Raw genomic sequence first — 51,546 nt, 5'->3', positions numbered from 1 at the left:
AACCCTCAAATTAACCCTTAAACCTGAGCAAGGACGCTCAGTAAAACACCGGAAGGCAACTTGAAGTGGCTTGCAGCCACTTCGACAGCAGGCGCACTTGATCGGCAGGCTGCCGCTGAACCTACTTTTTCAACAGAATCGGCCAATAGCTGCCCGTCAGTGCGGCTACATAACGCTAGAGACTGGCCATGCTCTCGTAGCTCATGGGGACAAAACAGAGCGGTTCATCGAGCTCAAAGCCTGGACGCGCTAAACCCTGAACTGTTCCATCAATTTCATCTGCTGAGTGGTCAGGCTATGTAGCTGGCTGGCAACCTGCGCCGACTCGGTGGCTTGCTCGGTCAGGGTTTCGGTCACACTGCGGATTGCCGAGATATTGCGATTGACCTCTTCGGCGACTGCACTCTGCTCTTCCGCCGCGCTGGCGATCTGCAGGTTCATGTCGCTGATGACCGTGACCGCGTCACTGATCTTGCCCAGCGCCTCAAGTGCCTGGTGGACTTGTCCTACATTACTGTGAGCCTTGGTTTGGCTCACGTGCATCGCCACCACAACACCGCGAGTACCGTTCTGGATGCGCTCGACGACCTGGCGGATTTCCTCCACGGAATCCTGGGTTCGTCTGGCCAGGTTGCGTACTTCGTCGGCGACCACCGCGAAACCACGCCCGCTTTCGCCCGCACGGGCAGCTTCTATAGCCGCGTTGAGGGCAAGCAGATTGGTCTGCTCAGCAATGCTGCGGATGACTTCCAGGACCGTGCCGATCTGTTCGCTATCGACCGCCAGCGCTTCGACTTCGGTCACCGCCTTGCTGACGTCCTCGGCTAGGATGCCAATATCACGGGTACTGCGCTCAATTATGCCGACCCCCTCCCTGGCCGACTGGTCGGCCGCGCGGGCAGCCTGAGCGGCACTTGACGCGCTGTTGGCAACATCATGGGCGGTGGCGCTCATTTCGTTTGAAGCCGTGGCCACCTGATCGATCTCACGAAACTGCACCTGCATACTTTCGCTGGTCTGCCTAGCGATTAACGAAGACTGATCGGCGGTGCCACGAGCATCAAGGGTGTTTTGCTTTATCCGGGAGATGGTCGGTTGCAGCTTGTCGAGAAAGCGGTTGAACCAGTTGACCAGTTCGCCCAACTCGTCTTTCTTGCTGTACTGCAAACGCTGGGTCAGGTCGCCGTCGCCGCTGGCAATCGCCTTGAGCATATCGGCTACGCGAGTGATCGGCCGGGTCACGCTTGAGGCGGTCATCCAGATCAGTAAGCACCCCAGCAGGCCGGCTCCAGTGGCCATCAGAAGGGCGTGGAGGGTGCCGCTGGATTCGGCTTTATCGAGCACCGTTTGTAGTTTATTCGCATCGGCCAGCAGTACTTGGTGCGGTACGTCGATGGCCACGCCCCAGGCTTTTGCATCAGCTATCGGTTTGATCGGATAGACGGCCCGGATCAGCCCCTCTTGGCGAAGGATCTTCGGCGTATCACCGTCCAGCGGCGCAAGGATTTGTTTACCCTCCTCGCCAAGCGCTTCCACCATATTCTCGCCGACTCGGGTGGCGTCGAAGCTGAAGGCGGCGAGTACGCCCGTGTCGGAGACAATCAGCATACGACCTGAGCCATTAAACAAGCTGCTCTGGGCGGCGCTGGCAGCTGCCTGCAGTGAGTCCAGCGCGATGTCCAGGCCCACGACACCTATGACCTTGTTGCCGACGATCAACGGTAGGGAGATGGTCGTCATCAATATCCGCTTACCGTCGACGGTGTCAGCGAAGGGTGCCATAAGGCAGGGCCGCTGGCTGTCCCGTGGACACGTGTACCAGCTGTTATAGGGAGCACCACTGATGCTGAGCGCCGTGCTGCCAAGGTCGCTCTCGTTGATCTGCAGGCTCATCACCTGACCGGTGCCGCGGTTCCAGGCACTGGCGAAGCGCCCCGACTCATTCGACGCACGAGCCGTATCATGGGCGAACTCGGCGTCCTTTCCATCCAAAGCATTACGTTCATAGACCAGCCATACGCCCAGCACTCCGGGATTGCGCTCGAAAGTGGTCTTGATGCTTTGATTGAGTTCTTCACGCAGTGCTGCGGCTGTCAGTCCACGATTGTTTGCCATATTGCGCAAATCGTTCGCCTGGTCGGCCAGAGCAGTGATGACGGTCAGGCCGGTACCGAAGGTCTTCTGTAAATTCGCAGCCTGCTCGGCAGCTTTCGCCAGTAGCAGGTTCTCGCCACTGCCGATCAGCATCTGGCTACTGGATTGACTGATCATCTGCTTGTTCAGATTGCTTTGATAAAGATTCATGCCGACGATCAGGCCCATCACGCCGAGCAGGCAGAGCCCGGATAAAAGCACGATCTTCAGGCGAATAGACATGGCACCGAACATGGGACTGCCTCATGAATGAACAATATGTTTTGTCAGTCAGATAAGTGCCTCCACCTACTTGACGGTGGCACTACGCGCAGCCTGCAAAAGCAAGACTGCGCGGTTGTGCGTTTCAGCATTCGCGTGGGCGCCGCAGAGACGGCGCCACAGCTCGGTCAGTGCTTGATCATCACGTGGCGAATCACGGTGTAATCCTCCAAGCCATACATCGACATGTCTTTGCCATAGCCGGACTGCTTTACACCACCGTGTGGCATCTCGCTCATCAGCATGAAATGGGTATTGACCCAAGTGCAGCCGTACTGCAGGCGTGCCGCAAGACGGTGAGCTCGGCCTACGTCAGAGGTCCACACCGATGATGCAAGGCCATAATCAGAGTCGTTTGCCCAGGACAGTGCCTGCGCCTCGTCTTCGAATTCGGTCACAGAAACTACCGGGCCGAAAATCTCACGGCGCACCACTTCGTCGCTTTGTCGAGCACCAGCAAGTACTGTTGGCTCGAAGAAAAAGCCGGGGCCGTCGACGCGCTTGCCGCCAGTCACCACCTCTATATGTGGTAGCTGCCGCGCTCGATCCACGAAGCCGACCACGCGATCCAAGTGCTGTTGAGTGATCAGTGGGCCTAGCTCAGTCTCAGGGTCATCCTGAAGGCCATACTTGATACTGGATACGGCGACTCCAAGCTTTTCAACGAACCGAGCGTAAATGCCTTTCTGTGCATAAATCCGGCAGGCTGCAGTGCAATCCTGGCCGGCGTTATAGAAACCAAAACTACGTATGCCATCTACAGCCGCATCGATGTCTGCGTCATCGAAAATGATGACTGGGGCCTTACCTCCCAACTCCATGTGCATGCGCTTAACGGTGTCGGCTGTCCCGGCGATGATATGACTACCGGTTGCCACTGACCCTGTCAGCGAGACCATCCGCACTTTCTCGTGGGTGGTTAGTGGCTCGCCGACACTTGGCCCTCGTCCGAATACAACATTGACCACGCCAGCAGGGAAAACCGTGGCCATCAACGAGGCTAGCTTAAGCGCCGTCAGCGGTGTCTGTTCGGAAGGCTTGAGGACAACGGTATTGCCGGCAGCCAAGGCTGGGGCCAGTTTCCACGCGGCCATCATCAGTGGGTAGTTCCAGGGCGCAATCGAGGCGACGACACCCACTGGATCGCGACGGATCATAGAAGTATGACCAGACAAATACTCACCCGCCGCAGAGCCTTGTAGACACCGACTGGCGCCCGCGAAGAAGCGAAACACATCGGACACTCCAGGAAGCTCATCCCCCAAAGCAGCCGCGTAAGGTTTGCCACAATTATCGGATTCAAGCCGTGCTAATTCTTCAGCGTGGATGTCAATGATGTCAGCGAGTTTGAGGAGCAACAGCGAGCGATCCTTCGGGGTGACTTGGGACCAGCTCTCGAAGGCAGCATCGGCGGCTTGTACAGCGGAATCAACCTGCGCAGGGCTTGCCTCGGCAATTTCCACTAGGGTGGTACCGAGAGCTGGATTCATTACGGCGAAAAGCTCGCCTTCGCCTGCGACCAACTGACCGTTGATAAGCAATTTAGTTTGCATAGGAATCTCCATCGAATACTGGGGTTTGACACCTGGGTCCAAAATTTAGGCTTACCTGGCGCTACGCAACATCGCAAGGAATGGACAGTTCCGATCCGTGACTGGAAGGCGGCACTGATACGCTTAACGAACAGCTACAAGGGCAGTAGTAACCCCCGGTTTCACAAAAACCCTACATACTCTCGAACAAGGCCATATCAGGAATTAAGGCGACTTTTTCCTTAGATCTAATACCCATACTTGCTGTCCCAAGCAAAAGGAAATAGAGCAATGAATCGCCCCGACTTCTCACGCACTGCCCTCAAAATTGCTCATGAGGGCAGCGCGGTAGTTCGTTAGAACGACTTACTGACGCCTAATACTAACGTCGATGAACAGGTGTCGTTGAAGCCGGTGAAATTCGAGCACTCAGTATCGGAAAGATCGGTATCTACGTAAGCCAGAGACCAGTCCGCGCTCACAAAGTTTTTGCTTAGTTTGACTTCCCATTCGTTGTAGCTGTCCCTATCTCGGCCTTGGTTGTCGACAATCAAGGGATCCTTATAGTCGATCAGCCCATACCGCATATCCAAACCAATGTCCCCTGGTAAATTTGTCGTATATCCGACGAAGCTATACAAGTAACTTTGGTTACCCGCGACCTCGTTCGAGTAGTAGCCGCCCACATAGGCACCATGTACGGTCAACTTTGCGTAGGTTTCGCTCTGGTTGATATCAGCTTGTTTAGGGTATTCGTATTCATAATAGGTCAGATCAAGGCTTACGTCGTCAGTTGCCTGCCAGAAGTACCCGACGTAATAGTCGATTTCCTGGCGTGTCCTGCTGCCATAACCAAAGTCGACATTCGAGCTCCATATACCTGCATAAAGGCCACTCGAATGCACCAGAGTTGCTGACCCCTGGATGGCAGGGTCCCCCTGAGTCTGCGAAATGCCACGCGAGCGATAGTCGCTGTAAGCGCCAACATTCAAATCCAGACTCAAATCATCAGTAAGCGTGATGGCCTGACTGACACTCCATGGTGCCAATAAAAACGCCGCTACCCACAACTTTAAAGTACGGTTCATTCTAAGCTCCTTAATTGTATTTGTCGGCTTACGCTTGCGCGAAAAATCGCACCGGTCAATTGGGTATAATTATTGTTTATTACGATCCTGCCTGAGGCGTGCTGGGCACGGGAATGCCCAAATTCAGGAAGCCTCACGACTTTCAGAAAAATAAAACAGCTGAAGATATTCAAAAAGCGGCTCATGGACTTGAGCGATTCTATGGCTCCACAGTTATTGGCAGAACAGCCCTGATATTTCGCACACCATGAAGTAAGACGCCACCCTCATACTCTCCGCATAAACAAATGGAGACTCTACGACTGGCTGCGATTTCACCACCCTCAACCTTTTTTTAAGCCACTTCTGCCTTTTCTTCTGACTCGAGTTCGAGCGCTTTCGGGACGGCAAGCCAGTAGGCGAATGCCACACCGATCAGAGCGCCGACCAGTTTACCAAGCATTAGCGGTACGATGAGGGTTGGTTGGAAATTGGCGATATAAGCCAAAGAATCGCCGAACATCCAGGCACCACAAACTGAAAAGGCAATTGTCACGACCTTGTCCTTGGCCGGCATATTGGGAATCGCTCGGAACAGCACCAAAGGATTGGCAATTGTTCCGATGAACCCTCCTGCCCCCGCATCACTGAAATTCCACTTATTAGCCAACTTGCGAATCGGCCTCTCGCACAACTTCTGGATGCAATAGACCATCGGGAAGGCCCCAGAAAGCATCAGTGCGATATAACCACTAATCTCTAAAGCCCGAAACTGGTCCTGACTGTCCGCGATGATAGGATCGAATCCCCAGGCTCCGAACACCATGCTGAATGCACCGGTAAAGTACTCGATGATCGAGGCTGCCAAAATCATCTTGATCAGTACATCCATGATCTTGCCAAATATCATGAACCCCTTGACCATCGCCCCGGTATAAAACCTCAGTCCGATCGCGAGAAGCCCAATGAAAAGAACCAGCGGTATCATGTTCGCCAAGACCATGCCCGGTTCGAAATACAGGGCGTAGCTGGCCTCGGATGTCGTCGAGATATCAGGTCTAATATCAACTCCACTGAGATTGATGATCAGCAGAATCGCGAGCAGCGAAAAGGGTATCGACACGAAACCGGCCATCATGCCCAGCGCCAGATACTTGTGATCTCTCTTTGCCAGCAGGACCAACGCTACCGGGATGGTGAACACGATATGCGGTCCCAGCAAAAAACCGTTGAGCGACGACATGATCCAGGACTCTGGACTACTCGAGATCGCTTTGGCCAGCTGATATCCGCCCATGTCGACCGAAAGTACCGACGTTGCGCCCATGCTGGGATCAGCACCGATCATGCCAAATACAGGGCCAAGGACCTCGCTGACGAAAATCGATAGATACGGGACGGATGCCATGACAGCCGCAATCGGAATAAACAAATAGCCGATCGTGTGCAAGCCCGCCATGAATTCCGCACCGACGCCCTTTTCCTGATCCCGTATAGCTCCAATCGCGCCAACGGCGACGAAGAACATCAATACGTAGATCACGTAGTTACCAAGATCGTTCATAACCTATTTATCCTCTTCACACGTTTCGCGGCCAATCGCCAGTGGCATATCCCCGCTGATGGTAAGGACGAGCATCGTTGTGTCCACGAGATCCTTATATTTGCAGTTCAGCGAGATCATCCCGCAATCATATTCTCCGGGGTGACTGCTGAAGCCAAGATTTGAAGAGCTCATAGCACTTCTCCTATGATACAAACGACAGAGTGACGACCCAGAGAACAGCGCCAAGCGCGATCCAAACAATGGCCTCGACTACCATTGGTTTTGCGGGACTCCAGCAGTCGGAGCCGGTGTGATCCTCGCTCGAGAGCGCATCCAGCTGCCGTACCAGATTTTGTTCAAGCTCAAGCTTGTACTCATCATTCCTGAGCTCTCATCAACTTTTGTCTTGTTCATTTTTTCCTCTTTGGCATTTGGGACTGAAAGAACCTATCAACTCAAGTCAACGCCCAGATGGGTCTTTGGCAATCGACAGGTCTACTTTAAGAGCCCATGTTTCGGTCGACTATCGAACCTGCGAACAGTGTTTTTCGTATGAGTGCACACGCCCTTCCGCTCCGTGAAGCTTAAAGTGTCGAAGGGGCAGCAAATCACTGCTGCCCCTGGGTCCGGCCAATGTATATGCCGGTTCGCCGTCAGCTCTCCAGCCCTAAGTACGTGGTCGTGCGCGACGCTTTTGTCTCTAAATGAGAAGTCAATTACAGTCGCTAACCACGTCCAACGGCTCAGGATGCAGGAATCGTTTGAGCACGTTGCCGGTGAGTCGGGCGATATTGTTGTTGTAATGGTTGTGGGAAAGTGAGCCTGTGTAGGCAATCGATCCCACTGAGAACACGCCGCCCCCTCCTGGCAATGGACACAGAACAATGTCCGCGCGCACACGGGACTGCTCGGTCCCGCCAATGCCAGGAATTGATTCGTAGACGTCCTCGGCGGCGAGAAGGTAGGCATCCGACAATGGCCCGGAAGTCGCTAGGACAAGCGCACCCGGCGGGGATCCCAGCGACGGGTCGTACCGGTCAATCTCCGCGCCGGCGGCACCACCGCCCATGATTCCAAAGTCGCCAATGCGCTCGTCACTGCCAATCCCTTCAAACGCAAATGCGGCGAGTGGGTCGTAGCTGTCGGTGAGGCGTTCGTAATACGTGCAGCGGTCGAAACCTTGCGCGGCGAACCCCACGCCTAGCAGTCGCTGCGGTGCCTTACCCTTGTTGCGCCATAGACCGGCCATTTCACCGGAGGTCTGGTGGCGGCGATCGCCAAACGGCGACTCGTGGGGGCGTGTACCCGCATCTGACCTGCGCAACTCCATGACATGCCGCTCTTCCGGATCAAATGAAACGGTCGCGAAAAAACCGTTTCCGCCCAGGTACATCAAGCGTCCGCCGTTGCCGGTGAAAGCCTCGATCGCGTTGAGCTCGTTGCGTGTCACATATTCTGGATGACTGCCCGTGATTAGAACCTTGTAGTCCTTGAGCAGGTCGACGCCTTCGCGATCCAGGTCTTCATCCGTCAGCGCGTCGAATTCGCAGCCGATTGTGTCAAGCCAATGAACGATGCAGAGATCAGCAGGAAGCCCCCAAACGCCCTCTGCCTGGAACCAGGCGCGGTGTTTGGGGTTGAGCGTCAGGATGGGACGTCGAGTGCTGCCGAAGACAACGCCAGAGCCATCGTTATGGATTTCATAACAGGAGCGACCGAATTCAGGATGGTCCTGAAGCGTCAGATCTTGCCGATCAATGATCGGCGTCCGACTGACAATGATTTCCGCGCCATTGGCCTCAAACGCTATTCGGTCGTTGGCGTACGCCAGATATGTCGCTGTGGAGAAAAGCACCGCCACTTCGCGCTTCTGACCTCCTGGCCTGACGAAGAACGGGATGTATTGTTCAACGCCTGCGCCGCATAGCTTCGCGGCGTATACACCACTGGCGAGATCGTCCGGGACCTGGATCTTGAACGCCGTTGGCCACTGGGCGTCGGTGATGTCATCGTCGTGGAAATGGATCGCATCGAACTCGTCCGGTGCCAACCGGAAATCATCGCTCAACCCTTTGAAGCGATGGCCCGCCACGCCCCGTGTCGGCGTGTTGAAGCAGCGTCCATGCAAACCGTTTCCGGACACGTCTACAACTTCGCAGAGCAACAGGCCATCGTCACGAAGGCTCTTGCCAAAGTGCCAGGCGGCCAGCTCGGCAACAACAGCATCGCCGAGAGAGGGACGCAGAATGCGGACTCCACCGATTTTTCCGTTGTAGGCGGCATTCGCCAGCCATCGACCGTCTTGCTGACGGGCCAGCGCCCCGATCCTGAAGGGGGCCTGGCTTTCAGTCAGTTTCGCGCCGAACGGGACGGTACGTGATTCTGGGCGCAAGGCACTGGCGCTCGCTGAGAGACGGTTCATGATGTTGTCGATTGGTGTCTGCTCCAAGCAGACCGTCCCGGCATCCGATTTGACACTGACTATGACGCGATACCACTGGTGTGCAATGAGTGGCGTTGCCAATGAAACTTTCTTTGTCTCACCATCTGCCCCCCATATAAACGTTGGCCGCCCTTCCTCCAGCACAAGGGCGTAGCCAGAACAACTGGCCACGGACCAGTTCCCCAAAATGGCCTGTAGGCCCGAATCACTCTCAAATGAGTTCTGCGTTACGTGGTAGGCACCGAAGTTGCCCGAGCGCGTACCTTGCGGCAGTGTCGGATAGACATGGGCTTCAATGACCAAACCGTTAGGAGATCGCAGAAGTCCTTGCGTGTCGGTAACTTCAACATAAGAGCCCGGCTGGCACACGTGCTGGATACCCTCGTAGCTCCCTTCGAACGACGACTCAACAGGTGTCTCAAGGAAACCGGGGCCCGCCTCCCCCGTAAACCCGTGTCGAAGCTTCACAAGCGAGGCGTCATATCGCGCGACCCCTTCGCAACTTACCTTGAAAGAAAGACTTTCACCTGGCGACACAGAGAATCCGTCGCTATAGCCGAAAATTTGCTGACTGACCTGGTTCATTCTCATTTCATCCGTTATGCGACTGAGAATCCGTTTCGCGCGCCTCGGCAGCGAAAAGGGTTCGGCATCGAAGCGAAAAAACGTGACGCAATGCGTCGTCGTAAGTCAGGAAAACGCCTGGACTTCGAACGAAGTTGCCTGGCTCTCCAATCAAAATGTTCCCGACGCCCCATGGCCCGTCGATACCCAGCGAAATGACAATCGCCTTGCCGGCAATAGACGCACCGCCCAGCCCACGCACGACCCTTCGAGTCTTGTCATCGTGTGGCCCGAGCGGAGACCGTTCGTAGGCGCTGATCACGCCAGAGTCGCAGTCGCCACGCAGGCGCTCAAAAAATCGAGCCTGGAACACAGCGGCCAATTCAGCTTCGCGATCTGAGGAGGTACGCATGGTCATTCCCTCAGTGCGGTAGTTATTGATGTGTTCATACTTTTCTCTTGCTTGTCAGTGATTGCACAGATATCCAAATATGCGCCTGGCCGCGTTGCGGAGCGCTGGTCCGGAGGAGATACGCTGACCGCCCTGTACCAGTAGCGATATCGTCCGATGGACCGCACCCGCGATCTATCGCATGAGAGAACCAAGATTTTCGTCAGCGCGCACGGTGCGCAGAGTGGGTGCCCGAGTCTGGCCTTTGCTCGCAACCGGCTCACCTACAGAGCAACAGCTCACGGCATACCTCTGCTTCCGCACCATTGGTCTGCTATAACTGGACTTAGTCATCCACCGGTTATTATAGAAAACACGGGGCTTCCGACGGCTGACTAGGCTGACCTGGAAGTCATGGCATAGGGCTTGCTTGAGCTTCTAGGGCAGTGATTTTTTTAGGAGGGCGTGTGGATTCGTTACATTTGATAACCCGGTTCTCGACGGGCGAGATCCATCCACACAGACGCCTTGCTGCCTGGCAGGATTTCATGAGCGACGTTTACTACCCCATAGACGTGGCTGCCTCCAACCCGACATCGTTCTCCGGGCTCATTGAATCCACCCAGATCGGTACGGTCGGAATTACTCGCTTTGCTGCTGATGCGCAAAGAGCTGTACGCCGCAAAGTGCATATCGGACATGACGAAGCCGATTTTTTCGCATTGGTCATGCCGACAATGCAAACCGAGCGGTTTCTGCATCTAGGTCGACTCGGAGACGTTGCACCGGGTCAAGTCTCCATATTTAATTCAGCAGAAACCTATCAGCTGGATATTCCCGATGGCACGAGAAACATAACAGTCAAAATACCCGCAGACCAATTCAGGACAATGTGTCCGAAAATTGATGCAAGTTGTGGCCGCGTCGACGCCGCCAATTCGCGTTTCGTGCCGCTGCTGACGCAATTCGCGTTGCAAGCACTGGAAAATGCCTCCAGCCTTTCCCCTCAGCATGTTAAAAGCCTAGAGAGAGGATTACTCGAACTGGCTTTTTTGATGATGGATGTACCGGAGACCGATGCAGCGGGTGACTCACGTACCGTCATCGATCACTTCTTTCACCGTGTTATGGCGTGTATCGCGACAAACTTCCAAGACGCGGATCTTACTCCTGAGCGTGCGGCTCAAGTCCATCGAGTCTCTATCCGCTATATCCACAAGATTTTCCACGCACACGATACGACTTTCGGACGCGAACTTCGTCTCGCTCGTCTTAGACACGCTCAAAAGCTGCTCCGAGAAAATGCGGCGCACAACGGCCGGCAAATCACCATTGCTGAAGTTGCTTACAACTGCGGCTTTTCAAGTCAGGCGCTTTTTTCCGTCCGGTTTAAAGAAACTTTTGGCTACTCACCTCGAGACGAAAAAAGTCAATTGGTGAATTGAAGCGGGAGCGGATCAGGCGAAAGATTTACAGCACCAGGCAGGATGGTCGCGCTGATGTGTTCGATTACATCGAGATGTTCTACAACCCAAAACGCCGGCATGGTTTCAACAAGCAGCTGTCGCCGATAGAGTTCGAAAAGCGCTATTCCCAGAGCCTGGAGAGTGTCTAGAAAACCTGGGGCGATTCAGCCTGCTTGTTCAGCGCGTTGAGATCGTAATGCATGGTCGTCCTCCAGGGGCCTCGTAGTTGCGCAACACTAGCGGGCAGCTCTGTATGCTTGACAGGGCATTAGGGGACTACCGCCATGCATTTGCGGCCAGTTCGTATCTCGTCTTTGTTCCAGAAACTTGCGCTATGGACCTATCGATGGACACAAGCTTCCAGCACCCAGTTGCCATCAGTCAGGTGATGGTGAACTTCGCGGCGCGCTACGGCGTCGCTGCGCAAACCTGTCTGCTCGGTACTGGCATCAGCGAAGCGCAGTGCGGGACGCGGATGCCCTGGTTGCACCCGAGCAGGAAATGCGGCTGATTGAAAACCTGATGCTCGCCTTGCCAGACGTACCCGCACTGGGCTTCGAGCTTGGCCTGCGCTACAACGTGGCGACCTTCGGTATCTGGGGATTTGCCCTGCGCACCAGCCGCAATCTGCGTGAAGCTCTCCAGCGTGCGCTGCGCTATCTGCCGCTAAGCACGGCGTACTGCCGGTTAGCGATATTCTGCGATCAGCACGAATACGGCATTAGCGCCGACGCCTCCGCGATCCCTCATCATCTGCGGCAGTTCCTACTGGAACGCGATACGGCGACAGCCATCAATCTGTTCGACGAACTCGCGCTTTCGGGGCTGCGCGTGCTGCGGCTCGAATTCCAGGGCAAGCCGCCGGCGCACGCGGACCGGATCGAAGCACTCAGCGGCATCGCGCCTCATTATGGATGTTCGCGCAACGCCATCGTGCTGCGTCGACAGGACGCGGAGCTGTCTCTGCCGATGTACGACGTGCATCTGGTGCGGCTACTGGAAGAGCAGTGCCGCGCGCAACTAGAGAGACGACAGGTCGCCGGCATCACCGGCCAGGTCCGACAGCTTCTCCTGGGTTCGACGGGGCTGGTGCCCCCCTCGAGGATGTTGCAAGTCAGCTGGCAATGGCGCCGCGCAGCCTGCGTCGCAGACTGGCAGAGGAAGGCACCAGCTTCCGCAATCTCGTCGATGCGGAGCGTGGGCAACTCGCGAAACAACTGCTGGAAAATACGGAGATGAAGCTGGAAGAAATGGCGCTTCAGCTTGGCTACGCTGATGCCGCCAGTTTCACCCGTGCGTTCCGGCGCTGGTTCGGACAATCACCGAGCGAGTATCGCAAAGTCTCAAAACGGTGAATGTGATAACCCGCGGAGGGCGACATCCCACAGCGCCAGCGCTAATCCAGTCGGACAACTGCATCTCATGTATAGGCCTGGACAAACAGCTCCACCGCCGCGGCAATGCGCGACTCATCCGTAAGCGTGCTGGTACCGGGGTCCAGGTTGCCGACCGCGAGTAGCAGGAATTGGCCGGCGGCGCGCACCGGGTCGCTGCAGCGGGCAGATTGGCCGAGCGCTTTTTCCAGGTAGGCCTGATACGGGCGATAGCGTTGTCGCCAGCGCTTCTGTGGCACCCAGTTGGAGCGCAGCAGAATATTCGTGAGCGCAAGGAATGCCGGATGCATGCTTTGCTGCAGCAGCGCCTGGGCGACTGCTTCCAAACAGCTGCGCAACTCGCCATTCACCTCGCATGGCAGCGACGGCTCTGGCAACTCCTCCATCCAATACTCGATAACGGCCCGAAACAGCTGGGCCTTGTCGCCGAAATGCGCATAGAAGGTCGCCTTGGTCACACCGGCGGACTCTGCAATCACCTGCATATTGGCAAGGTCGTGGCCGAACGCCGCGAATACATCACTCGCCGCCCATAACATGTCCCTCTGCCGCTTGCCGCGGCGGGAGTCCTCCCGTAGTTGCAGACTATTCATGGCTGAGGCTGCCAACGGCGAAACAGCAGGCTGGCATTGACGCCGCCGAAACCGAAGCCGTTCGACAACGCGTACTGGATCGGCATTGGCCGCGCGCGCAGGCCAACCAGATCGAGGCCGTCGGCCGCCTCGTCAGGGTTGGTAAGGTTCAGCGTGGGCGGAACGATCTGATCGCGTAACGCCAGGAGGGTGAAGATGGCTTCGATCCCACCTGCGGCCCCCAGTAGATGGCCGGTGCTGGATTTGGTCGAGGTGATCGCCACGCCCGAACCAGTCCCGAAGACGGCGCGAATGGCGGCCAGCTCGCCGCGGTCGCCCACTGGCGTGGAGGTCGCATGGGCATTGATATGCTGCACCTCGCCCGCAGTCACACCGGCCTGGCGCAACGCCAGCTCCATGGCACGGCGCGCGCCGCTGCCATCCTCCGGGCCGGCAGTGAGGTGATAGGCATCGGCACTGGTGCCGTAACCGACCAGCTCCGCCAGTGGCTGAGCGCCGCGGGCCAACGCATGCTCCAGGGACTCGATCACCAACAGGCCGGCACCCTCGGCCATGACGAAACCATCACGGGCGCGGTCGAACGGGCGCGACGCTTGCTGGGGGTGGTCGTTGAAGCCTGTGGACAGCGCGCGCGCCGCGGCAAAGCTGCCGAGGGTGACGCGATGGATCGCCGCCTCGGTCCCGCCGCACACGGCAATATCCGCCTCGCCGCAGCGGATCAGCCGGGCCGCATCACCGATGGCTTGCGCGCCGGCCGCGCAGGCGGTCACCGGTGCGCCGAGCGGCCCCTTGAAGCCGTGCCGGATCGACACATGCCCGGCCGCCATATTGGCGAGAAACGAAGGCGCGGTGAATGGCGAGAGCCGACGCGGCCCACGTTCGTCCGTGGTGCGCACGGCCTCGGCGATGGCACCGAAGCCGCCGACGCCGGAAGCGATGATGGTCGCGGTGCGCTGCCGCTGCTGCTCGTCTGTAGGCTGCCAGGCCGCCTGCGCCAGGGCTTCCTGGGCGGCAGCGAGGGCAAACTCGATAAAGCGATCCATCTTCTTGCGTTCCTTGGCGGCGACGAATCGCCCCGGGTCATAACCCGCCTGCGGATCTTCCGCCACGCTGGGTACCCGCCCGCCTACAGCGCAGCCGGTGCCCTCGGCAAGCTCGGCAGGCAGCGCACGGATGCCGGACTGCCCCGCCAACAAACGCGACCAGACCGCCTCGGTGCCGCAGCCCAATGGCCCAACAACGCCGGTACCTGTCACTACGATCCGCATGGTGTTCTCTCTATTCGTCGCCATATCTCATTCCTAGGAAAATGCTTATGGGTTGGAATCCAAAGGGGGTTCAGCCAAGCCCGAAGGTTTTGCGCAAACTCGCATCGACGGGGCCAGCCGGCATAAAGCGGCGCAACTTGCTCAGCAATGACGCCTGGCCTGCGGGGGTGCGACGCATACTCCACTTGCCCAGCGCCGCATCGACAGTGGTGGTGGCCACGCTCGCGGGCTCAGGGGCGCTTTGGACACTGTTGACTACGGCGTTTGCTGAGAGACCGCGCTCGTGGTCATAGGCGGCGATGGTTGTACCTGCCTGAGGCGCATTGATGTCCAGGTTGGTCTTGGTAAAAGACGGTGCGACCAGGGTGACGCGGATGCCGAACTGGCGTACCTCGTGATCCAGGGTTTCAGACAACCCCTCCACGGCATGCTTGGAGGCCGAATAAAGCCCCATGTACGGCGCTGGAAGAAAGCCGAGCACCGAACTGACATTGACGATCCTTCCACTACGCTGCGCTCGCATATGCGGGAGTACCGCCTGGACCGTGCGCAGAATACTGAAGACATTGGTATCGAACAGCGTTACAGCCTCGATGGCCGCGGTTTCCTCCACTGCGCAGATCAGGGTCGTGCCTGCGTTATTGACGAGCACGTCGATGCGCTTGGCCTGGTCGATGACGGACTGGATGCCAAGGCGAACGGAGGCCTCCTCGCGAACATCCATCTCGATCAACTCGACACCGGCCAATGGGCTGGCTTTGGCAATGCTGCGTACACTGCCGAATACCCGGCAACCCCGTTTGGCAAATTGCTCCGCGGCGGCACGGCCGATGCCCGATGACACGCCGGTAACCAGGACAACTTTCGAATTCGACATAGCAGTTTCTCTCGATTTAGATGAAATAAATGCGCCAGGGTCAGCCCGCCGCGGGTGCCTGTTTATGCGGGCTGCGCCTCCAGGGAGCGGCTGCTGTCGGGTTTAATCCGGAACCAGATGGAGTACATGGCCGGCAGGAACACCAGGGTCAACACGGTTCCCGCCAGGGTGCCGCCGATCAGGGTGTAGGCGAGCGTTCCCCAGAACACCGAATGAGTCAGCGGGATAAAGGCCAGGATCGCCGCCAGTGCGGTGAGGATTACCGGTCGGGCGCGCTGCACGGTCGCCTCGACCACCGCGCGAAACGGCTCCAGCCCGGCCTGCTCGTTGTGATGGATCTGCCCGATCAGAATCAGCGTGTTGCGCATCAGGATGCCGGATAGCGCAATCAAGCCGACCAGCGCATTGATGCCGAATGGCTGCTGAAAAAGAATCAGCGTGGGCACTACACCGATCAGCCCCAGCGGACTGGTGAGAAAGACCATGACCATCGCCGAGATCGAGCGCACCTGCAGAATGAGGATGATCAGGGTGATTGCCAGCATGATCGGGAACAGCGGCAACATCGCCACCATCGCCTTGCCTGACTCCTCGATGGAGCCCGCCTGCTCGATGCGATAGCCACTCGGCAGTTTGTCCATGATCGGTTGCAGCTGCTGGGTGATGGCCGTCGATACGTCCGGCGGCTGCAGGCCTTCGGCGATGTCGCCGCGCACGGTGATGGTCGGCACGCGGTCGCGCCGGCGCATGATCGGCTCCTCCATGCGCACATCGATCTCGCCGACCTGCGACAGCGGGATGCGCTGGCCGTTGGCACCCGCCAGGGTGAAGTCCATGATCCTGGCCGGATCGAAGCGCGTGTCCCCGGCCGAACGGGCCATCACCTGCACCGTGCGAATGTCCTCACGCACGGCGGTGACGGGTACGCCGCTGAGCAGGAACTGCAGTTGCTGCGCCACAGCACTGGAGCTCAGCCCCACCGCTTGCAAGCGGTCCTGCTGCAGGGTGAAGTGCAGCGTTGGCGTGCGCGTGCCCCAGTCGGTGTTGACCGTGCGCATCATCGGGCTGGCATCTAAGACCAGCTGCACCTCGGCGGCAATTTCACGCAGCTTGTCCGGGTCCGGCCCTGCGACTCGGTAGGCAACCGGGAATGGCGAATAGGGGCCGAACACCAGCTGGGTAACACGCACGCGTGCTTCGGAGGCCAGGCCTTCGGCAATCGCCTGACGCAGCCGATGTTTCAACGCCTCGCGCTCGTCCTGGTTGTCGGTACGCACCACGATCTTGGCGAATGACGGATCAGGCAGTTCCGGCCCCATGGCCATATAGAAGCGTGGCGCGCCCTGGCCGACGTAAGCGGTGACGATCCGCGCCTCTTCCTGCTCGGCCAGCCAGGCTTCCACCTTGGCCGTGGCGGCGCTGGTTTGGGCGATAGAGGTGCCGTAGGGCATCTGCACCTCAACCAGTACTTCGGGGCGGTCGGAGATCGGAAAGAACTGCTTCTTGACCAAGCCCATGCCGAGTATGGCCACCACGAACAGACCCACCACCGTGCCGGCAACCAGCCACTTGTGGCCGATGACCCGCGCCAGCAACCGACGCAAACGGTTGTAGCGCGGCGTGTCGTAGAGGGCGTCGTGACCACCTTCGACCTTCTTGAAATCAGGCAGCAGCTTGACACCCAAGTAGGGCGTGAACACGACGGCGACCAGCCAGGAGGCGATCAAGGCAACGCCGACGATCCAGAACATATTGCTGGTGTATTCCCCCGCAGTGGAGCGGGCGAAACCATTGGGCATAAAGCCCACGGCCGTGACCAGGGTGCCCGACAACATCGGCGCGGCGGTGTGGCTCCAGGCATAGGCGGAGGCTTTGATGCGGCTGTAACCCTCCTCCATCTTCACCACCATCATTTCAATGGCGATGATGGCGTCGTCCACCAGCAAACCCAGGGCCAGAATCAGCGAACCCAGGGTGATGCGGTCGAAGTTCTTGCCGGTCGCGGCCATCACCACGAACACCATCGCCAGGGTCAGCGGCACGGCCGCTGCGACCACAATGCCCACGCGCCAGCCCATGCTGATAAAGCTCACCAGCATGACCACCAGCAGCGCGACGAAGAACTTGACCATAAACTCGTCAACCGACGAGGCGATATTGACGGCCTGATCGGTGACCTTGCTCAGGCTCATGCCCAGCGGCAGCTCGGCGTTGATCGCCGCCACCTCGCTGTCCAGCGCTTGGCCCAGGTCGAGGCCGTTCCAGCCATCGCGCATGATGATGCCCAGCAGCAGAGCAGGCTCGCCGCCGTTGCGGATCAGAAACGTCGCCGGGTCTTCATAGCCGCGCTTGACGGTGGCGATGTCCGACAGCTTCAGCGTGCGGCCCTGGGCCACAACCGGGGTGTCGCGGATTTTCTGCAATTCATCGAAGGCGCCGTCCAGGCGAATAAACACCTGCGGGCCTTGGGTTTCTACCGAGCCCGCCGGAGTCAGGACATTCTGCCCATTGAGCGCGGCGAACACTTCCTGCGGGCCGATGCCCAGCGTCGCCAGGCGTTCATGGGAGAGTTCGACAAAGATCCGCTCGGGCTGCTCGCCGACGATATTGACCCTCTTCACGCCCGGCACATGCAGCAGCCGCTGCCGTAGCCTCTCCGCGTCGCGCACCAGCAAACGCTGCGGCTCGCCCTTGGCCTTGAGCGCGAACAGGGCAAAGGTGACATCCGAATATTCGTCGTTGACCATCGGCCCGATCACGCCGGCCGGCAGCTCCTTCGCCTCGTCACTGACCTTCTTGCGCGCCTGATAGAACTGCTCCGGCACCTGCGCAGGCGGGGTGGTGTCGAGCAGGCTCAAGGTCGTGAAGGCCAGGCCGGGTCTGGTATAGGTTTCGCTGCGGTCGTACCAGCGCAGCTCCTGCAGACGCTTTTCGATCTTCTCGGCGACCTGGTCCTGCATTTCCTGCGCGGTAGCACCGGGCCAGACGGTGACGATGGTCATCACCTTGACAGTGAACGCGGGGTCTTCCGCCCGCCCCAACTTGAGGAACGCGATAACCCCGGCAAGCGAGATCAGGCAGACCAGGAACAGGGTGATGGAGCGTTCGCGTACGGCGAGCGCCGACAGGTTGAAACGGCCTTCGCTCATGGCCGGGCTCCCTCGACCACCGCGACTGCGGCTTCACCGGTCAGCCGCACCTGCTGGCCTTCGCGCAGCAGGTGCACGCCGAGCGCAACGATCCGCTCGCCTTGCGTGAACTGAGCGCTGATGCGTGCGTGTTCATCATCGAGGAGCTGAACCACCACCGGCTGCCAGTGAACCTGCGCCGGCTCGCCCTGGATAACCCACACGCCGGGGCCCTTGCCCGCGTCGTACAACGCGCCAATCGGCACCTGCAAGAGGCCCTGCGCGGAGGAGTGCCCGTTTGGGACATGCCCGTCGGGGACATGCCCGTCCGGGATCTGCAGGGTGACCGTGGTGCCCAAGGGCGCATTGGCCAACTCCCCTTCCAGCACATAGCGCGCCTCAAAGGTGCGGGTCTGGCTATCCGCGACATCCGAGAGCTGCCGTAGCTTGGCCGGGACGGTATCGGCTCCATTACCAAAGAGCGTGGCCTGCGCGGCGGAACCGACCGCCGGGCGCAGGGTTTCCGGCAACTGGATAAGCGCTTCACGGGGGCCGGCATGCGCCAAGCGCACCACGACTTGGCCGGCAGTGACGACCTGGCCGGGCTCGACCAGCGTGTCCATCACAATGCCATCGGCATCCGCCAGCAACTCGGCATAACGGGTCGCATTAAGGGCCACTTCCGCCTGGGCCTGGGCCGCACGGAGCTGGGCGCTGGCAGCATTCGCCGCCGCCTTGAACTGATCATAGGCCGACGCCGATATCGAGCCGGTTCCGCGTAGATCGCGGTAGCGGGCTTCATCATCGCCCGCTTGCTGCGCCCGCGCTCGCGCAGCGGCGACCGCTTCGCGCTGCGCATGGGCGGCAAGCTTCAGGTCGACGGGGTCGATACGCATCAGTGGCTGACCGCGCTTGACGGTCTGCCCCGTATCCACAAGCCGCTCCAGCACCTTGCCGGCGACGCGAAAGCCCAGGTCACTCTGCACGCGCGCCGCTACGGTGCCGCTGAAGGAACGTGATGCAGGGAGTGCGGCTTGCACGACAGCAGCCCGCACCAGCGGCGCTTCGGTACGTGGATCGGTTTGCGCTTTCTCGCCGCACGCGACCAGCGCAAACGGCAATACGCAGATAAGGGTAGGTAAAACGAAGCGGCGCCGGTGCATGAGAGTCCCATATGCGAAATGGTCGGGACTCACACTTTGATTCTAGTGACTAAATTAGTCAATAGTCACTATTACTATGGCGACAAACTGCGCAGTATCAGACTGGACAGCAGGAGCGGTGCCTCGTCGGTGTAATCGAGGCCGTGCTGCAAGAGCAGCGGGTTGAGGTAGGGGCGCATGACCAGATGGATCGCCATCACGGCTTCATCGAGGGGCGTCTTGCGTTCAAAGTCTCCGCTTTGCCGGCCTTGCTGCACGATATCCTGAAGCAGTTCCTGGATTCGCCCGTCATAGGCGCGCGCCGCCTGCCAGTTTTCGGTCGCTGCCGAAGCGGCGATTTCGAAGAGCTTACGGTCCTGAAAGAACAGGCGCAGGCTCGACTCGACCAGCGCCTTGAACATCCGCCGCAGCTTCTCCGGTGGACGCTCGGCCTCATCGACGGCGGCCCTGACCTCGGTCTCGATCTGGCGCAGGCAATTGGCGCAGATCGCCTCGCCGATGGCCTGTTTGGACTCGAAGAACTTATAGATATAGGCCTTGGAAAAGCCGATGGCCTTGGCCAGATCGGAGACCGTGGTCTTTTCGTAGCCATAGCGGCTGAAGTGCTCGGTAGCCGCGGTCACGATCTGGTCGCGCACCTCATGATCCACCGGACCACGAGCTGTAACTTTGGGAGAGGGTGTCTTGTTCATGGGGCATAGCCTACAGAGCAGTCGGGATATGGACAACAAGTGACCGAAATGTATTATGGTCACTATCTGTTGAATTCCCACTCCGCCCAGGAAGAAAACGCCCATGCCATCCAAGCGCATCCTAGCCCTGCTTATCAGCGCCAGCCTCTCGGCAGGCTGCGCCGTCGGCCCCGACTACATTCGACCCGACACGCCCCTGCCGGAGCAATACCTGGGGCAAACGGCAGTCGAGCAACGGCATGCCGCTGCCAATGCAGACCTTATCGCCTGGTGGACAGGGTTCGACGACCCGCAATTGACTCGCTTCGTAACCCTGGCGCTGGAGCAGAACCTCGACCTGGCACAGGCGGCCGCCCGCGTCGCTCAGGCGCGTGCGGGACTGGGGGCGGCGAATGCCGCCTTGTTGCCCTCTGGCAACCTCAGCGGTCAAGCGGCCAGGGCCTACCAGTCGGTTGAAACGCCGCTGGGACAAGTGCTGAACTCGACAGCCGATTTCGACCGCTACGGCAACGCCTATGAAGCCAATCTTGGCGCGAGCTGGGAACTGGACCTGTTCGGAGGCCTGCGCCGGGGACGCGAAGCGGCGTTGGCCGAGTACCAGGCGACGGACGCAGGGGCGAGCGCAACACGATTGGCTGTGGCGGCGCAGACCGCAGACATTTACATCAGCATCCGCGGGCTGCAAGCCCGTCTCGACATTGCACACAAGCAGGTCCAGACCCAGCAAGAGCTACTGGCGAGGGTCAATCTTCTTTATAGCAAGGGGTTGGCTGCCGAACTCCAGGTTCATCAGGCTGAAGGGGCACTCGCCCAGGTTCAGGCATCCGTCCCCGTTCTCGATACGGCCCTGGCTGCGACCATGAACGCACTGGATGTGATGCTGGGCTCGCCGCCCGGCACGCATCGGACGGAACTGGCTGAGGCCACCGCCATACCGGCTGCGCCGCAGATTGCGGCCACGGGATCGCCGGGTGAGCTGCTCAGACGCCGCCCCGATTTGATTGCGGCCGAACGCCAACTGGCCGCTTCCAACGCACGCATCGGCGTCGCCATCGCCGAGTACTACCCCAAGCTCTCCCTGAGTGGACTGATTGGCAGCGCGACCTCGGTGTCCAGCGGCAACCTGTTCAGTAACGCAGCCAGCCAGGCCGCCGGCGTGCTGGGTCTGCGCTGGCGCCTGTTCGATTTCGCCCGCATCAACGCACAGATCGACCTGGCCAAGGGCCGGGAGGCCGAGATGCTAGCGAGCTATCGACTGGCCGTGCTGCGTGCCACCGAAGATGTGGAAAACGCCTTCTCGGCCCTGGTCAACCGCGAGCAGCAGGCGACGCTACTTGCCAGGGGCGTCGACTCGCTCGGCCAAGCACGTGACGCTTCGTTTATGGCCTATCAGAAAGGCGCTGTCAGCCTGATCGAAGTCTTGAATGCCGATGAAACCTTGCTGCGAGCCAGCGATACGCGCGCGCAGGCGCAGACGGAATCAGCCCGCGCAGCAGTCGCCGCCTTCAAGGCCCTCGGTGGCGGTTGGCAAGCCCCTGAGCCAGCACAGCAGGTGGTCAGAACTGCACAAATCTTCTAAACAGTGCTCGCCATAACGCACTACTCGGTTTGGGGAGTGCCCGGGTTTTGCGCTCGCCCCAGGCGCTCAAGCGCCTGAACCAGGTGCTGGCGTTCTTGCTGCTGATATCGGTTGGATGCCCGTGCTGGTCTAACGCGCTGGGAAAGCCTTTGGCACCCGCAGGCCGCGACTGGCGGACTCGGCCAGCGCGCACTGGGCCAGAGTATCGGAGCGACACACCACCACCTCACCGGTGCGGCCGCCTGCAAGAGTTGGCGCGGCAGCACCGCGCAGTCGGGAGATTTTCTGCCCATGCCATGCCCCTCGAAAGCCCCCGCACCTTAGCCAGCGTCTTCGCTTGGCACATACGAGATACGTTGTCATACAACTTTAGTCGACAGTGACAACCCTCAGGCTTACCGGGCAACCGTTCTTAGCCTAAAGAGAACGTTCCTAGCGCTTGCCAAACAGCTCTGTAGATGGCGTTATAGAGGCCTTACGCCAAAATAAAACCACACGACACTAGGGGTTTAGCGCCGGACAAATCCCGGCATCGAGCAGACGGATAGCCGGAACTGGCCCCTCTTGCGCGTTGACATCTGCCCACTGGCCTGATGATAATCGGCGCAAGTCATACGACAACAGATGACATACTCAATAACAACAAAGCAGAGCCCCGCCATGACCACAACAGCCAACGCCCCAGCTCCCTTCAATCGTCTGCTGCTCACCGGTGCCGCTGGCGGTCTGGGCAAGGTGCTGCGGGAAAGCCTGCGGCCTTACGCTACTATCCTGCGGGTCTCCGATATCGCCGAGATGGCTCCCGCCGCAGGCACCTATGAAGAAGTTCAGGTCTGCGACCTGGCCGACAAGGCCGCGGTGCACCAGCTGGTCGAGGGCGTAGACGCGATCCTGCACTTCGGCGGGGTGTCAGTCGAGCGCTCGTTCGAGGAAATTCTCGGGGCCAATATCTGCGGCGTGTTCCACATCTATGAGGCGGCGCGCCGGCATGGCGTCAAGCGGGTGATCTTCGCCAGCTCCAACCATGTCATCGGCTTCTACAAGCAGAACGAATTTATCGACGCCAACGCGCCGCGCCGGCCGGACAGCTACTACGGCCTGTCCAAGTCCTACGGCGAGGACATGGCCAGCTTCTACTTCGATCGCTACGGCATCGAGACGGTGAGCATCCGCATCGGCTCCTCCTTCCCCGAGCCGCACAACCGCCGAATGATGAGCACCTGGCTGAGCTACAGCGACCTGACTCAGCTGCTCGAACGCGCGCTGTACACCCCCAACGTCGGCCACACCGTGGTGTATGGCATGTCGGATAACCACAACGTCTGGTGGGACAACCACCTGGCCACGCACTTGGGCTACCAGCCCAAGGACAGCTCGGAGCAGTTCCGCAGCCAGATCGACGCCCAGCCCATGCCCGCCGCCGATGATCCGGCGATGGTCTACCAGGGCGGTGCCTTCGTTGCCGCCGGCCCATTCGGCGACGCCTGAAACGCCCCTGCGCTGCAGAACCACCACGGGAAACCAGCTGCCATGCAAGCCGAACTGATTGTCGACGCACGCAATGCCACCGGCGAAAGCCCGGTGTGGAGCACCGAGGAACAGGCCCTGTACTGGGTCGATATCCCGGCGGGCCAGCTGTACCGCTGGAGCCCCGCGGATAATCGCACCCAGCAATGGACGGCTTCGCAAATGCTCGCCTGTATTGCGCGCTGCCGTGACGGCGGCTGGATCGCGGGGATGCAGAGCGGCCTGTTTCACCTGCAGCCCGGCGCGGACGGCAGCCTGCACAGCCGCCCACTCAGCGCCGTGGCGCACGCCAGCCCGGCTATGCGTTTTAACGATGGCCGCTGCGACCGCCAGGGCCGCTTCTGGGTCGGCAGCATGTTGCTCGATATGAGCGCCGCCGCGCCGGTCGGTGCCATGTACCGCTACAACGGCGGGCAAAGCGAGCCGCTTGCCGCGCAAATCAGCGACCTTATTGTGCCCAACGGCCTGGCCTTCAGCCCGGACGGGCGGACGATGTACCTGTCCGACTCGCACCCGTCGGTGCAGGCCATCTGGGCCTTCGATTACGACATCGACAGCGGCACGCCGCATAACCGCCGGCTGTTCGTCGACATGCGCCAGCACCCCGGCCGCCCCGATGGCGCGGCGGTGGACAGCGAAGGCGGCTACTGGATCTGCGCCAACGATGCCGGGCTGATCCACCGTTTCAGCCCCGATGGCCGCCTGGATCGCTCCCTCGCCGTGCCAGTGAAGAAGCCAACCATGTGCGCCTTTGGCGGTCGCAACCTGGACACCCTGTTTGTCACCTCTATCCGCCCGGCCGGCGACCTCAGCGACCAGCCATTGGCCGGCGGTGTGTTCGCCCTGCAACCCGGTGCCAAGGGCCTGGAGGAAACCTGCTTCAACAACTGAGCGGTGACTCGCGATTGGTCGCGCGCTCGGTTTTCGCAACGCTGCACTCCCAACAACAACAAGACTGGAGCTTCACCATGACCTTCAAACGCAAGTTGCTTGTCGCCGCCCTGCCCTTTGCCTTCTGCCTGTCAGGCCTGGCGCAAGCCACCACCATGAAGATGGCCGAGATTCATCCGGCCGGTTACCCGACCGTTGTCGCCCAGGAAGCCATGGGCAAGAAGATCGAAGCGGCCACCAATGGTGAGCTGAGCTTCAAGATGTTCGCCGGCGGCGTGCTCGGCTCGGAAAAGGAAGTGGTCGAACAGGTGCAGATCGGTGCCGTGCAAATGACCCGCGTCAGCCTGGGTACCGTTGGCCCGGTGGTACCGGACGTCAACGTATTCAACATGCCATTTATCTTCCGCGACACGGCGCACATGCGCGCGATCATCGACGGTGAGATCGGCCAGGAAATCCTCGACAAGATCACCAACTCCGAATTCAACATGGTCGGCCTGGCGTGGATGGATGGCGGCACCCGCAACATCTACTCCAAGAAGCCGGTACGCAACCTTGAAGACCTCAAGGGCATGAAGATCCGCGTGATGGGCAACCCGCTGTTTATCGAAACCTTCAACGCCATGGGCGCTAATGGTGTGGCCATGGACACCGGCGAAATCTTCAGCGCCTTGCAGACCGGCGTTGTCGACGGTGCGGAAAACAATCCGCCGACCATGCTTGAGCACAACCACTACCGCACGGCCAAGTACTACAGCCTGACTGGCCACCTGATCCTGCCGGAGCCACTGGTGATGTCCAAGGCCAGCTGGAACAAGCTCACCCCAGAGCAGCAAGAGATCGTCAAGAAGTACGCCAAGGAAGCGCAGTTCGAAGAGCGCACGCTGTGGGATGAAAAGTCCGCCAGCAGCGAAGCCAAGCTCAAAGAAGCCGGCGTCGAATTTATCGAAGTCGACAAGAAGCCCTTCTTCGACGCCACCGCGCCGATTCGTGCGAAATACGGCGCGCCCTACGCTGACCTGATCAAGCGTATCGAAGCAGTCCAGTAACTCGCTATCTCTGAAGAACCCCGTGGTGGCGGCCTAGGCCGTCGCCACGCGCGTGGTGAAGTCTCATGAAAAACTTGCTGTTACGCATCAACGACGTGATTTACCAGGCCTGCATCTGGGTCGCAGGCACCGCCATCGTCGTGATGGCGCTGATCATTCCATGGGGCATTTTCGCCCGTTACGTCCTGGGCAGTGGTGCCGGCTGGCCGGAGCCCATTGCGATCATGCTGATGGTGCTGTTCACCTTTATCGGTGCCGCCGCCAGCTATAGGGCCGGTGCACACATGGCCGTGACCACCTTTACCGACCGCCTCTCACCCGCGTGGCAACCCAGCATCAACCTGCTGGTGCAGCTGCTGATGGCGGCCATCGCCCTGTTTATGACCATCTGGGGCATCAAGCTGTGCGCGGCCACCTGGAACCAGTTTATGAGTACGCTACCCACACTGCGCGTGGGCATCAGCTACTCCCCCATTCCGATTGGCGGTTTTATTACCCTGATCTTCGTTCTTGAACGGCTGTTCTTCGGCGACCAGAGCCACCGCCGCGTGGTCAACTTCGAGCTGCTTGAAGACAGCAAGGAGGCCTTGTAAATGGATGCGCTAATCCTGCTTGGCAGCTTTCTCGTACTGATTCTGCTGCGCGTACCCGTGGCCTACTCCCTGGGCATGTCGGCCTTACTCGGTGCCTGGTACATCGATATTCCGTTCCACGCGATCATGATTCAGATCAGCGGCGGCGTGAGCAAATTCTCCCTGTTGGCCATTCCGTTCTTCGTTCTCGCTGGCGCGATCATGGCCGAAGGCGGCATGTCGCGGCGTCTGGTGAACTTCGCCAACGTGCTGGTGGGATTCGTCCGCGGCGGTCTGTCGCTGGTCAACATTCTGGCCTCGACCTTCTTCGGCGCGATCTCCGGCTCATCCCTGGCAGACACCGCCTCGGTCGGCTCGGTGCTGATTCCGGAAATGGAAAAGAAGGGCTACCCGCGTGAATACTCCACCGCGGTCACCGTCAGCGGCTCGGTACAAGCGCTGCTAACCCCGCCCAGCCACAACTCGGTGCTGTACTCGCTGGCGGCCGGCGGCACGGTGTCGATTGCCTCGCTGTTTATCGCCGGCATCGGCCCAGGCCTGTTGCTCAGTGCGGTGATGATGGGCATGTGCTTGTACTTTGCGCGCAAACGCAATTACCCCAAGGGCGAGGTCATTCCGCTCAAGCAGGCGCTGAAAATCTGCGTGGATGCGTTGTGGGGCCTGTTCACCATGGTAATCATTCTGGGGGGCATTCTTTCCGGTATTTTTACCGCTACCGAGTCGGCTTCCATCGCCGTGGTCTGGGCATTCTTCGTGACCATGTTTATCTACCGCGACTACAAGTGGCATGAGCTGCCCAAGCTGCTGCACCGCACCGTGCGTACGCTGTCGATCGTGATGATCCTGATCGCCTTCGCCGCCAGCTTCGGCTACATCATGACCCTGATGCAGATTCCGTCGAAGATCACCGCGCTGTTTCTGACCCTGTCGGATAACCGCTACGTGATTCTGATGTGCATCAACTTTATGCTGCTGGTCCTGGGCACGCTGATGGACATGGCACCGCTGATCCTGATCCTTACGCCGATCCTGCTGCCGGTAGTGGTGGATATTGGTGTCGACCCGGTGCACTTCGGCATGATCATGCTGGTCAACCTGGGCATCGGCCTAATCACCCCGCCGGTGGGCGCAGTACTGTTTGTCGGCGCGGCCATCGGCAAGGTGACCATCGAGAACACCATCAAGGCGCTGCTGCCGTTCTATGCGGCGCTGTTTATGGTGCTGCTGGCGGTGACCTATATTCCGGCTATTTCGTTGTGGTTGCCGAGCGTAGTGCTGTAGAACCAGCTCACAATCTGCTGCGCGTCGGCCCTGCGGCGTTAAAAACAGGCTCGGAATGCTCATGTACAAAAGTACACTCCGCTTCCTCGCCTGTTTTTGCCTTGCAGGGCTCTAGCTCGCTAGATCGTGAACAGGTTCCAGGCTTATGAATGCGTCACGATCACCTGGAGCCGCCGATCTGGCGGCTCTTTGCTTTGTAAGGACATAACCTCCGCCATGCCAGCCGCCACACCCTTCCCCCGGCATATCGCCGCACTGATCCTGGCCACCCTGGCCTGCTCTTTCGCCGGCAACCATATTGCCGCGCGGATTGCCTTCGATCATGACACCGGCCTGCTGCTGGCGATGCTCTGTCGTTCTGGCGTGACCATGCTGGCGCTCGCCGCCCTAGTACTGTGGCGCGGCGAATCGCTGAAAATGCGCCGCCAGACCTGGGGCTGGCAACTGATGTTGGGCCTGTTGATCGCGGTGCAGAGTTTCTGCATCTACTCGGCGGTGGCGCGGATTCCGGTGGCATTGGCGTTGCTGGTGGTCAACCTCGCGCCCATTCTGCTGGCGCTGCTGACCTGGGCCCTGGGCGGGCCGCGGCCGACCCGCCGCGCGGCCTGGTTGATGGGGCTGATTCTGCTGGGGCTGGTGTTTGTGCTCGACCTGCCGCAGCAGCTGTCCGGCCCGGCCGAGATCGATCAACGCTGGATCGAAGGGGTGTTGTTCGGCCTGACCGGCGCGGCGGCGTTTGCCTGCGCGCTGTGGATCACCGAACACCGGCTTAGCGGCATGCCGGGCGCGGTGCGTAGCATGCTGACCATGCTGGTGGTGTTCGCCGCATCAGCCCTGGCCGGGGCCGGCGGCCTGCTGCCGGGCGGGATGGATCTGCCCAGCGCCACGGCCGGCTGGATCGCCCTAGGCTGCCTGGTGCTGCTGTATGGGGTGGCGTTTTCCGCGCTGTTTATCCTGGTCACCCGCCTGGATATCGCGCGCAATGCTCCGGTGATGAATATCGAGCCGGTGGCCGGCCTGCTGTTCGGCTGGCTGATTCTCGGGCAGTTGCTCAATGGCCTGCAGATTTTCGGCGGGGTGCTGGTGGTCAGCGGTATTGTGCTGCTGGCCTATAAGCGCCAGGCCTAGGGCCTGGCGGACTTAATCGCGATGGCCGCTAAAGCCCAGCAGGATGCCTTGAGCTATCAATCATCAACCGTGCAGGGCCTGCGCTTCCGCCGCTTCATGGGCCTGACGCAGGCGCTCGCGGCTGTTGGTCAGGTGCAGGCGCATGGCGGCGCGGGCCGCATCGGAATCCTGGCGGGCGATGGCCTCGAAGATCTGCTCGTGCTCGCGGCTCAGGCGCGCCATGTAATGCTCCTGGTCGTCCTGGGCAATGCGCGCCGAATTCAGGCGGGTGCGCGGAATGATGCTGGTGCCCAGGTGGCTCATGATGTCGGTGAAGTAGCGATTGCCGGTGGCCTCGGCGATCAGCAGGTGGAACTGGAAGTCCGACGCCACCGCATCGCCAGAGTGGGTGACGCTCTGGCTCAGGACGTCCAGGGCTTCACGCATGGCCGTCAGCTGCTCGGCGCTGCGTCGTTGCGCGGCCAGCCCCGCCGACTCGACCTCAAGGCTGATACGCAACTCGAGAATCGCCAGCACATCACGCAGGGTGACGATGGTCGCCGGGTCGATGCGAAAACCGCTGGGGCTCGGCGTGTCCAGCACGAAGGTGCCGATGCCGTGGCGGGTTTCCACCAGGCCAGCCGCCTGCAAGCGCGACAGCGCCTCACGCACCACGGTGCGACTAACGCCCTGCTCTTCCATGATCGCCGACTCGGTCGGCAACTTGTCACCGCGCTTGATCACACCGTCGCGAATCCGCTGGGACAGCTCGGTCACCAATTCCTGGGCCAGGCTGCGATGCTTTCTGCGCACGCGCGGTGGGCTGTTCTGAGTGTCCATGTCGGAGGTCTTTCTCGGCTGACGGCTAGGCTGCCATCATATCCCAGCAGTTGTACGATGACACCCCCGGTCACGCATCGGCCGTGTGCGGCAACGACAGCCCCCACTTTCAAGGCAAGAACCCGATGACAACGACACTTCTCAACCTCGATGACGGCATCACCCGCCTGAGCCTAGCCCCCGAACTGGGCGGCAGTATCGTCAACTGGTCGGTCGCAGCCACAGGCCAGGCGCTGCTGCGCCACAGCGATCAGCAGGCCCTCGACGCCGCCACGCCACGGCGGCTGGCCTGCTACCCGCTGGTGCCCTGGTCCAATCGCATCGCCGGCGGTGGCTTTGCCGGCCCCGATGGCTGGTTCGATCTGGCCGCCAACAGCCCCAGCGATCCCTTGCCGATCCATGGCAGCGCCTGGCAACAGCCCTGGCAGGTGAGCGCACAGAGCGCGACGGAAATCGTCCTGCAACTGGACAGCCAGCAGCCCTTTGCCTATCGCGCGGTACAGCGCTTTCGCCTGCACGACGGGCGGCTCGACATCGAGCTTCAGGTCACCCATCTGGACCAACGCGCCGCCTGGCATGGTCTCGGCTGGCACCCCTACTTTCCGCGCACCGCACACACCCGCCTGCGCGCACCTGCAGAACAATTCTGGCAGTGCGACCAGCGTCGTCTGTCCACAGCACTTGCGGCGCTGCCGGCCGGCTGGGGCTTCGCCGAGCCCCGGAAGCTGCCCGCCGAGCAGATCGACAACGCCTTTAGCGGCTGGAACGGTTACTGCGAAATCATCCAGGCCGATGCCGGCTACCGCCTGCAGTGCCGCAGTCAGGGAACCGATCACTTTATTCTCTACACCCCGACCGAGCAGGACTTCTTCTGCTTCGAGCCCGTCACGCACCCGGTCAATGCCCATCACCTGCCCGGCCAGCCAGGCCTGCGGCTATTGCGCCAGGGACAATCCAGCCAGCTGTCATTCAGTTTGCACTACCAGGTATTGGCAGCGCCCCGATAACAGCGCTAGTAATGTCGGGCAAAAACCTAACGAGGTTTCCAGTCTTATTACTGCAAGAAACTCTGCACGAACTTAGGGCAGCCAAGGAAACAAGCCGTGCTGATGCGCATAACGCTGTTCATAGTCGCGCGGCAATAACGCCCGCGACGTATTTACGGATGTAGTCAATCAGGTCTGTCGGGTTTTGAACTACCACTGCAGTATCGAAGTCCTACACATGGTGTAGAGCATTGCAGCTGGCGGAAGACGGCGAGGTCGACGGTATTTTCACCGCGCCCAACCGCGCCCAAAGGAACTGCGCGGTCGGCAGCTAGGCGTATACGGGCCGTCGGGCACCTCGCCCGTATTGAGCGGGGCCCCAAGTTAGGCGGGCTGGACATTTAATTCGGCTTCGCCATAATTACCCGGCTGATAAAAAGCCGCCTGTTCGAAGCGTCTGACACTTGCACCAAACAGTTGTTTTGCATGACCAACATATTTCCAACAGGCCTTGGTTTAACGCGTTGCAGCGCTAACCTATTACGCAACAGCCAACTGATTCACCGCATTGGACGATACCCCCGACGGGTTTATATCGTTACCAATAACCTTCAAACAACCATGGGTACACACGTGACGAAAGACGAACTGCGCGCCGAACTCGAGCGCCAGGCGCAGCGTTACAAGGACGTATACGGCGGGGAAGTTATTACCTACGCCGCTCAGCCGGACCCCGAGCGCAAGCCTTGGCGCAAGAAATCCAACCTGCTTGACCAGGCCTTCGAGAAAGAAATCGAGAAGATCGAGAAAGATCTGCAGGCCAAAAGCACCCAGGCCCCCGACTGAGCCCAGGCGACGCCTGCGACCCAGTCCCGGACTTAGCAGGCCGTTGAAAAATGTAGGCGAGGCCGCCGAGACAAGGCAAAAACAGGCGAAAAAGCGGAGTGTACGAGTAGTACATGAGCATTTTGAGACTGTTTTTAACGCCCCTCTTTTTTCAAGAAAAGGGGCAACGTAGGTAGCTTTTCAACGGCCTGTTAGCGCCCCTTGCCGCCAAGCAACGACCCCAGCAAGCCACGCACCAGCTGTCGACCGATCTGATTGGCGGCCTGGCGCATCGTCGATTTCAGCACCTGGCCAGCCAGGCCGCCGAGCAAGTCGCCCGCGGTGCTGCCGAGACCGGCGGTCTTGCCAGCAGCAGCCGGCTTGGTCTGCGCGGTCTTCTCCCGAGCGGCCTGTTCGGCGCGGGCGCTAAGCAGCTCGTAGGCGGATTCGCGGTCGATGGGTTTGTCGTAACGCCCGAGCAGCGGCGACTGGCGAATCAGCGCGACCCGCTCGCTCTCGCTGAGCGGGCCAATACGCGACTGCGGCGGAGCAATGGCCACCCGTTGGACCATGGCCGGTGTGCCCTTGTCTTCCAGCGTGCCAACCAGGGCCTCGCCGATACCCAGTTCAGTAAGGGTTGCCAACGTATCGATCGCGGGATTGGGGCGGAAACCCTCGGCTACCGCGCGTAGGGACTTCTGTTCCTTGGCGGTAAAGGCGCGCAGGCCGTGCTGGATGCGCAGGCCAAGCTGAGCCAGCACCTCATCGGGCAAGTCGCTAGGCGACTGAGTGACGAAATACACCCCGACACCTTTCGAACGGATCAGCCGCACCACCTGTTCCAGGCGTTCCTGCAGGGCTTTTGGGGTGTCGGCGAACAGCAGATGAGCCTCATCGAAGAACAGCGCCAGCACCGGTTTGTCGGCATCGCCGCGCTCGGGCAGCTGCTCGAACAGCTCGGCCAGCAGCCACAACAGGAAGGTTGCGTACACCTTGGGCGCTTCGTGTACCAGGCGGCTGGCATCAAGCAGATGAATCCGCCCGCGGCCGTCGCGATCCGGATGCAGGAGGTCTTCCAGCTGCAACGCAGGCTCGCCGAACAGGGCTTCGGCCCCCTGCTGCTCCAACCCGGCCAGCTTGCGCAGCAGGGCCTGGGAAGAGGTGGAGGTAAACAGCGCGCTGTCCTCGCCCAGTACCTCGGGGTGGCTTTTCAGGTGGGCCAGCAAGGCCTTGAGGTCTTTCAGGTCGAGCAGCAGCAAGCCTTCACGGTCGGCCACCTTGAACGCGGCATAGAGGGCCGCCTGCTGGCTGTCGGTCAGCTCCAGTAATGCGCCGATCAGCAGGGGGCCCATTTCGCTCAGGGTGGTGCGTAACGGATGGCCGCTCTGGCCGTGCACATCCCACAGGCTCAGCGGGTAGGCCGTCGGCTGATGCCCGAGCCAGGGCATGCTGGCTATCCGCTCGGCCACCTTGCCCTGGGGTGTACCGACGGCACCCAGGCCGCACAGATCGCCCTTCACATCCGCGGCAAATACTGCCACGCCGGCGTCGCTGAAACCCTCGATCAACCGTTGCAGGGTCACCGTCTTGCCCGTGCCGGTGGCACCGGCAATCAGGCCATGGCGATTGGCCAGGCGCAGCGACTGGCTGACCGGTTGCCCATCGACGCCCGCACCCAGCACAAACTGATTGTTCTCGGCCATATAATTGCCATCCTCTCGGTTAAAGCTTTACTGCTGTTATGCCGACACAGTTCTCAACGCCGCATCCTGGCGCAGCGACTGCCTTACATCAGCCAAAGACTGATGCCTGACCTCACCGGACGCAAGAAGCCATGACCAATAACCTGAAGTTCAGCCACAAAATTCTCCTCGCGGCCTCCCTGGTGGTGCTCTGCGCTTTTGCCCTGTTTACCCTCTACAACGACTACCTGCAACGCAATGCCATCCGCGCGAATCTGGAAAGCTACCTGAATGAAATGGGTAACGTCACCGCCGGGACCATCCAGAACTGGCTGTCGGGACGCATTCTGCTGGTTGAAAGTACCGCCCAGTCGATTTCCCGCGACGCCTCGACCGACAGCCTGGTCGGCCTGCTCGAACAGAAAGCCCTGACCTCGACTTTTGCCTTCACCTACCTGGGCAGTGCTGAGGGTGCCTTCACCATGCGCCCGGACGAGAAAATGCCGGAGGACTATGACCCCCGCGTGCGCCCCTGGTACAAGGACGCCATGGCCGCCGGCGGCACCACCCTGACCGAACCCTATGTGGATGCCGCCACCAGCGAGCTGATCATCACCATCGCCACGCCCGCCAAGGCCGCGGGCGTGGTCGGTGGCGATCTGAGCCTCAACACCCTGGTCCAGATCATCAACTCCCTGGACTTCAACGGCATCGGCTATGCCTTCCTGGTCAGCGCCGACGGCAAGGTCCTGGTGCACCCGGACAAGAGCCTGGTGATGAAGAACCTCAGCGAGATATTCCCGCAGAACACCCCGCGCATCGGCAGCGATTTCAGCGAAGCCCAGGACAACGGCGAAACCCGCATCCTCACCTTTGCCCCGGTCAAGGGTTTGCCTTCGGTCAACTGGTATGTCGGCCTGTCCATCGACAAGACCAAAGCCTATGCAATGCTCAGCGAGTTCCGCGCCTCGGCCCTGATCGCCACCCTGATTGCCGTGGTGCTGATCATCCTGCTGCTGAGCATGCTGATCCGGGTGCTGATGCAACCCTTGCTGGTCATGGGCAAGGCCATGGAAGACATCGCCCAGGGCGAGGGTGACCTGACCAAACGCCTGCATATTCAGTCCAATGACGAGTTCGGCCGCCTGGCCACTGCCTTCAACCGTTTCGTCGAACGTATCCACAGCTCGATCCGTGAAGTTTCCTCGGCCACCAGCCAGGTCAACGAAGTGGCCAAGCTTGTGGTGGGAGCCTCCAACTCCTCGATGATCAACTCCGATGAGCAGGCCAGCCGCACCAACAGCGTGGCCGCCGCCATCAATGAATTGGGTGCGGCCGCTCAGGAAATCGCTCGCAACGCTGCCGACGCTTCGACCCAGGCCTCGGATGCCCGCAACCTGGCCGAGGACGGCCGTCAGGTGGTGGAAAAAACCATCGTGGCGATGAATGAGCTGTCGGCCAAGATCAGCGCCTCCTGCAGCAATATCGAGACCCTGAACAGCAAGACGGTGAATATCGGGCAGATTCTCGAAGTGATCAAAAGCATCTCCCAACAGACCAACCTGCTCGCCCTTAACGCCGCCATCGAAGCCGCCCGCGCAGGCGAAGCCGGCCGCGGTTTTGCCGTGGTCGCCGACGAAGTGCGCAACCTGGCTCACCGCACCCAGGAATCGGCGCAGGAAATCGAGAAGATGATCGAGGAGCTGCAGGTCGGCTCCCGCGAGTCGGTCACCACCATGACCGAGAGCCAGCGTTACAGCGAGGAGAGCGTGGTGATCGCCAACCAGGCCGGCGAACGCCTGGGCAGCGTCACGGCGCGTATCGGCGAGATCGACGGCATGAACCAGTCGGTGGCCACCGCCACCGAAGAACAGACCTCTGTGATCGAATCACTCAACGTCGACATCACCGAAATCAATACCCTCAACCAGGAAGGCGTGGAAAACCTCAATGCCACCCTGCGCGCCTGCGGCGACCTCGAACAACAGGCCTCCAGACTCAAGCAGCTGGTCGACAGCTTCCGCATTTAACAGACCGCGCAATGCAAACGGGGCACTCAATGAGTGCCCCGTTTTTATTTCGGCTTATCGCTGTCGGCCTCCGCCTGTTTATCCCGTTCCAGCTGCCGCCACAACTCGGCGGCCTCGGCAAACTCGGTGCCATCCTCGGGGCTCAGGGCCTGGGGATCGTAACGCTGGGTACAGCCCTCGCCCACCACAGGCGGAGCCGTAGCGGTGGCTCGCGTCAGCGGATCATTCATCGCATCGCCCTCCGGCTCAGAGCCTGGCTGCACAGCTCAGACACCTCAGTTAACCAGCAAGCGCCCTTCATCGTGCTGGGCGAACTCCTTGACGGCGCGCAGCACATCGCTGCGGCTGACCTGGCCAACCAGACGGCCATCCTCGACCACCGGCAGACGCCGCCGGCGACCGCGCAGAAAACGCTCGGAAACTTCGATGATATCGGCCTCGGGCGAAATGATTTCCACCTCGGTGGTCATATAGGCACTGACATCGCCCCCCGCGGACTCGTAATAGGCCCCGGAAAGAATGCCGCGCAAACAGTCGCCCTCGGACAACAGGCCAACCAGATGCCCCTGCCCGTCAACCACCGGCGCGCCGGAGATGCGGTGATCCAGTAAACGGTTGATCGCCGTAAACAGGTTCATTTCAGGACGAAAGGTCACCAAATTGCGAGTCATGTAATCACGCACCTTGATTGACTTGAGCATCAGCAAACTCCTTTGTCATGCACTAAACCGATCCACGACCTACAACTCAGTCAAACACCACCGTCTTGTTATCGTGCACCAGTACTCTGTCTTCTAAGTGATAGCGTAAACCACGGGACAGCACCATCTTTTCCACATCCTTACCCAGGCGCACCATCTCTTCAATGCTGTCGCGGTGGCTGACCCGCACTACGTCCTGCTCGATGATCGGCCCGGCATCCAGCTCTTCGGTGACATAGTGCGAAGTGGCCCCGATCAGTTTGACCCCGCGCAGCGAGGCCTGGTGATAAGGCTTGGCCCCGACGAAGGACGGCAAGAAGCTGTGATGGATATTGATCACCCGCTGGGAAAACTCGGCGCACAGCTGCGCGGGCAGAATTTGCATATAACGGGCCAGGACGATCACGTCGGCCTGGTGCGCCTTGACCAGGCGCTCCACTTCATCGAAGGCCGCCTGCTTGTCCTGGGCATCGACCGGCACATGGAAGTAGGGAATGTTGTGCCACTCGACCATGCTGCGCAGATCGTCATGGTTGGAAATCACACAGGGGATTTCACAATCCAGCTCGTCGCTGTGCCAGCGGTGCAGTAAATCGGCCAGGCAATGAGACTCGCGGCTGGCCATCAGGACCACGCGCTTCTGCTGCGCCGAGTCGGTGACCCGCCACTCCATGGAAAACTCACGGCCAATAGGCGCAAAGGCTTGGCGAAAGCCGTCCAGATCAAAGGGCAGCGAGTCGGCGCGAATCTCGTGGCGCATAAAGAACCAGCCACTCTGATTATCCGAATGGTGACTGGCCTCGGTAATCCAACCGTTATAGGTGGCCAGAAAGTTACTGACCTTGGCCACGATACCGACCCGATCCGGGCAGGCGATGACCAGTCGAAAAGTGCGCATCTAACACTCCGCCGTTTGCATAAAGGCGGCCATTCTAGCCACAGCGCCAGAAAACTGCAGTACTCCTGCGCACTGCAGTACGATCGTTCCAGTCGGCCGCGACATTTATCTGCAGCGCCACTCTCGATTCACCTTGCACTATTTAAATGCGTCCCCATGGATAACCGCGAATATCCACAGGTGCGGCAGTCACGGACAACAGCAAGGGACTTATCGGCGGTCAATTAGGGTTAATTAAAAGGCCCTCCTCTAGAAAAATTCGACAAAGCGGTTTACTTGTGAAAAGTGCCTGACTATTATCAAGTCACTTAGTCACCACTTTTCGAATATTAAGGTAAGTCACATGTCGCTGATCAACGAATACCGCGCCACAGAAGAAGCCATCAAAGAACTGCAAGAACGCCTGAAAAACCTGTCGCAAGATGACAAGCTGAAAAAAGAACTCGAGTTCGAAGGCAAACTGCGCACCCTGATGGGCGAGTATCAGAAGTCCCTGCGTGACATCATTGCCATGCTCGACCCGGATGCCAAGAGCAGCAAGGCAACCCGCGCGGCCAAGCCTACAGGCACCAAGCGCGCGCGCAAGGTCAAGCAGTACAAGAACCCGAACAGCGGTGAAGTCATCGAAACCAAAGGCGGCAACCACAAGACTCTGAAAGAGTGGAAAGCCAAGTGGGGCGGCGACGTGGTAGAAGGCTGGGCAACCCTGCTGGACTAAGCAGCGGCCCAAGCAACAAATACCAATAAAAAACGCCAGCATTGCTGGCGTTTTTTATTGGTATGTAGCAATTACCTGTTGCATGGAGCGCTTAGGGAAAAGTGACACTACTTGCAGAGCCCGCAATGGGTAGGGTGCGCCCTACAAAGCTGGGCCCCTCCACACTTATGCGCCGACGCCTGAACACAACCCGATACCGAGGCCTGGCCCTTTTATTGGGTTGACCACAGCTAGTGACTATCGGCCTTTACCCGTCGCTCTGTCCGCAGCCCATTACAGGGCATAACGCTGCCGCAACTGTTCGGCATAGTTACGCCACTCGCTTAACACCGCCTGCTGTCCAGCCGGCACCCCGTCGAATATAGCGTCCAGGGCCTGGGTAAAATCCGCCAGGGTATTGGGCGCGCCATATTCCGCCTGGCTTAAACGCTGCCGACAGAATGTCTGCCACTGCTGCTGCTCGACCTCACTCAAACTCGCTGGAAAGTTGCGCGCCCGGTAGCGAAACAGCAACTCAGGCAAACGCCCATCGTCAAACGGCCAGGCCTGCTGACCGAGGCGCTGCGGGTCGGCCAGCCGCACCTGCTCACATAAACGCCGATCTCGATCGCCAATAAAGCCCTGGTACAACTGTTGCTCCGGGTCCGGGTTCGGCGCGAATTGTTCCTCGCCATACACCTGGGCTAGTTTGTCCTGCCACTGCGCCGCCTGCGTGCGCAATTGCTCGGCGCGGGCCTGATAGCCAGGCATATCCAATTGCAGGCGCTGAATATCGGCATCGCGCAATACCGATAAGGGGGCCAATACCGGACAGCGATTGATATGCAGCAACTTCAGCGGTACCGGCAGCTCGCCTTCGGCCAATTGCTCGCGGCGGGTATACAAGCGCTGCTGCAGAGTGGCCGCTGTTTCATTGAGCAGGGGCGAAATATCGGCATGCAGGTCGCACACGATCAGCGCATTGCGGTTGCGCGGGTGCCAGGCCAGGGGTAATACCAGGGCCAGATAATGCCGGGCACCGGCAAAGCGTCCGGAGACATGCACCAACGGCTGCAACAGGCGCACCTGATCGAGCACCCGCTGCTTGCTGCGCAACTGGTACAGATAGTCATACAGCCTGGGTTGCTTGCTACGCAGCAGACGGGCCAGAGCAATGGTCGCGCGCACATCGGACAGGGCGTCGTGGGCCTGGCCATGGGCAATGCCGTTGGCCGCGGTCAGACGCTCCAGCTTGAGCGTCACACGGCCATCCTCTTCGGGCCAGACAACCCCTTCGGGGCGCAGTGCATAGGCGCTGCGCACCAGGTCGATCAGATCCCAGCGGCTATTACCGCCTTGCCACTCGCGGGCATAGGGGTCGAAAAAGTTGCGATACAGGCTGTAGCGCGTCACCTCATCGTCGAAACGCAGGCTGTTGTAACCCACACCGCAGGTACTCGGCTGCGCCAGCTCGGCATGTATCCGGGTCATGAACTCGGCCTCACTCAAGCCCTGCTCGGCCAGCCGGCTCGGGGTGATGCCGGTGACCAGGCACGCCGCCGGATGGGGCAGGATGTCATCGCTGGGCTGACAATAGATATTCAGCGGCTCGCCGATTTCGTTGAGGTTTTCGTCGGTGCGAATCCCGGCCACCTGCAGCGGGCGGTCGCGACGCGGGTCGATGCCAGTGGTTTCGTAGTCGTACCAAAAAAGGCTGGAGCTCACGGTTTTGTCCTGAGTGGGAGGCACGGGCAGTCTAACAGGCCAAGCGCTTGTGGGCGGGCCAAGCCGCGGCTAGAGTAAGCCTCTGCACCCTCACTCTCGAACAAGGACGCCGCCATGAGTGATACCCCCGCCAGCAATCCCTACGCCGCCCCCATCAGTACCCTGCAAGAGCCATCGCGCGATCTGCGGGTGCCGAGCATCGAGGACGCCCTGAGCCGCGGCTACGACTTCAATATCGGCGAGCTGCTGAGCGAGGCCTGGCAGCGTACCAAGGGCAGCAAAGGCATCATCGTCGGCGGCTTTCTGGTGTTCTATGCGGTGATGATGGTCGTCTCCCTGGCCCTCGGCGGCGGCGTCGCCCTGCTCGGCCTGGCCAGCGACAACCCGGTGCTCGGTGCCGTGGTGGAAATCGTAATCGGCCTCTTCGCCTCGGCTCTGGCCTACCCCTTTATGGCCGGGATAGGCATGGTCGGCATCCGCCGTGCGGCCGATCAAAATGTCAGCTTCAACGAGATCTTCAGCCACTTCGGCCGCACCGTACCGATCCTGATTACCGCAATCGCCTGCCCTGTGCTGATCTACCTCGGCCTGATCCTGCTGATCATCCCCGGCATCTACCTGGCCATCGCCTATATGTTGGCGATTCCGCTGGTGGTCGAACGCGGGCTATCGCCCTGGCAGGCCATGGAGGCGTCGCGCAAGGCCGTCGGCCAGCGCTGGTTCAAGATCTTCGGCCTGTTTCTGCTGCTCGGCCTGATCGTTGTGATCAGCGCCATTCCCCTGGGGATCGGCATGGTCTGGAGTATGCCGCTGCTGATTATTGCCATCGGCATCCTCTACCGCACCATCTTCGGCGTGCTGCCTGCGCCACAATAAATCACTCTCGCACCGGGTCAGCTGACTGACCCGGTTGCTTCCCTGCCCGCTGCTGGCTAGCATCGGGCTTTCCTCGACGCAGTCTGCCGATGCCGCTCAGTTCAATCACCTATCCAGCGCCCGCCCAACGCCCACTGCTGGATACCCGCTATCAAGTGGAAACCCCGGAAGGCATCGACCTGATCCTGCGCCCAGCTGGCCTGGTACCGCGCGCACTGGCTTTCGCCATTGATCTGCTGATTCGCGGTGCGCTGCTGGGCGTGCTGTTTGCCGTGCTGGCCCTGCTTGGCCAGTTCGGCATGGGCCTGGGCACCATCCTGCTGTTTCTGGTGACCTGGTGGTACATGGTGCTGTTTGAAGTGCTCAACCAGGGCCGCTCACCGGGCAAACAACTGATGGGGCTGCGGGTGATCCATGATGATGGCACGCCCATCGGCTGGCCGGCATCCCTGACCCGCAACCTGCTGCGCTTCGTCGACATGCTGCCGTTTGCCTACACCCTGGGCATTCTCAGCTGCATCAATCATCCCGCCTTCAAGCGCCTGGGCGATATCGCCGCCGGCACCCTGGTGGTCTACCGCGACGCCCCTGCCGGTGCGCCCAAGCTGCCGGCGGCCGAGCCCCTGCGTGCCCCCTTCAGCATGGACCTGAGCGAACAACGCGCCCTACTCGGCTTCGCCGAACGCGCCGAAACCCTCTCCAGCGCGCGCCGCCTAGAACTTGCGGGGATACTGGCCGAACCTCTGCAGGTGCCGCCCGAACAGGCCGAGCAGCGGATCAATGGCATCGCCCGCGGCCTGCTGGGGCCGACATGAAACAGAGTCTTTTCGAAAGCCAGCAGCAGAGCGCCTGGCAGGCCTTCAGCGCGCAACTCGACGCGCTCGAACGCGGCAAGGCCGACAGCCAGCAGTGCCAAAGTTTCGCCGCCGACTACCGCCGCCTGTGCCAGCACCTGGCCCTGGCCCAGAGCCGCGGTTACAGCAGCCACCTGATCGAGCGCCTGCAGCAGCTGGCCATGCGTGGCCACCAGCAGTTCTATCGCCACCGCAGCCCGCTGGGTGGGCAATTGCTCGGCTTTATCCTGGCCGGTTTTCCGCGCCTGGTACGCGCCGAATGGCGTTTTGTGGTGGCCGCCAGCCTGCTGTTCTTCGGCAGCCTGCTGGGCATGGGCCTGCTGGTCTACCTGGTACCCGAGCTGGTCTACAGCCTGATCGGCACCGAGCAGGTGGCCGAGATGGAGCAGATGTACGACCCCGACGCCCGGCGTATCGGCCGCTTCGGCGAGCGCGACTCCGGCGACGACTGGATGATGTTCGGCTACTACATCATGAACAATATCGGCATCGCTTTTCAGACCTTTGCCAGCGGTCTGCTGCTGGGTTTGGGCAGCCTGTTCTTTCTGCTGTTCAACGGCCTGATGATTGGCGCGGTGGCCGGCCATCTGACGCAGATCGGCTACGGCGAAACCTTCTGGTCCTTCGTGATCGGCCATGGAGCCTTCGAACTCACCGCCATCGCCCTCGCCGGGGCCGCCGGCCTGAAGCTGGGCTGGGCGCTGCTGGTACCTGGCCGCCTGCCCCGCGGCGAGGCCCTGCGCCTGGCGGCCGGCCACAGCGTGCGGCTGATCGGCGGAGTGATCCTGTTTCTGCTGCTGGCCGCCTTTATCGAGGCCTACTGGTCGTCCATGAGCCTGGCCAGCCCAGTGATTAAATACTGGGTGGGAGCAGGCCTCTGGTTGCTGGTTCTGAGCTATCTGCTGCTGGCCGGCCGAGGTGTGCATGCGCCTGACTGATGCCAGCGTGGCCATTCGCCCGCGCAGCGCCTGGGAAGCCATGGACCTCGGTGTACTGCTGGCCAAGCAGCATGCCGGCCTGCTGATGGCCAGCTGGGCGCTGGTCACCTTGCCGATTTTCGCCCTGTTATGCGCGCTGCTGTGGCAGTACCCGAGCTGGGCGCTGCTGCTGTTCTGGTGGCTGAAACCGGCCTTTGAGCGGCTGCCGCTGTATATCCTCTCCCACGCCCTGTTCGGAGCCACTCCCAGCCTCAAGCAGGCGCTCCGGGCCCTGCCCGGGCTACTCAAGCCACAACTGCTGGCCAGCCTGACCTGGCGACGCCTGAGCCCGACGCGCAGCTTCGACCTGCCGGTGATGCAGCTCGAAGGCCTGGGCGGCAAGGAACGCAACCAGCGCCTGATCGTCCTCGGCCAACGCGACGCTGGCGGTGCCACGTGGCTGACCCTGGTCGGTATCCACCTGGAAATGGCCCTCTGGTTCGGCCTGATCGGCCTGTTCTATATGCTCCTGCCGGCACAGGTCGAACTCGACTGGAGCTGGCAAAGCCTGATTGATGCCGGCAGCGGCGACTGGCTCTGGCTGGAGCACCTGTCCAACCTGCTCTATGTGCTGATCCTGATTATCTGGGAGCCCATCTACGTCGCCTGCGGCTTCACCCTTTACCTGAACCGCCGCACCGCGCTGGAGGCCTGGGACATCGAACTGGTGTTCCGCCGCTTGCGCCAGCGCCTGACCGGTATCACCTCGGCCCTGCTGCTGGCTGCCGGCCTGTTGCTGCTGCAACTGCCCAACAGCGCCATGGCGGCCGCCAGCAGCTGCCCGCTGCCGGTTGAAGACCCCATGGGCCCGCAGGCACCGCGCCTGCTCAAGCAACCCCTGAACAGCCAGGCGGCGCAACAGAGCATCACCCAGCTGCTCGACCAGCCGCCCTTCGAACACCACGAAAGCGTGACCCGCTGGCGCTTTGGCGAAGCCGCCGAGGAGCCCGATGAAGCAGACGCCGAGGCCCTGCGCGAGTGGCTGGAAAGGTTCTTCAAACTTAGCGAAATGTGGAAAAGCGTCGAGGCCGTGGCGCTGTTCTTCGAAGTGCTGTTGTGGGCCGCCCTGTTCAGCCTGATCGCCTGGCTGCTGTGGCGTTATCGCGAATGGCTGCGCACCTTTGCCGGTCGCCTCAACCTGCCGCGCACTCACAAACCTGCGCCTCCCGAGCAGTTGTTCGGCCTGGAAGTAACACCACAGAGCCTGCCAGCGGATATTGCCGGCGAGGTTGAACGACTCTGGGACGAACAGCCGCGCGCCGCCTTGGGCCTGCTCTACCGCGCCCTGCTCAGCCGCATGCTGCATGAGCAGCGACTGCCGCTGAAAAGCTCGCACACCGAAGCTGAAGTGCTGCACCTGGTGCAGGGCCTTGAGCAAGCGCAGTTGAGCCGCTTCAGCCAGGCGCTGACCCAGCACTGGCAGAACCTCGCCTACGGCCATCGACTGCCCCCGGCGGCGCTCAAGCAGAGCCTGTGCAACGCCTGGCGCAAGCTGTTCGAACAAGGGGTGCAGGCATGACCCGGCGCACCCAGTTGCTGCTCGGCGTAGCCCTGCTGCTGGCCCTTGGCTGGCTCGGCAGCTACCTGCTGGGCCGCCTCGAACCCTACGAAGAAACCATCAGCCACGGCCCCGACCCCGAAGCCCAGGCCAACCCCTACCTGGCTGCCGAACACTTTTTGCGTCTACAGGGCCTGCAGGTGCAACGCGCCGATGGCCTGGAGGTATTGCACGACCTGCCGAGCGCCGGGCAGACCCTGCTGCTACTCGCCGATCGCAACCGCATGACGCCCAAGCAGGCCGAGCGCCTGCTGGCCTGGACGGCCAAGGGCGGGCATCTGCTGTTCGTCGCCGAGCGGTTGTGGGACGAAGAAGACGGCAAAAGCGGCGACCTGCTGCTCGACAGCCTGGGTATCCAGCAATACGAGAGCGAAGAACTCGACGAAGACGAGGCCGACACAGAGGCGGATGACGCCGAGCCTGTCGAACAAGCCCCAGCAGAGGCGGTCGAGCCGGCTGAACAAGCCAAAGACGACAATCCTTACCCGGAGCTGACTCAGCTCTATCTGGAAAACGAAGAGGCTCCGGCCTACTTCGGCTTCGACACCGACTTCCACCTCTACGATGCCGAGAACCGCGCCCATGCCTGGGCCAACAGCGATGCCGCCACCCACCTGCTGCAGCTCTACCACGGCGACGGCTTGGTCAGCGTGGTCAGCGACAGCTGGATCTGGCAGAACCGGGCGATCGGCGAATACGACAATGCCTGGCTGCTCTGGTATATGACCCAGGACAGCCAGGTAACCCTACTCTACCGCGCCGAACGCGACGACCTGTTCAGCCTGCTGCTGCGCCATTTCCCCCTGGCCCTGGCGGCCCTGGGGCTGCTTCTGGCCTTCGCCCTGTGGGGCCTGGGCATGCGCCAGGGGCCGCTGCAACAGCCAGCCAGCCGCAACCGTCGGCAACTGCAGGAACACCTGCGCGGCAGCGCTGATTTCCTCCTGCGCCACGGCGGCCAGCGTAGCCTGCTGCAAGGCTTGCAACAGGACATCCAGCGCCGTGCACGGCACCGTCATCCCGGCTTCGAACGCCTCGGCGTCGCCGAACAATGGCAGGCCCTCAGCCGTCTGAGCCGCCAGCCGTCCAGCTTTATCAGCCACGCCATGCGGCCGTTGCCCACGCAACGGCTGAGCGCCGCCGACTTCACCCGCCAGGTCGCCAACCTGCAAACCCTCAGGAATGCCCTATGACGAGCGAATACACACCCGAACAGCCGGCCAGCGAACTCGAACCCGCTGCCGTAGCCGCCGAGCCAGCCGCTCCTGAAGCAGCGGCCGTGCCCCCCGCCGCCGCCGCGCCGGCAGCTGCCGCGGCAAACCCGAACCTGCAGCGCCAGCGCGCCAGCCAGTTGGCGCAGGCGCTGCGTGGGGAGCTGCAAAAAGCCCTGATCGGCCAGACGGCGGTGATCGACGATGTGCTCAGCGCTCTGATCGCTGGCGGCCATGTGCTGATCGAAGGCGTGCCCGGTCTGGGTAAGACCCTGCTGGTACGCGCCCTGGCGCGCTGCTTCGGCGGCGAGTTTGCGCGCATCCAGTTCACCCCGGACCTGATGCCCAGCGATGTCACCGGCCACGCCGTGTACGACATGCAGAGCGAACAGTTCAAGCTGCGCAAGGGGCCGGTGTTCACCAACCTGCTGCTGGCCGACGAGATCAACCGGACCCCACCGCGGACGCAGGCCGCTCTGCTCGAGGCCATGGAGGAACGCCGCGTCACCGTTGAGGGGACGGCGCGGCAGCTCCCGACCCCGTTCATGGTGGTGGCCACCCAGAACCCGGTGGAGTATGAGGGCACCTACCCCCTGCCCGAGGCCCAGCTCGACCGGTTCCTGTTCAAGCTGGTCGTCGGCTACCCCTCACCGCAGGAGGAGCACATGGTCCTGACCCGTCACGACGGTGGCATGAACCCCCACGACCTGCCGGCCAGCGGGATCGGCCCGGTCGCCGGCGCCGCCGAGCTCGCGGCTGCGCGCGAGCATGTGGAGCAGCTGCGCACCGACCCTGCGGTCCTGGGCTACGTCGTCGACCTGGCGACCGCCAGCCGGCAGTCGCCGTCGCTGACGCTGGGCATCAGCCCGCGCGGTTCGACGATGCTGCTGAAGGCGGCCAAGGCCTGGGCGTGGCTGTCGGGCCGCGAGTACGTCACCCCAGACGACGTCAAGGCGATGGCCCTGCCGGCGCTGCGCCACCGCGTCCAGGTCCGCCCCGACGTGGAGCTTGAGGGCGGTGACGCCGACACCGTGCTGCAGGGCATCCTGGCGGCCGTCCCGGTGCCCCGCTGAGCGGCGCGTGCGCACCATCGTGACCCCGCCGCCTGCCCCCGCCACGGGCGTCACCGCCGAGCTGCCCGGTCGCGAGGTCCCGACGGTCCCGACCGGTCGCGCGTGGCCGGTCCCGACATGGCGTCTGGCTGCGGCGTTGATCCTGGTCGGCCTGGCGGTGCTGCCCTTCGCCACCGGCCATGAGGTGGCGTGGGTCATCGGCAACCTGGTGGTGCTGGGGGCGGCGGTGGCCGATGCGGTCCTGGCGCCCTCGCCGTCACAGGTCGGGGTGCGTCGCGACGTCGAGCCGGTCATGGTCATCGACAGCCCATCTGACCTGCGGTGGACGTTGGCCAACCCAGTTGGCCGGCGTCTGACCGTCGACCTGGCCGATGCCCTGCCGGGGTCCCTGCGCGTGGCCGACCGCCGCGCCCGGCTGCGGCTGCCGCCACGCGGCAGTCGCTTCGCGACGCGGACGATGACGCCGGCCCGCCGGGGCACCATCGAGCTGGGCGCCGTCACCCTGCGGGTGCACGGGCCGCTGGGGTTGATGATGCGACAGGCCGACTGCGACGTGACCAGCACCGTCCGGGTCCACCCGGCGTTCCCCAGCCGCCAGGTGGCAGAGCTTGCGCTGCACCAGGCTCAGCGGCAGGCCGAGGGGCTGCGCACGATCCGGCTGCGCGGGCAGGGCACCGACTTCGAGTCCCTGCGTGAGTACACCACCGACGATGAGAGCCGCCGGATCGACTGGGCAGCGACCGCCCGGGCCCTCAAGCCCATCGTGCGCACCTACCGCGCCGAGCGGAACCAGCAGATCCTGGTCCTGCTGGACCACGGCCGCACCATGGCCGGGCGGATGGGGCGGCTGCCGCTGGCTGACACCGACGAGGAACGGGCGAGCGTCGCCGCGCGGCTGGAGCACGCCATGGATGCGGTCATGGCCCTGACGCGGGTGGCCACGGGGATGGGGGACCGGGTCGGCCTGGTCGCCTTCAGCGACGAGGTGGGCATGACGGTTCCGCCGCGGACCGGTGGCGCCCAGATGACACGCATCGTGCAGGCGCTGGCCGATGTGGGAGTGGACCTCGTCGAGCCCGACTATCGCGCCGCGTTCGCCGAGACGCTCGTCCGCTATCGCCGGCGCGCGCTGGTCGTGGTCGTGACCGATCTGGCTGCGGCTCCGATCACCGAGTCGCTGGTCCCGGCCATCCCGCTGCTGGCGCGTCGCCACCTGCTGATGGTCGCCTCGCCCGCCGACCCGACGGTGCGCTCCTGGTCCACGCGGGCGCCGCGGGACGCGGCCGCGGCCTACCGCATGGCCTCGGCCCTAAAATCCGAGTCCGACCGCCGTCGCAGCGCTCGCCTGCTGGGCGGGGTTGGAGCACAGGTCATCGACGAGCCCCCCGACCGCCTGCCGCTGCGCCTCATCGATGCCTACCTGGACCTGAAGTCCGCCGGCCGCCTCTGAGCAGGCCGGAGCCGTAGGCAGTGGGCGGTCCCCTCGGTTGGGTGAGATTTCCTGCGCTGGTGCGGCGTATCTCACCCGGCTGGGCGGGGTTCGGCTGGGCGGTGGTCGGCTGGGCGCGGGCCGGACGGGACCGGGGCGCGGATCAGCCCACGGCGTCCCACAGCGGCCGGTCGGCCTGGCCCAACGTCCCCGTCAGTCCCTGGCCGGCGGCGGCCCGACCACGCATCCAGGCGTAGGTCAGGAAGGCGCCCTCGACCACCACGCCAACGCCGACCCGCACCCACGTCGGCAGGGGTGACCCCGTGATGAAGCCTTCGATGATCGCGGCGACGCCGAAGACGACGAGCAGCCCGATCACGACGGTGATCGCCCGGCTGGCCTGACGTCGCAGCGATTCGATGCGCGGCAGCTCGCCAGGGTCGATCCACGACCACCCCAGCGCCAACCCCATCCCGGCGGCGATGAAGACCGCCGTCAACTCGATCAGGCCATGGGGTGTGATGAACCCCCAGAAGACCTCGGCCACCCCCCGGGCATGGAACAATCCCCCCGCGAAGCCCACGTTGGCCGCGTTGATCAGCAGGACGTAGACGGTGGGCAACCCTGCCGCGATGCCGACGCTGAAGGCCAGGAACCCCACCTGGATGTTGTTCAGCCCGACCTCGGCGAAGAACTGCCCGGACGGGCGGTCGGAGTAGTACTCGACGAAGTCGCCTGCCACCAGGGCGTCCTGCACGTTCTGGGGGATCGCCGCATCCAGCGCCTGCGGCGAGGCAGCCACCCAGGCCCCGAGGCCGAACGCGACCCCGAGGAAGATCCCGGTGGCCACGGCGATGTGCCACCGCAGGTGCCACATCGCGCCCGGGAAGGTCTCGGTGAAGAAGCGCGCGACCGCTGCCAACGTCCGTGGGCGGCTGCCGTACAGCGTCGCCCCCGCCGTCGCGACCAGCTGTGACAGCCTGCCGGTCAGGTCGGGATCGGCGTAGGTCCGGCGGGCCATCGACAGGTGGGTCGAGCTGCGTTGGTAGTCGGCGACGAACGTCGCGATATCGTCTGCTGACAGCTCGGACGGGTTGCGGCTGGCCATCAGGCCAAGCCGATGCCAGGTCGGCTGGTGCAGCGCCACGAAGCGATCAAGGTTCACACCGACCACCGTAGGGGGAACGCCAGGCCCATGACCAGCACACAGGCTGAGGAGACCACCGGCCGCCGGTCCGCCCTGTACACCCCCGAGGCGGTGCAGGTCGACCTGCCGCTGGCCGACGTCGGCAGCCGGGCCCTGGCCATCCTGATCGACCTGTTCGTGATGTTCACCCTCCTCTACTTCGTCCTGCTGCTGGCCGTCGGCGCCCTGGGGGTGGCGTCCGCTGGCTTTGATGAAGGGCCGGGTTGGGTGGTGGTGGTCGTCATCCTCCTGCTGAACTTCCTGGTCCTGTGGGGCTACCCGACCGGCTGCGAGGCCACACTGAACGGACGGACCGCCGGCAAGGCCGCCCTGGGGCTGCGGGTGGTCACCACCGAGGGGGCACCGGTCCGCTTCCGCCATGCCGCGATCCGCGGGTTGTTCGCCTTCGTCGACTTCTACCTGTTCCTTGGCATCCCGGCGCTGGTCAGCGCTCTGCTGACCCGGCGCGGGCAGCGCCTGGGCGACCTGGCGGCGGGCACGGTGACGATCCGGGACCGTGCGACGGACTCGGCCGCGGACCAGGCCGTGTTCTGGCAGATCCCTGGCCCGCTGCAGGCCTACGCCTCAAGCCTTGACGTGCGCGGCCTGACCGCGGCCGACTACGCCGTGGTGCGGCGGTTCCTGCTGCGGTCTGGGTCCCTGCAGCCGCAGCATCGCGCGCGCATCGCGACCGAGCTGGCCAACGTGCTGGCCGACCGGATGCACCACCGCCCGCCGCCCGGCACCCACCCTGAGGCGCTGCTGCTGTGCACCGCCGCGTTGCTCCAGGGATCGGGCAACGCGGCCCCGGCCAGGGCATCGTGGGCCCCGCCGTCACATCCGCCGGCGCGCCCACCCCACCCGGTCCACCCGCCGGTGCCGCACGCCCCACCATCGCCGCACGGCCCCTTCGCCCCACCGACCTGAGCGCTCCATGGCCAGCCTGCGGAGGCGGTCCTCGCGTTGCCAGATCGACGTGATCGGGGAGGGCTGGTCAGGCAGCCGCGCCGTGCACAGCCGGGACCAGCGAATGGTGCCGGCAGGCCTGTTCGGCCCAGGTGAGCAGGTGGCCGGTCAGGATGGGATCCTCGCGTCGCCAGGCGCTGAGCAGGGTCGGACGCAACTGCGGCAGCGCGGCCAGCGCCGCAACCAGTGCCGCAGGATCAGTCGCCAGCCGACGCAGTGACGTCAGCCGCAGGACCCGACCGACTGCCCGGGTGACCGCTGGATCCCCCTGACGCAGGCCTGCCATCAGCGTCGGATCGTGGCCCATCAGCCGCTGGAAGGTGGTGGCGGTGGACAAGGTGTCGGGCAGTTGAGCGGCCATCGGGGGCTCCTCAGGTGGATGCCCTCATGATCGGCACGCCCCCCCTGCCAGTAGAGGTCATCTGCAAAGATGACCCATCCTCACTGGTCACCACGGGGCCGGTGGCGCCCGGATCCTGACCGGTCACGAACCCTCCGGGCAGGACCAGCGCCGTCGGCTGCTACGTCAGGTACTCCAGGATCGCTGCAGACAGCGCGTCGGGCTGCTCGAGCATCAGCCAGTGCGCCGCAGTTGCGATCACCCTGACTCGCGACACCGGTATCTGTGCGTGCAGCTCCTCGCTCATGGCGATCGGGGTCGACTGGTCGTGGTCGCCGACGACCAGCAGGGTCGGCTGGCCGATGTCCTCGCGGCTGATGCGCGGCATCTTGGCCAGGGCCCGGCAGGCCTTGGCGTAGCTGGTGGGGTCGTTTCGCAGGTACAGATCACGCAGCAGGCCGACCAGCTGGGGCAGCTTGGCCTGGGTGCGTGGGGCCAGCGCGCCGGGCAGCCAGCCGTCCACGACCGCGTCCATGCCGTCGGCCTCGACCAGGTCGGCGCGGTCCTCGTAGGCCTTCTTGGTCTCGGGCTCGAACCACGAGATGCCGCCGACGAGGACCAGCTGGTCGATCGCCTCAGGCTTGTCGAGGGCCGCCTGCTGGGCCACCAGGCTGCCCGAGGAGTGGCCGACCAGCGTCACCGGAGGGAGCTCGAGGGTGCTGATCAGCGCGTTGACGTCCTGTGCCCACTGCTGGATGGAGTACCCGCCCGAGCCGGCGTCGCTGCGGCCCGAGCCGCGCAGGTCCAGGGCGATCACATGGTGGTGGATGGCGAGGGTCTCGATGACGCCGTACCAGGTGTGCAAGCTGCCGCCCAGCCCGTGCACCAGGACGATCGGGGGCCCCTCGCCCTTGGAGACATAGTGGTGGCGGACGCCGTTGAGCTCGATGAACATCTGTTGGTTTCCTCGTAGGTCTGGAGCCCGTCTGCGGCCGCTCGGGCACACGTCGGGCGGGGCCAGCGGTCGCGGTCTGGTCATTTCGCCGCGGTGCCGGTGACGGGATGCGCAGGTGGGTACCGTGCGCGGCAGATGGCAAGAGTAGAGGAACGAGTCCACATCCACCGCCCGGTCGAACGGGTGTGGGACGTTTTGGTCGACTGGGAATCCCAGCCGGACTGGATGCACGACGCGAGGTCGGTGACCGTCACCAGCCCGCAACGGACCGGTGTCGGGGTCACCATCGACGTCCCCACCACCCTCGTCCTGGGCATCGTCGTGACCGACGAGATGGAGGTCACCGAGTGGGTCCAGGGGCGCAGGATCGCCGTTCGCCACACCGGGAGGGTCATCAGGGGGTCGGGGGCCTTCGAGCTGTCGCCCACCCGGCGGCCGAACGGTGCGCAGGGCACGATCGTCACGTGGTGGGAGGCCATCGACGTGCCGCTGGGCCGGATGGGTGACGCCATGGCGCGCTCCATCGCCGTGCCCGTTGTCGCGCGCCTCTTCCGCCGCAGCCTGCTGACCTTGAAGCGCGTCGCCGAGGAGCGCATCCCCCCGCGCCTTGAGGGCTGGTAGCAACGCCCGGTGCGGCCTACGCCTCCAGGCGCGGCGGCAGGCCGTAGTCGGCGAAGCGATCGGGGTACAGGAAGTTGTGGTGGCCGATGATGCGGCCGTCGGCCACCTCGATGACCTGGATGGCGAACGGCTCCCAGAGGCCCGGGCGGCTCGGCTTGTAGCTGCCGAAGCCGGCGGTTCCGTTGACGGTGATCGGCAGCAGCCGCCCACCGCGGCACCCGCCACCCTGGCCGAGGAACCAGGCGGCAAGGTCTGAGGGACCGCGCAGCCAGAGGTCCCACGGCGGCATCGACAGGACGACGTCGTCGCGCAGCAGCGTCACCAGCAGGTCGATGTCGTAGCGTTCGAAGGCGTCGACGTACCGGGCCAGCAGGTCGGCGTGGGCGGGCGTGTGGATCGGGTCCAGGCTGTGGGCCGGCATCCGGGCCATCCTCGCCCGGGCCCGCTGCAGCGCGCTGTTGACCGCCGCCACGCTGATCTGCAGCAGCTCGGCCGTCTCGACTGCCGACCACTTCAGCACCTCGCACAGGATCAGCACCGAGCGCTGCCGCGA

46 protein-coding genes and 3 pseudogenes are annotated in these 51,546 nt (G+C 62.0%); 25 read left to right on the top strand and 24 right to left on the bottom strand.

Translation table 11 applies throughout. The annotated features are described in order from the left end of the window. Window positions 1-249 precede the first annotated feature (249 nt). The 8 genes and pseudogenes from VMP31_RS23300 to VMP31_RS00225 all read right to left on the bottom strand — a co-directional run. A pseudogene (locus VMP31_RS23300) lies at window positions 250-765 on the bottom strand (methyl-accepting chemotaxis protein); the annotation flags it as partial. Window positions 766-1,107: 342 nt separating this feature from the next. Next, window positions 1,108-1,893, bottom strand: a pseudogene (locus VMP31_RS23295) (HAMP domain-containing protein); the annotation flags it as partial. Between the two features lie 650 nt (window positions 1,894-2,543). Continuing rightward, complete coding sequence (locus tag VMP31_RS00250) at window positions 2,544-3,968, bottom strand: gamma-aminobutyraldehyde dehydrogenase (RefSeq protein ID WP_325502889.1); 1,425 nt, start codon at window positions 3,966-3,968, stop codon at window positions 2,544-2,546. A gap of 335 nt (window positions 3,969-4,303) precedes the next feature. Next, window positions 4,304-5,035, bottom strand: a complete 732-nt coding sequence (locus tag VMP31_RS00245) for a TorF family putative porin (RefSeq protein ID WP_325502887.1) — start codon at window positions 5,033-5,035, stop codon at window positions 4,304-4,306. 334 nt (window positions 5,036-5,369) lie between these two features. Then, window positions 5,370-6,578 carry an ethanolamine utilization protein EutH gene (locus VMP31_RS00240; protein ID WP_325502885.1) on the bottom strand — a complete coding sequence of 403 codons (1,209 nt, stop codon included), beginning with the start codon at window positions 6,576-6,578 and terminating at the stop codon, window positions 5,370-5,372. Window positions 6,579-6,581: 3 nt separating this feature from the next. Then, the gene (locus VMP31_RS00235) at window positions 6,582-6,752 is read right to left on the bottom strand and encodes a hypothetical protein (RefSeq protein ID WP_325502883.1); all 171 of its coding nucleotides are present in this window, start codon (window positions 6,750-6,752) and stop codon (window positions 6,582-6,584) included. Window positions 6,753-7,272: 520 nt separating this feature from the next. Beyond that, window positions 7,273-9,588, bottom strand: a complete 2,316-nt coding sequence (locus tag VMP31_RS00230) for a N,N-dimethylformamidase beta subunit family domain-containing protein (protein WP_325502881.1) — start codon at window positions 9,586-9,588, stop codon at window positions 7,273-7,275. A 7-nt stretch (window positions 9,589-9,595) separates the two neighbouring features. Continuing rightward, window positions 9,596-9,979 carry a hypothetical protein gene (locus VMP31_RS00225; RefSeq protein WP_325502879.1) on the bottom strand — a complete coding sequence of 128 codons (384 nt, stop codon included), beginning with the start codon at window positions 9,977-9,979 and terminating at the stop codon, window positions 9,596-9,598. 527 nt (window positions 9,980-10,506) lie between these two features. On the opposite strand from VMP31_RS00225, the gene VMP31_RS00220 reads away from it, so the two are divergent. The 5 genes and pseudogenes from VMP31_RS00220 (at window position 10,507) to VMP31_RS00200 (ending at window position 12,779) form a co-directional block, all read left to right on the top strand. After that, the gene (locus tag VMP31_RS00220; protein WP_325502894.1) at window positions 10,507-11,403 is read left to right on the top strand and encodes an AraC family transcriptional regulator; all 897 of its coding nucleotides are present in this window, start codon (window positions 10,507-10,509) and stop codon (window positions 11,401-11,403) included. Beyond that, window positions 11,400-11,573 (top strand): annotated as a pseudogene (locus VMP31_RS00215) (IS3 family transposase); the annotation flags it as partial. The gene VMP31_RS00220 and the pseudogene VMP31_RS00215, both read left to right, overlap by 4 nt. Before the next feature lie 197 nt (window positions 11,574-11,770). Beyond that, window positions 11,771-11,935: a hypothetical protein gene (locus tag VMP31_RS00210; protein WP_325502877.1), complete on the top strand. Its 165-nt coding sequence runs from the start codon at window positions 11,771-11,773 to the stop codon at window positions 11,933-11,935. Further along, a complete protein-coding gene (locus tag VMP31_RS00205) occupies window positions 11,926-12,663 on the top strand; it encodes an AraC family transcriptional regulator (RefSeq protein ID WP_325502875.1) in 738 nt (245 codons plus the stop codon). The genes VMP31_RS00210 and VMP31_RS00205 overlap by 10 nt, the downstream gene beginning before the upstream one ends. Next, window positions 12,564-12,779, top strand: a complete 216-nt coding sequence (locus tag VMP31_RS00200; protein WP_325502893.1) for a helix-turn-helix transcriptional regulator — start codon at window positions 12,564-12,566, stop codon at window positions 12,777-12,779. Before VMP31_RS00205 ends, VMP31_RS00200 begins: the two co-directional genes overlap by 100 nt. Before the next feature lie 65 nt (window positions 12,780-12,844). On the opposite strand, the gene VMP31_RS00195 is transcribed toward VMP31_RS00200, so the two are convergent. From VMP31_RS00195 to VMP31_RS00170, 6 genes are all read right to left on the bottom strand, one after another. Beyond that, a complete protein-coding gene (locus tag VMP31_RS00195; protein ID WP_325502873.1) occupies window positions 12,845-13,411 on the bottom strand; it encodes a TetR/AcrR family transcriptional regulator in 567 nt (188 codons plus the stop codon). Continuing rightward, window positions 13,408-14,679, bottom strand: coding sequence for a beta-ketoacyl-ACP synthase II (gene fabF, locus VMP31_RS00190; RefSeq protein ID WP_414705408.1), 1,272 nt, complete (start codon window positions 14,677-14,679; stop codon window positions 13,408-13,410). Before fabF ends, VMP31_RS00195 begins: the two co-directional genes overlap by 4 nt. Window positions 14,680-14,749: 70 nt before the next feature. Continuing rightward, window positions 14,750-15,556, bottom strand: coding sequence for an oxidoreductase (locus tag VMP31_RS00185; RefSeq protein WP_325502869.1), 807 nt, complete (start codon window positions 15,554-15,556; stop codon window positions 14,750-14,752). A gap of 62 nt (window positions 15,557-15,618) precedes the next feature. Then, on the bottom strand, window positions 15,619-18,705 hold the full coding sequence (locus VMP31_RS00180; protein ID WP_325502867.1) for an efflux RND transporter permease subunit: 3,087 nt from the start codon (window positions 18,703-18,705) through the stop codon (window positions 15,619-15,621). Further along, window positions 18,702-19,847: an efflux RND transporter periplasmic adaptor subunit gene (locus tag VMP31_RS00175; protein WP_325502865.1), complete on the bottom strand. Its 1,146-nt coding sequence runs from the start codon at window positions 19,845-19,847 to the stop codon at window positions 18,702-18,704. Before VMP31_RS00175 ends, VMP31_RS00180 begins: the two co-directional genes overlap by 4 nt. 74 nt (window positions 19,848-19,921) lie before the next feature. Beyond that, window positions 19,922-20,539: a TetR/AcrR family transcriptional regulator gene (locus tag VMP31_RS00170; RefSeq protein ID WP_325502863.1), complete on the bottom strand. Its 618-nt coding sequence runs from the start codon at window positions 20,537-20,539 to the stop codon at window positions 19,922-19,924. A gap of 103 nt (window positions 20,540-20,642) precedes the next feature. On the opposite strand from VMP31_RS00170, the gene VMP31_RS00165 reads away from it, so the two are divergent. The 7 genes from VMP31_RS00165 (at window position 20,643) to VMP31_RS00130 (ending at window position 28,587) form a co-directional block, all read left to right on the top strand. Beyond that, window positions 20,643-22,118, top strand: a complete 1,476-nt coding sequence (locus tag VMP31_RS00165; RefSeq protein ID WP_325502861.1) for an efflux transporter outer membrane subunit — start codon at window positions 20,643-20,645, stop codon at window positions 22,116-22,118. Window positions 22,119-22,778: 660 nt separating this feature from the next. Beyond that, a complete protein-coding gene (locus VMP31_RS00155; RefSeq protein ID WP_325502859.1) occupies window positions 22,779-23,606 on the top strand; it encodes an NAD(P)-dependent oxidoreductase in 828 nt (275 codons plus the stop codon). 42 nt (window positions 23,607-23,648) lie between these two features. After that, on the top strand, window positions 23,649-24,536 hold the full coding sequence (locus VMP31_RS00150; protein ID WP_325502857.1) for an SMP-30/gluconolactonase/LRE family protein: 888 nt from the start codon (window positions 23,649-23,651) through the stop codon (window positions 24,534-24,536). A gap of 77 nt (window positions 24,537-24,613) precedes the next feature. Further along, window positions 24,614-25,585, top strand: a complete 972-nt coding sequence (locus VMP31_RS00145) for a TRAP transporter substrate-binding protein (RefSeq protein ID WP_325502855.1) — start codon at window positions 24,614-24,616, stop codon at window positions 25,583-25,585. A gap of 65 nt (window positions 25,586-25,650) precedes the next feature. Beyond that, a complete protein-coding gene (locus tag VMP31_RS00140) occupies window positions 25,651-26,178 on the top strand; it encodes a TRAP transporter small permease (RefSeq protein ID WP_325502853.1) in 528 nt (175 codons plus the stop codon). Further along, on the top strand, window positions 26,179-27,459 hold the full coding sequence (locus tag VMP31_RS00135; protein WP_325502851.1) for a TRAP transporter large permease: 1,281 nt from the start codon (window positions 26,179-26,181) through the stop codon (window positions 27,457-27,459). A 216-nt stretch (window positions 27,460-27,675) separates the two neighbouring features. Then, window positions 27,676-28,587 (top strand): DMT family transporter, encoded by a 912-nt coding sequence (locus tag VMP31_RS00130; RefSeq protein ID WP_325502849.1) that lies wholly within the window; start codon window positions 27,676-27,678, stop codon window positions 28,585-28,587. A gap of 63 nt (window positions 28,588-28,650) precedes the next feature. On the opposite strand, the gene VMP31_RS00125 is transcribed toward VMP31_RS00130, so the two are convergent. Further along, window positions 28,651-29,406 carry a FadR/GntR family transcriptional regulator gene (locus VMP31_RS00125; protein ID WP_325502847.1) on the bottom strand — a complete coding sequence of 252 codons (756 nt, stop codon included), beginning with the start codon at window positions 29,404-29,406 and terminating at the stop codon, window positions 28,651-28,653. Between the two features lie 125 nt (window positions 29,407-29,531). On the opposite strand from VMP31_RS00125, the gene VMP31_RS00120 reads away from it, so the two are divergent. Together VMP31_RS00120 and VMP31_RS00115 are read left to right on the top strand one after the other, a co-directional pair. After that, window positions 29,532-30,413, top strand: a complete 882-nt coding sequence (locus VMP31_RS00120; protein ID WP_325502845.1) for an aldose 1-epimerase — start codon at window positions 29,532-29,534, stop codon at window positions 30,411-30,413. A gap of 612 nt (window positions 30,414-31,025) precedes the next feature. Continuing rightward, the gene (locus tag VMP31_RS00115) at window positions 31,026-31,238 is read left to right on the top strand and encodes a hypothetical protein (RefSeq protein ID WP_325502843.1); all 213 of its coding nucleotides are present in this window, start codon (window positions 31,026-31,028) and stop codon (window positions 31,236-31,238) included. Window positions 31,239-31,429: 191 nt separating this feature from the next. On the opposite strand, the gene VMP31_RS00110 is transcribed toward VMP31_RS00115, so the two are convergent. Next, window positions 31,430-32,920, bottom strand: a complete 1,491-nt coding sequence (locus VMP31_RS00110) for a helicase HerA-like domain-containing protein (RefSeq protein WP_325502841.1) — start codon at window positions 32,918-32,920, stop codon at window positions 31,430-31,432. A gap of 131 nt (window positions 32,921-33,051) precedes the next feature. Here VMP31_RS00110 and VMP31_RS00105 point away from each other — a divergent pair, with 131 nt between their 5' ends. Continuing rightward, window positions 33,052-34,929, top strand: coding sequence for a methyl-accepting chemotaxis protein (locus tag VMP31_RS00105; RefSeq protein WP_325502839.1), 1,878 nt, complete (start codon window positions 33,052-33,054; stop codon window positions 34,927-34,929). 44 nt (window positions 34,930-34,973) lie between these two features. On the opposite strand, the gene VMP31_RS00100 is transcribed toward VMP31_RS00105, so the two are convergent. From VMP31_RS00100 to purU, 3 genes are read right to left on the bottom strand one after another with little or no spacing between them, the layout of a single operon-like run. After that, the gene (locus tag VMP31_RS00100; RefSeq protein ID WP_325502837.1) at window positions 34,974-35,159 is read right to left on the bottom strand and encodes a hypothetical protein; all 186 of its coding nucleotides are present in this window, start codon (window positions 35,157-35,159) and stop codon (window positions 34,974-34,976) included. A 45-nt stretch (window positions 35,160-35,204) separates the two neighbouring features. Next, window positions 35,205-35,630 (bottom strand): CBS domain-containing protein, encoded by a 426-nt coding sequence (locus tag VMP31_RS00095; protein WP_325502835.1) that lies wholly within the window; start codon window positions 35,628-35,630, stop codon window positions 35,205-35,207. Between the two features lie 46 nt (window positions 35,631-35,676). Continuing rightward, window positions 35,677-36,528 carry a formyltetrahydrofolate deformylase gene (gene purU, locus VMP31_RS00090; protein ID WP_325502833.1) on the bottom strand — a complete coding sequence of 284 codons (852 nt, stop codon included), beginning with the start codon at window positions 36,526-36,528 and terminating at the stop codon, window positions 35,677-35,679. Window positions 36,529-36,871: 343 nt separating this feature from the next. Here purU and mvaT point away from each other — a divergent pair, with 343 nt between their 5' ends. Then, the gene (gene mvaT, locus VMP31_RS00085) at window positions 36,872-37,246 is read left to right on the top strand and encodes a histone-like nucleoid-structuring protein MvaT (protein WP_325502831.1); all 375 of its coding nucleotides are present in this window, start codon (window positions 36,872-36,874) and stop codon (window positions 37,244-37,246) included. Between the two features lie 273 nt (window positions 37,247-37,519). Here the strand turns inward: mvaT and sbcB are convergent, their stop codons facing one another. Continuing rightward, window positions 37,520-38,950 (bottom strand): exodeoxyribonuclease I, encoded by a 1,431-nt coding sequence (sbcB, locus tag VMP31_RS00080; protein ID WP_325502829.1) that lies wholly within the window; start codon window positions 38,948-38,950, stop codon window positions 37,520-37,522. A gap of 114 nt (window positions 38,951-39,064) precedes the next feature. Between sbcB and VMP31_RS00075 the strand changes: the two genes are divergently transcribed. The 7 genes from VMP31_RS00075 (at window position 39,065) to VMP31_RS00045 (ending at window position 46,946) form a co-directional block, all read left to right on the top strand. After that, entirely contained in the window at window positions 39,065-39,826 is a 762-nt protein-coding gene (locus VMP31_RS00075; RefSeq protein WP_325502827.1) for a hypothetical protein, read from the top strand. An 89-nt stretch (window positions 39,827-39,915) separates the two neighbouring features. Then, window positions 39,916-40,641, top strand: a complete 726-nt coding sequence (locus VMP31_RS00070; protein WP_325502825.1) for an RDD family protein — start codon at window positions 39,916-39,918, stop codon at window positions 40,639-40,641. Further along, window positions 40,638-41,618, top strand: a complete 981-nt coding sequence (locus tag VMP31_RS00065) for a stage II sporulation protein M (protein ID WP_325502823.1) — start codon at window positions 40,638-40,640, stop codon at window positions 41,616-41,618. Before VMP31_RS00070 ends, VMP31_RS00065 begins: the two co-directional genes overlap by 4 nt. Then, window positions 41,605-43,176 (top strand): DUF4129 domain-containing protein, encoded by a 1,572-nt coding sequence (locus VMP31_RS00060; RefSeq protein ID WP_325502821.1) that lies wholly within the window; start codon window positions 41,605-41,607, stop codon window positions 43,174-43,176. Before VMP31_RS00065 ends, VMP31_RS00060 begins: the two co-directional genes overlap by 14 nt. Further along, a complete protein-coding gene (locus tag VMP31_RS00055) occupies window positions 43,173-44,405 on the top strand; it encodes a DUF4350 domain-containing protein (protein ID WP_325502819.1) in 1,233 nt (410 codons plus the stop codon). The genes VMP31_RS00060 and VMP31_RS00055 overlap by 4 nt, the downstream gene beginning before the upstream one ends. Then, the gene (locus VMP31_RS00050) at window positions 44,402-45,496 is read left to right on the top strand and encodes a MoxR family ATPase (protein ID WP_325502817.1); all 1,095 of its coding nucleotides are present in this window, start codon (window positions 44,402-44,404) and stop codon (window positions 45,494-45,496) included. Before VMP31_RS00055 ends, VMP31_RS00050 begins: the two co-directional genes overlap by 4 nt. A gap of 7 nt (window positions 45,497-45,503) precedes the next feature. Continuing rightward, window positions 45,504-46,946: a DUF58 domain-containing protein gene (locus VMP31_RS00045; protein ID WP_325502815.1), complete on the top strand. Its 1,443-nt coding sequence runs from the start codon at window positions 45,504-45,506 to the stop codon at window positions 46,944-46,946. 142 nt (window positions 46,947-47,088) lie between these two features. Here VMP31_RS00045 and VMP31_RS00040 read toward each other — a convergent pair whose 3' ends face one another. Then, the gene (locus tag VMP31_RS00040; protein ID WP_325502813.1) at window positions 47,089-48,090 is read right to left on the bottom strand and encodes a stage II sporulation protein M; all 1,002 of its coding nucleotides are present in this window, start codon (window positions 48,088-48,090) and stop codon (window positions 47,089-47,091) included. Between the two features lie 30 nt (window positions 48,091-48,120). On the opposite strand from VMP31_RS00040, the gene VMP31_RS00035 reads away from it, so the two are divergent. Beyond that, window positions 48,121-49,038 carry an RDD family protein gene (locus tag VMP31_RS00035; RefSeq protein WP_325502811.1) on the top strand — a complete coding sequence of 306 codons (918 nt, stop codon included), beginning with the start codon at window positions 48,121-48,123 and terminating at the stop codon, window positions 49,036-49,038. 67 nt (window positions 49,039-49,105) lie between these two features. Here VMP31_RS00035 and VMP31_RS00030 read toward each other — a convergent pair whose 3' ends face one another. Continuing rightward, window positions 49,106-49,438, bottom strand: coding sequence for a hypothetical protein (locus VMP31_RS00030; protein ID WP_325502809.1), 333 nt, complete (start codon window positions 49,436-49,438; stop codon window positions 49,106-49,108). A gap of 160 nt (window positions 49,439-49,598) precedes the next feature. Further along, window positions 49,599-50,372: an alpha/beta fold hydrolase gene (locus VMP31_RS00025; protein ID WP_325502807.1), complete on the bottom strand. Its 774-nt coding sequence runs from the start codon at window positions 50,370-50,372 to the stop codon at window positions 49,599-49,601. A gap of 135 nt (window positions 50,373-50,507) precedes the next feature. Between VMP31_RS00025 and VMP31_RS00020 the strand changes: the two genes are divergently transcribed. Then, entirely contained in the window at window positions 50,508-50,993 is a 486-nt protein-coding gene (locus VMP31_RS00020) for an SRPBCC family protein (RefSeq protein WP_325502805.1), read from the top strand. A gap of 16 nt (window positions 50,994-51,009) precedes the next feature. Here the strand turns inward: VMP31_RS00020 and VMP31_RS00015 are convergent. Next, the coding region (locus tag VMP31_RS00015; protein WP_325502803.1) for a sigma factor-like helix-turn-helix DNA-binding protein at window positions 51,010-51,546 on the bottom strand (537 nt) is incomplete at its 5' end.

Source organism: Pseudomonas sp., from assembly GCF_035512415.1.
GTDB lineage: Bacteria > Pseudomonadota > Gammaproteobacteria > Pseudomonadales > Pseudomonadaceae > Aquipseudomonas.
This window is presented reverse-complemented; position numbering and strand designations above follow the sequence as displayed.

What these genes read in the sequence shown, in the direction of transcription:
- VMP31_RS00250 (WP_325502889.1), bottom strand. Translation starts at nt 3,968, where the DNA reads ATGCAAACTAAATTGCTTATCAACGGTCAGTTGGTCGCAGGCGAAGGC.
- VMP31_RS00245 (WP_325502887.1), bottom strand. Translation starts at nt 5,035, where the DNA reads ATGAACCGTACTTTAAAGTTGTGGGTAGCGGCGTTTTTATTGGCACCA.
- VMP31_RS00240 (WP_325502885.1), bottom strand. Translation starts at nt 6,578, where the DNA reads ATGAACGATCTTGGTAACTACGTGATCTACGTATTGATGTTCTTCGTC.
- VMP31_RS00235 (WP_325502883.1), bottom strand. Translation starts at nt 6,752, where the DNA reads ATGAGCTCTTCAAATCTTGGCTTCAGCAGTCACCCCGGAGAATATGAT.
- VMP31_RS00230 (WP_325502881.1), bottom strand. Translation starts at nt 9,588, where the DNA reads ATGAACCAGGTCAGTCAGCAAATTTTCGGCTATAGCGACGGATTCTCT.
- VMP31_RS00225 (WP_325502879.1), bottom strand. Translation starts at nt 9,979, where the DNA reads ATGCGTACCTCCTCAGATCGCGAAGCTGAATTGGCCGCTGTGTTCCAG.
- VMP31_RS00220 (WP_325502894.1), top strand. Translation starts at nt 10,507, where the DNA reads ATGAGCGACGTTTACTACCCCATAGACGTGGCTGCCTCCAACCCGACA.
- VMP31_RS00210 (WP_325502877.1), top strand. Translation starts at nt 11,771, where the DNA reads ATGGACACAAGCTTCCAGCACCCAGTTGCCATCAGTCAGGTGATGGTG.
- VMP31_RS00205 (WP_325502875.1), top strand. Translation starts at nt 11,926, where the DNA reads ATGCGGCTGATTGAAAACCTGATGCTCGCCTTGCCAGACGTACCCGCA.
- VMP31_RS00195 (WP_325502873.1), bottom strand. Translation starts at nt 13,411, where the DNA reads ATGAATAGTCTGCAACTACGGGAGGACTCCCGCCGCGGCAAGCGGCAG.
- fabF (WP_414705408.1), bottom strand. Translation starts at nt 14,679, where the DNA reads ATGCGGATCGTAGTGACAGGTACCGGCGTTGTTGGGCCATTGGGCTGC.
- VMP31_RS00185 (WP_325502869.1), bottom strand. Translation starts at nt 15,556, where the DNA reads ATGTCGAATTCGAAAGTTGTCCTGGTTACCGGCGTGTCATCGGGCATC.
- VMP31_RS00180 (WP_325502867.1), bottom strand. Translation starts at nt 18,705, where the DNA reads ATGAGCGAAGGCCGTTTCAACCTGTCGGCGCTCGCCGTACGCGAACGC.
- VMP31_RS00175 (WP_325502865.1), bottom strand. Translation starts at nt 19,847, where the DNA reads ATGCACCGGCGCCGCTTCGTTTTACCTACCCTTATCTGCGTATTGCCG.
- VMP31_RS00170 (WP_325502863.1), bottom strand. Translation starts at nt 20,539, where the DNA reads ATGAACAAGACACCCTCTCCCAAAGTTACAGCTCGTGGTCCGGTGGAT.
- VMP31_RS00165 (WP_325502861.1), top strand. Translation starts at nt 20,643, where the DNA reads ATGCCATCCAAGCGCATCCTAGCCCTGCTTATCAGCGCCAGCCTCTCG.
- VMP31_RS00155 (WP_325502859.1), top strand. Translation starts at nt 22,779, where the DNA reads ATGACCACAACAGCCAACGCCCCAGCTCCCTTCAATCGTCTGCTGCTC.
- VMP31_RS00150 (WP_325502857.1), top strand. Translation starts at nt 23,649, where the DNA reads ATGCAAGCCGAACTGATTGTCGACGCACGCAATGCCACCGGCGAAAGC.
- VMP31_RS00145 (WP_325502855.1), top strand. Translation starts at nt 24,614, where the DNA reads ATGACCTTCAAACGCAAGTTGCTTGTCGCCGCCCTGCCCTTTGCCTTC.
- VMP31_RS00140 (WP_325502853.1), top strand. Translation starts at nt 25,651, where the DNA reads ATGAAAAACTTGCTGTTACGCATCAACGACGTGATTTACCAGGCCTGC.
- VMP31_RS00135 (WP_325502851.1), top strand. Translation starts at nt 26,179, where the DNA reads ATGGATGCGCTAATCCTGCTTGGCAGCTTTCTCGTACTGATTCTGCTG.
- VMP31_RS00130 (WP_325502849.1), top strand. Translation starts at nt 27,676, where the DNA reads ATGCCAGCCGCCACACCCTTCCCCCGGCATATCGCCGCACTGATCCTG.
- VMP31_RS00125 (WP_325502847.1), bottom strand. Translation starts at nt 29,406, where the DNA reads ATGGACACTCAGAACAGCCCACCGCGCGTGCGCAGAAAGCATCGCAGC.
- VMP31_RS00120 (WP_325502845.1), top strand. Translation starts at nt 29,532, where the DNA reads ATGACAACGACACTTCTCAACCTCGATGACGGCATCACCCGCCTGAGC.
- VMP31_RS00110 (WP_325502841.1), bottom strand. Translation starts at nt 32,920, where the DNA reads ATGGCCGAGAACAATCAGTTTGTGCTGGGTGCGGGCGTCGATGGGCAA.
- VMP31_RS00105 (WP_325502839.1), top strand. Translation starts at nt 33,052, where the DNA reads ATGACCAATAACCTGAAGTTCAGCCACAAAATTCTCCTCGCGGCCTCC.
- VMP31_RS00100 (WP_325502837.1), bottom strand. Translation starts at nt 35,159, where the DNA reads ATGAATGATCCGCTGACGCGAGCCACCGCTACGGCTCCGCCTGTGGTG.
- VMP31_RS00095 (WP_325502835.1), bottom strand. Translation starts at nt 35,630, where the DNA reads ATGCTCAAGTCAATCAAGGTGCGTGATTACATGACTCGCAATTTGGTG.
- purU (WP_325502833.1), bottom strand. Translation starts at nt 36,528, where the DNA reads ATGCGCACTTTTCGACTGGTCATCGCCTGCCCGGATCGGGTCGGTATC.
- mvaT (WP_325502831.1), top strand. Translation starts at nt 36,872, where the DNA reads ATGTCGCTGATCAACGAATACCGCGCCACAGAAGAAGCCATCAAAGAA.
- VMP31_RS00075 (WP_325502827.1), top strand. Translation starts at nt 39,065, where the DNA reads ATGAGTGATACCCCCGCCAGCAATCCCTACGCCGCCCCCATCAGTACC.
- VMP31_RS00070 (WP_325502825.1), top strand. Translation starts at nt 39,916, where the DNA reads ATGCCGCTCAGTTCAATCACCTATCCAGCGCCCGCCCAACGCCCACTG.
- VMP31_RS00065 (WP_325502823.1), top strand. Translation starts at nt 40,638, where the DNA reads ATGAAACAGAGTCTTTTCGAAAGCCAGCAGCAGAGCGCCTGGCAGGCC.
- VMP31_RS00060 (WP_325502821.1), top strand. Translation starts at nt 41,605, where the DNA reads ATGCGCCTGACTGATGCCAGCGTGGCCATTCGCCCGCGCAGCGCCTGG.
- VMP31_RS00055 (WP_325502819.1), top strand. Translation starts at nt 43,173, where the DNA reads ATGACCCGGCGCACCCAGTTGCTGCTCGGCGTAGCCCTGCTGCTGGCC.
- VMP31_RS00050 (WP_325502817.1), top strand. Translation starts at nt 44,402, where the DNA reads ATGACGAGCGAATACACACCCGAACAGCCGGCCAGCGAACTCGAACCC.
- VMP31_RS00035 (WP_325502811.1), top strand. Translation starts at nt 48,121, where the DNA reads ATGACCAGCACACAGGCTGAGGAGACCACCGGCCGCCGGTCCGCCCTG.
- VMP31_RS00030 (WP_325502809.1), bottom strand. Translation starts at nt 49,438, where the DNA reads ATGGCCGCTCAACTGCCCGACACCTTGTCCACCGCCACCACCTTCCAG.
- VMP31_RS00025 (WP_325502807.1), bottom strand. Translation starts at nt 50,372, where the DNA reads ATGTTCATCGAGCTCAACGGCGTCCGCCACCACTATGTCTCCAAGGGC.
- VMP31_RS00020 (WP_325502805.1), top strand. Translation starts at nt 50,508, where the DNA reads ATGGCAAGAGTAGAGGAACGAGTCCACATCCACCGCCCGGTCGAACGG.